The sequence below is a fragment of the Pseudomonas sichuanensis genome (genome assembly GCF_003231305.1).
In the GTDB taxonomy this organism is placed as follows: domain Bacteria; phylum Pseudomonadota; class Gammaproteobacteria; order Pseudomonadales; family Pseudomonadaceae; genus Aquipseudomonas; species Aquipseudomonas sichuanensis.
In genome coordinates this window covers 1-56,121 of record NZ_QKVM01000006.1, presented here as the reverse complement: position 1 = coordinate 56,121, position 56,121 = coordinate 1, and the positions used below count along the sequence as shown (strand labels likewise).

Genomic DNA, 56,121 nt, shown 5'->3' with positions numbered 1-56,121 from the left:
ACCACCACCACCCCGGCGTTGCGCAGTTGCTCCTCGAAGTCATTGATCTCGCCATAGGCGCGCATCCAGTCGGCCGGGCTGCAAAAGCCCTCGACCCGCTCCACCAGCACCCGGCCGTACCAGGAGCGGTCGAAGATGGTGAACTTGCCGCGCGCCGGAATGTGCCGCCAGAAGCGCCACAGGTAAGGCTGGGCGCGCTCCTCCTCGGTGGGCGCGGCCACCGGCACGATCCGGTACTGTCGCGGGTCGAGCGCCGCCGCCACCCGGCGGATCGCCCCGCCCTTGCCCGCGGCGTCATTGCCTTCGAACACCGCCACCAGCGCATGCCGACGCATGTGTTTGTTGCGCAGCAGGCCGGCCAGGCGCGCTTGCTCGGTGACCAGCTGTTCTTCGTAGTCGCGCTTGTCCAGGCGCAAGGTCAGGTCCAGCGCCCCGAGCAGGCTCTTCTGGTCGATGCTGCGCCCGAGCGGCGCCACATTGCCCAGATGCTTGCCCTTGGGGTTGTTGGCCAGTGCAGCCTGCAGGCTTTCCAGCAGGATGCGCCCCACCGCCAGGCTGCGGTAGTGCGGGTCGAAGCCCTCGACCACGTGCCAGGGCGCATAGTCGCGGCTGGTGCGGCGCAGCACGCGCTCGCCAAAGCGCACGAAACGGTCGTAGGTTTCCGATTGCTGCCAGTCCAGCGGGCTGATGCGCCAGTTGTGCAGCGGGTCGTCCTTCAGCGCCTTGAGCCGCGCCTTCATCTGCTTCTTGGACAGGTGGAACCAGAACTTGATGATCAGCGCGCCTTCGTCGCACAGCATCTGCTCCAGGCGCTCGGCCCCGGCGATGGCCTGGTCGAGCACGGCGTCCTTGAACTGGCCGTGCACCCGGCCTTCGAGCATCTGGCTGTACCAGTTGCCGAAGAACACGCCCATGCGCCCTTTCGGCGGCAGGGCCCGCCAGTAGCGCCAGGCCGGCGGGCGCGCCAGCTCTTCGTCGGTCTGCTGGTCGAAAGTGCGCACCTCGATCAGCCGGGGGTCCATCCACTCGTTGAGCAGCTTGACCGTCTCGCCCTTGCCGGCGCCCTCGATGCCGTTGATCAGCACGATCACCGGGAAACGCCCCTGCTGCTTGAGGTCGTACTGGGCTTCGAGCAACGCCTCGCGCAGGGCGGGCACTTCGGCCTCGTAGGTGTCCTTGTCGATGCTGTGACCGATTTCCGCAGATTCGAACATGCTGGGCTCCTTCATTGGATTAGCAAGACTAGCGGATTACGCGCCAGGCTTCAGGCCCTATCGCGGGGCAAGCCCGCTCCCACGATACATGGCGTGGGAGCGGGCTTGCCCCGCGATGGGGCCAATGCCTTAAAATCGGCCATCCGCCGCAACCGAGCCCCCCATGCCCACCTTCCAGCAACATGCCCAGATCGACTGGGACGAACAGGGCCGCCCCCACTCGCGCCAATACGACGATGTGTATTTCTCCAGGGAGGACGGCATCGACGAAACCGTGCATGTGTTCATCGAGCAGAACCGCCTGCGTCAACGTTTCGCCGAACTGGCGCCACACGCCTGCCTGGTGATCGGCGAGACTGGCTTCGGCACCGGCATGAATTTTTTCTGCGCCTGGCAACTGTTCGACCAGCTGGCCCATGCCGATGCCCGCCTGCATTTCGTCAGTGTCGAAAAGTACCCGCTGACCCGTGACGACCTGGCGCGGGCCATGCAGCTGTGGCCACAGTTCGCCGCGTTCACCGGCCCGCTGCTGGAGCAGTACGTGGCCATCCACCCAGGCTTCCAGCAGTTCAGCCTCGATGGCGGCCGGGTGACCCTGACGCTGATGATCGGCGATGCCCTGGAGCAGTTGCCGCAGCTCGATGCGCGCATCGACGCCTGGTTCCTCGATGGCTTCGCCCCGGCGAAAAACCCGGACATGTGGACCCCCGAGCTGTTCGCCCAGCTGGCACGCCTGTCGCACGCCGGTACCACCCTCGGCACGTTCACCACCACCGGCTGGGTTCGCCGGTCGCTGGTCGAGGCCGGCTTCACCATGAAGAAGGTGCCGGGGCTGGGCAAGAAATGGGAGGTGATGCATGGCCACTACAGCGCTGCACCGGCCGCCCTGCCCGCCCCCTGGTACGCCCGACCGGCTGCACCACCCGGCCCGCGCGAAGCCCTGGTGATCGGCGCCGGCCTGGCCGGCAGTGCCACGGCCGCCAGCCTGGCCGCGCGCGGCTGGCAGGTCAGTGTGCTGGAACGCCACGACGGCCCTGCGCAGGAAGCCTCGGGCAACCCGCAAGGCGTGCTCTACCTCAAGCTGTCCGCCCATGGCACGGCGCTGTCGCAGATGATCCTTGCCGGCTTTGGCTATACCCGCCGCTGGCTGCAGCACCTGCAACGCGGCCAGGCCTGGGATGGCTGCGGGGTATTGCAACTGGCCTTCGACGACAAAGAGGCCGAGCGCCAGGCCAAACTGGCGGCGGCGTTCGACAGCAGCCTGCTGCGGGTGCTGGACCGCGACCAGGCCCAGGCCGTCGCCGGCGTTGCCCTGCCCGCTGGCGGCTTGTTCTACCCCGAAGGTGGCTGGGTGCACCCGCCCGCGCTGTGCCAGGCGCAACTTGGTCAGCCGCGTATTCGCCTGCTGAGCCACGCCAATGTGCTCGAACTGCGCAAGGCCGATGGCCTGTGGCAAGCCTGGGACGGCGAACGCCTGCTGGCCAGCGCGCCGCTGGTGGTGCTGGCCGGTGCCGCCGAGGTACGCAATTTCACGCCCTGCGCCGGGCTGCCGCTCAAGCGCATTCGCGGGCAGATCACCCGCTTGCCGGCCACCGAGGCCAGCCGGGCATTGCAAACGGTGGTGTGCGCCGAAGGCTATGTGGCGCCGCCCCGTGGCGATGAGCACACCCTGGGCGCCAGCTTCGACTTCCACAGCCAGGACACCACGCCCACCCTCGCCGAGCACCAGGGCAACCTGGCGCTGCTGGACGAGATTTCCACTGACCTGGCCGAGCGATTGGCCGTCGGCAAGCTCGATGTCGCGCAGCTGGAAGGTCGCGCGGCGTTCCGTTGCACCAGCCCGGACTACCTGCCCATCGTCGGGCCGGTGGCGGACACCGAGGCGTTCAATGACGCCTATGCCGCGCTGGCCAAGGATGCGCGGCAGGTGCCGGATATCGCCTGCCCGTGGCTTGAGGGGCTGTATGTGAACAGCGGGCATGGCTCGCGCGGGTTGATCACCGCGCCGCTGTCCGGGGAGCTGATTGCGGCGTGGGTCAGTGGTGAGCCGCTGCCGATGCCCCGAGCCGTGGCCGAGGCCTGCCACCCGAACAGGTTCGCGTTGCGCCGGTTGATTCGCGGTAAATGACCAAACCATCGCGGTGCGCCGATGCGACTTGCCCCGCGATGGCCACCGAAGCCATATAACAGATTGATCTAAAACTCCTGCAACCCACCCCGGTCCCTACCTAAGTGCCCTTATTTTGGGCACCTTCCCCAACGGCAAAACCGGTAAGGACTTATGTGCGGATTAGCAGGAGAGTTACGTTTCACCCCCTTCGACCAAGCCCCTCGCCCGGCGGACCTCGCCGCCGTGGAGCGCATCACCCACCACCTGGCGCCCCGCGGCCCGGACGCCTGGGGCTTCCATAGCCAGGGCCCGATCGCCCTCGGCCACCGCCGGCTGAAGATCATGGACCTGTCCGACAACTCGGCGCAGCCGATGGTCGACAACCCCCTCGGCCTGGCCCTGGCCTTCAACGGCGCCATCTACAACTTCCCCGAGCTGCGTGAAGAGCTGCAGGCGCTGGGCTACAGCTTCCACTCCGATGGCGACACCGAGGTGCTGCTCAAGGGCTACCACGCCTGGGGCGCAGCGCTGCTGCCCAAGCTCAACGGCATGTTCGCCCTGGCCATCTGGGAACGCGACAACCAGCGCCTGTTCCTGGCCCGCGACCGCCTCGGCGTCAAGCCGCTGTACCTGTCGCGCAACGGCGAACGCCTGCGCTTCGCCTCGACGCTGCCGGCGCTGCTCAAGGGCGGCGACATCGATCCGATGCTCGACCCGGTGGCGCTCAACCACTACCTCAACTTCCACGCCGTGGTGCCGGCGCCGCGCACCCTGCTGGCCAACGTGCAGAAGCTCGAACCCGGCACCTGGATGCGCATCGACCGCCACGGCGAAGTCGAACGCCAGACTTGGTGGCAACTGCACTACGGGGCCAACCCCGACGAGCAGGAGCTGGACCTGGAAGGCTGGACCAGCCGGGTGCTCGACGCCACCCGCGACGCCGTGGCGATCCGCCAGCGCGCGGCGGTGGACGTGGGAGTGCTGTTGTCCGGCGGGGTCGACTCGAGCCTGCTGGTCGGCCTGCTGCATGAAGCCGGGGTCGACGACCTGTCGACCTTTTCCATCGGTTTCGAGGATGCCGGTGGCGAACGCGGCGACGAGTTCCAGTACTCAGACCTGATCGCCCGCCATTACGGCACCCGCCACCACCAGTTGCGCATCGCCGAGCACGAGATCATCGACCAGCTGCCGGCGGCGTTCCGGGCCATGAGCGAGCCGATGGTCAGCCATGACTGCATCGCCTTCTATCTGTTGTCGCGGGAAGTGGCCAAGCACTGCAAAGGCGTGCAGAGCGGCCAGGGCGCCGACGAACTGTTCGCCGGCTACCACTGGTACCCGCAGGTGGATGGCGCGCAGGACCCGTTCGCGGCCTACCGCGAAGCCTTCTTCGACCGCAGCCACGGCGAATACCGCGACACCGTGCAGGCCCCCTGGCTGCTGGACAACGACGCCGCCGGCGACTTCGTCCGCGAGCACTTCGCCCGCCCTGGCGCGCCGGACGCGGTGGACAAGGCGCTGCGCCTGGACAGCACGGTGATGTTGGTCGACGACCCGGTCAAACGGGTGGACAACATGACCATGGCCTGGGGCCTGGAGGCGCGCACCCCGTTCCTCGACTACCGCCTGGTCGAGCTGTCGGCGCGCATCCCGGCGCGCTTCAAGCTGCCCGATGGCGGCAAGCAGGTGCTCAAGCAGGCGGCGCGGCGGGTCATCCCCCACGAAGTGATCGACCGCAAGAAAGGCTACTTCCCGGTGCCCGGGCTCAAGCACCTGGAGGGCGCGACCCTGGGCTGGGTGCGCGAGCTGCTGACCGACCCCAGCCAGGACCGTGGCCTGTTCAACCCGGCGATGCTCGACCGCCTGCTGAGCAACCCCCATGGCCAGCTCACCCCGTTGCGCGGCTCCAAGCTGTGGCAGCTGGCAGCGCTGAACCTGTGGCTCAGCGAACAAGGAATCTGATCGATGAAAGCCCACGAAATCGCCTACGGCCAGCGCCTGTTGCGCGGCCAGGCGCCGTCCTACGAACGCCTGCAGGCGCGCCTGGCCGGTGACGGCAGCGAGCCCCACGACCAACCCCGCGCCGTGCACTGTGGCTGGGGCCGCCTGCTGATCGGGCACACCTACCCCGACCCGGCCAGCCTGGCCGACGCCCTGCTGCAAGAGCGCGCCGGCGAGCGCGACATCGCCCTGTACGTGGCCGCACCGCAGCAGGTGCTGGCCCAGGCGCCGCAGCAGCTGTTCCTCGACCCTTCCGACACCCTGCGCCTGTGGTTCACCGACTACCGCCCGGCGCAGCGGGTGTTCCGCGGCTTTCGCATTCGCCGTGCGCAGAGCCCGGCGGACTGGCAGGCGGTCAACGCGCTGTACCAGGCCCGCGGCATGCTGCCGCTCGACCCCGGCCTGCTGACCCCGCGCCACCTCGGTGGCCCCGTGTACTGGCTGGCCGAGGACGAAGACAGCCACGCGGTGATCGGCAGCGTCATGGGCCTGAACCACAGCAAGGCCTTCGACGACCCCGAACACGGCAGCAGCCTGTGGTGCCTGGCGGTCGACCCACACTGCACCCGCCCCGGCGTCGGCGAGGTGCTGGTACGCCACCTGATCGAACACTTCATGAGCCGCGGGCTGACCTGCCTCGACCTGTCGGTGCTGCACGACAACCGTCAGGCCAAGCGCCTGTACCAGAAGCTGGGGTTTCGCAACCTGCCGACCTTCGCGGTCAAGCGCAGGAACGGCATCAACCAGCCGCTGTTCCTGGGCCCCGGTCCCGAGGCCGGGCTCAACCCCTATGCGCGGATCATCGTCGACGAAGCGTTGCGCCGCGGCATCGAGGTGCAGGTGAACGATGCCGCCGCCGGGCTGTTCACCCTGAGCCTGGGTGGCCGACGCATCCGCTGCCGCGAGTCGCTCAGCGACCTGACCAGCGCCGTGAGCATGACCCTGTGCCAGGACAAACGCCTGACCCGCCAGGTGCTGCACGACGCCGGCCTGCAGGTGCCGGCGCAGCAGCTGGCGGGCAACGCCGACGACAATCTGGCGTTTCTCGACGAGCACGGCGCGGTGGTGGTCAAGCCGGTGGACGGTGAGCAAGGCCAGGGCGTGGCGGTAAACCTGACCTGCATCGACGACATCGGCCAGGCGGTGGAACTAGCCCGGCGCTTCGACAGCCGTGTGCTGCTGGAGAGCTTCCACCCGGGCAGCGACCTGCGCATCCTGGTGATCGGCTACGAGGTGGTGGCTGCGGCCATCCGCCACCCGGCCCAGGTGATCGGCGACGGCAAGCACAACCTGCGCGCGCTGATCGAGGCCCAGAGCCGCCGGCGCCAGGCCGCCACCGGCGGCGAGAGCCGCATCCCGCTCGATGACGAGACCGAGCGCACGCTCAAGGCGGCGGGCGTTGGCTACGACCATGTACTGCCGGCCGGCCAGCGCCTGGCCGTGCGACGCACCGCCAACCTGCACACCGGGGGGACGTTGGAAGACGTGAGCGAACGCCTGCACCCGGTGCTGGCCGATGCCGCTGTGCGGGCTGCGCGGGCGCTGGAAATCCCGGTGGTGGGGCTCGACTTCATGGTGCGTGATGCCGAGCAGCCGGATTACGTGATCATCGAGGCCAATGAGCGCGCCGGGCTGGCCAACCATGAACCGCAGCCGACCGCCGAGCGCTTTGTCGATTTGCTGTTCGCCCATAGCCGCGCGCCGGCGTAAGCCTGCAAAGGCCTCTTCGCGGGTAAACCCGCTCCCACAGGGACTTCACCCTCCTTGAAGGCGGTGACGTACCTGTGGGAGCGGGTTTACCCGCGAAAGGTCCAGCACAAGATTCGAGGAGTACCCCATGACCGATCGACACCCCGAACCCGATCTCGACTACCTGAAGAAAGTCCTGCTGGAAATGCTCGCCATCCCCAGCCCCACCGGTTTCACCGACACCATCGTGCGCTATGTCGCCGAACGCCTGGACGAACTGGGCATCCCCTTCGAACTGACCCGCCGCGGCACCATCCGCGCCACGCTCAAGGGCCGGCAGAGCTCGCCGGACCGAGCCGTCAGCGCGCACCTGGATACCATCGGCGCCAGCGTGCGGCAGTTGCAGGACAACGGCCGCCTGGCGCTGGCGGCCGTGGGCTGCTGGTCGAGCCGCTTCGCCGAAGGCAGCCGGGTCAGCGTGTTCACCGATACCGGCGTGTACCGCGGCAGCGTGCTGCCGTTGATGGCCAGCGGGCACGCCTTCAACACCGCCATCGACCAGATGCCGATCAGTTGGGAACACGTGGAAGTGCGCCTGGACGCCTACTGCACCACCCGCGCCGACTGCGAGGCGCTGGGCATAGCCATCGGTGATTTCGTCGCCTTCGACCCGCTGCCGGAGTTCACCGAAAGCGGCCATATCAGCGCCCGTCACCTCGACGACAAGGCCGGCGTGGCGGCGCTGCTGGCAGCGCTCAAGGCGGTGGTGGAAAGCGGCCGGCAGCCATTGATCGACTGCCACCCGCTGTTCACCATCACCGAGGAAACCGGCTCGGGCGCGGCCGCCGCCCTGCCCTGGGATGTCAGCGAGTTCGTCGGCATCGACATCGCTCCGGTGGCCCCCGGCCAGGCCTCCAGCGAACATGCGGTGAGCGTGGCCATGCAGGACTCGTCCGGGCCCTATGACTACCACCTGTCGCGCCACCTGCTGAAGCTGGCTGACGACCAGGGCCTGCCGGTGCGCCGCGACCTGTTCCGCTACTACTTCAGCGACGCCCATTCGGCGGTGACCGCCGGCCACGACATCCGCACCGCCCTGGTGGCCTTCGGCTGCGATGCCACCCACGGCTACGAGCGCACCCATATCGACAGCCTGGCGGCCCTCAGCCGACTGCTCTGCGGCTACCTGTTGAGCCCGCCGGTGTTCGCCAGCGATTCGCAGCCGGCCAACGCCTCGCTGGAGCGCTTCAGCCATCAGCTGGAGCACGATGCGCAGATGGAAAGCGACACCCGGGTGCCGGCGGTGGACAGCCTGGTGGGTAACAAGGGGTGAGGTTTTGTGGCGCTGTACGGGCCTCATCGCCGGCAAGCCGGCGCCCACAATTGCATGTGCGCCCCTGTGGGAGCCGGCTTGCCGGCGATTGGCAGGAGCGGCCAATGCGCATCGCACAGCTTGCCCCGCCCTGCGCCACCCCGCACAATGTCAGGCCTTTCTGGCGTCAATCCGCAGGACCCTGCATGAAAATCAACAAACCCACCGCCATCGCCCGGCGCAACGAAGCGCTGGCGCGCCCGGTACTCGACAGCGACAACACCCTGTTCGCCATCCTCGACACCAAGCGCAACCTGTGGTGGTTCGACGTGCCGGTGGCACTGCTGCGCAAAGGCCAGCCCGACTGGGTCAACCTGTTGCTGCACACCCCGGAAACCGACGAACTGCAGCACCTGAAGGTGCCGGTCAACTTCCTGCGTGCTCACCAGGAGCAGATGGAAGTGCGCCACCCCGGCAAGCGCCGCTCCACCATCAGCCTGGCGCTGAGCGCCGACCGCGATTCGTTGCTGCGCGACACCCGCCCGGGTGGCGAGCAACTGGATTTCCGTACCTTCGTGCAGGCCTGATCAGGCCCGCTCGATCCGGTCGTCATGGATGACGATCTTGCCCTGCTTGAACAACGCGCCAATGGCCTTCTTGAAGTTGCCCTTGCTGACGTTGAACATCTGGCTGATCACCGCCGGGTCGCTCTTGTCGCATACCGGCAACACGCCACCGGCCGCCTCCAGGCGCTGCATGATCTGCTCTTGCAGGCCATCGGCCAGTGCTTCGCCCACCGGCTGCAGGCTCAGGGCGATCTTGCCGTCGTGACGCACTTCCTTGATGAAGCCCTTCTCGTGCATGCCTGAACGCAGGAACTTGAACACTTCGTTCTTGTGGATCAGGCCCCAGTGGCGGTTGTTGATGATCGCCTTGAAGCCCATCGGCGTCTCGCCGGCCACCAGCAGCTCGACCGGCTGGCCGACCTTGTAGTCGACCGGGGCGTTGTCCAGGTAGCGATCCAGCTTGGCGGTGGCGGTGATGCGGCGGGTGCGCTTGTCCAGGTAGGCGTGGACCACGCAGTAGTCGCCGATCTTCAGCGGCCGCGACTCTTCCGAGTACGGCATCAGCAGGTCCTTGGACAGGCCCCAGTCGAGGAAGATGCCCGCGCCGTTGATGTCCTTGACCTTGAGGCTGGCGAACTCGCCCACCTGCATTTTCGGCTTCTCGGTGGTGGCGATCAGCTGGTCTTCGCTGTCCAGGTAGATGAACACGTTGAGCCAGTCATCGAGTTCCAGCTCTGCGCCCTTGGGGAAATAGCGCCGCGGCAGCAGGATCTCGCCATCGGCGCCGCCGTCCAGGTACAGGCCGAATTCCACGTGTTTCACGATTTGCAAACTGTTGTAGCGCCCAAGCAGAGCCATTTGTGAAGATCCTCAAGACAAGGCGGCTATTCTAACACCTGACCCGCCCGGCCGCCCGAGCGCACATGCACCGGAACCGCCGCGCGCCCTTTGCGTCTACCGCCTGGCCAGTCCCTGCAAGGATTCGCTCATGCCTGTACGCCTGACCAAAGCCCTGCTCATGGTCGTTGCCCTGGCCCTGGTGCTGGCGGCCTGCAACCGCATCGACCTGGCCTACCGCAACCTCGACCGCCTGGTGCCGTGGTCGCTGGGCGACTACCTGGACATGAACCGCGAGCAGAAGCGCCTGCTCGACGAACGGCTCAAGGAGCAACTGGCCTGGCATTGCCGCACCCAATTGCCCGGCTACCTCGACTGGCTTGACCGGGTGCAAGGGATGGTCGCCAGCGATACCGTCACCGATGCGGCCCTGCAACAGCGCACTGCCGAGGCACGCCAGGCGATCGGACGGGTCGCCGAGCAGATCACCCCTTCCGCCAGCGAGCTGTTGCGCGGCATGAGCGACGCCCAGGTGGCCGAGATGCGCCAGGCGTTTCGCCAGGACATCGACAAGCGCCGGCAAGCCTACGCCCAGACGCCGCTGCCTAAACAGGTCGCACAACGCGCCACGCGCATGGAGAAACGCCTTGAACCCTGGCTTGGCGAACTGACCGCTGAGCAACGCCTGCGGGTGATGAGCTGGTCGCAGGCCTTGGGTGACCAGAACCGTAGCGCAATCGCCAACCGCGCCCACTGGCAACAGCAACTGGCGCTGGCGATGGAGCAACGCGCCTCCCCCGGTTTCGAGCCACGCCTTGCGCAGTTGCTGCAGCGCAAGGAGAGCCTGTGGACGCCGGAGTACCGTCAGGCCTTCCAGAACAGTGAACAGCAGGCACGCAGCCTGCTGGTGGACCTGATGAAACAGAGCAGCCCGGCGCAGCGGCAATTCCTGCAGCAGAAATTGAACAAGGTGCGCACGGATTTCAGTGAGTTGAAGTGCCTGAAAGGGTAAATCAGGCGCATAGAAATTGTGGGAGCGGGCTTGCCCCGCGATAGCGTCCGACCAGGCAATGGTTGTGGCTCGATTGGCGCCATCGCGGGGCAAGCCCGCGCCCACAGAATCCCTTGTCAGAGCATCTTGTCAGCGCACCTTGCGCCGGTATGGGAACACATCGATCACCTTGCCCGCCCGGATAGCCTCCTGCAGCCCCTTCCAGTAATCGGCGTCATACAGCTCGCCATGCAAGCGGCTGAACAGACGCCGCTGGCCCATGTCGGCGAACAGGAACGGCGGGAACTCCTCGGGGAACACATCATGCGGGCCGATCGAATACCACGGCTCGCCGGACATCTCGTCCTCCGGGTAGCGCGGTGGCGGGATATGGCGGAAGTTGACCTCGGTAAGGAAACAGATTTCGTCGTAGTCGTAGAACACCACCCGGCCATGGCGGGTGACACCGAAGTTCTTCAACAGCATGTCGCCAGGGAAGATATTGGCCGCCGCCAGTTGCTTGATGGCCAGCCCGTAATCCTCCAGCGCCTCCAGCACCTGCGCCTCACTGGCGTGCTCCAGGTACAGGTTGAGCGGGGTCATGCGCCGTTCGGTCCAGCAGTGGCGGATCAGCACGGTGTCGCCTTCCAGCGTTACGGTGGAAGGCGCCACCTCCAGGAGCTCGGCCAGGCACTCGGGGTCGAACTTGGCCTGCGGGAAGCGAAAATCGGCGAACTCCTGGGTATCGGCCATGCGTCCGACGCGATCGACGCTTTTCACCAGCCGGTACTTGTCGATCACCGTGGCACGGTCAACGGTCTTTGAGGGCGAAAAGCGGTCCTTGATGATCTTGAACACGGTGTTGAAGCCCGGCAGGGTGAACACGCTCATCACCATCCCCCGTACCCCCGGGGCCATGATGAAACGGTCATCGCTGCGCGCCAAGTGGCCGATCAGCGCGCGGTAGAACTCCGACTTGCCGTGTTTGTAGAAGCCGATCGAGGTGTACAGCTCGGCGATATGCTTGCCCGGCAGGATGCGCTTGAGAAAGTTGACGAACTCCGCCGGCACCGGCACATCGACCATGAAGTACGAGCGGGTGAAGGAGAAGATGATCGACACCTCGGCCTCGTCGGTGATCAGCGCGTCGGCCTCGATGCCATGCCCTTCGCGGTGCAGCAGCGGGATCACCAGCGGCCATTGCTCGTCGACCGTGTGCAGGCGCCCGACCAGGTAGGCGCCCTTGTTGCGGTACAGCACCGGGCTGAACAGTTCCACGGCCAGCGCCGGGTCCTTGCACACCCAGTCGGGCAGGCTCTCGCGCAGTTGCTGCTCCAGCCGTGCCAGGTCGCCCTCCAGGTCAGCGTAGGGCTCGTTGAATGCATAATCGGCGAAGATCGCCCGCAACACTCCCTTCACCCCGCCCTCGAGCGGGTAAGTACAGGTTTGCGCCGCGCGCTCGCGACTGCGCATCGAAGGCCGGGTGGTGTGGATGAACATGCAGCCGTCGCTGATCTGGTCATGGCTGAACAGGCTGCAGAACAGCGAGTTGTACCAGGTTTCGGACAGTTCATCGTCCAGCCGCGGGTCGATCAGGCGGATGTAGGCGTTTTTCACCAGCGGCCACTGTTCCACGTCCAGCAACACCGGCGCCTCGAACCCTTGGCGCAACCTGCCGTTGGCCTCGGCGACCTTTTCTTCGTAGAGGTTGATACGGGCCGCTGCCGCCTGCTGGATGTCCTGCCAGCGCGCCTGCTCGAAACGCTCGCGGGCGCCCAGGGTGATGCGGCGAAAATGCTCGCGGTAGTCGTCGAAGCCCTCGAGGATCACGCGGGCGATGTCGGCAGCGGGCCAGGGTTGGGTCATGCGCGGGGCCTCGAGTCAAGGTGAGTTAAAGAGCTTAGTCGCCTGCGGATTTTAAGGAAGACCGTGCGGCCCATCGCGGGGCAAGAAAGCACAAGAATCGCCAAGGCCCGTGACGTACACTCGCGCCCCTGCCCCACTGCCGGAGACCTCCGTGAGCCCCATCGCCCTAGCCCGCCTGCTGACCCTTGCCGCTGTCTGGGGGGCGAGCTTCCTGTTCATGCGCATCATCGCCCCGGAGCTCGGCACCGTGCCGACCGCGTTCTTCCGAGTGTCGATCGCCTGCCTGGGGCTGATCGCGATCCTCGCCGCTACCCGGGTGCGCTGGGACTTCAATGGCAAGCTGGGCGCCTGCCTGGTGCTGGGCATGATCAACTCCGGCATCCCGGCGACCTTCTATTCGGTGGCGGCGCAGGTACTGCCGGCCGGCTATTCGGCGATCTTCAACGCCACCACGCCCCTGATGGGCGTGCTGATCGGCGCACTGTGCTTCCGTGAACCTATGACCCTGACCAAGCTGTGCGGGATTTTCCTCGGCCTGTTCGGTGTCGGCATCCTTAGCGGCGCAGGGCCTGCGGCGCTGGATCTGGCCCTGTTGCAAGGCGCTCTGGCGTGCCTGGCGGCAACCACCTGCTATGGCTTCGCCGGCTTCCTCGCCCGGCGCTGGATCAGCGGCCTGGACAGCCGCCTGTCGGCCCTGGGCAGCATGCTCGGCGCGACGCTGCTGCTCAGCCCGCTGTTCGCCTGGAGCGCCCTCACCCAGCCGCCGGCCAGCTGGGGTGGCTGGCAGGTGTGGCTGTCACTGCTGGGCCTGGGCCTGCTGTGCACCGCGTTCGCCTACATCCTGTACTTCCGCCTGCTGGACGAGATCGGGCCGGTCAAGGCCAGTACCGTGACCTTCCTGATTCCGGTGTTCGGCGTGCTGTGGGGGGCGTGGCTGCTGGACGAGCCACTGTCGATGGCGCACCTGTACGGCGGGGTGCTGATTGGCGCGGCACTGTGGCTGGTGCTGCGCCCTGCCCGGCAGTGAACCGGGTAGCGTGGGAGCGGGCTTGCCCCGCGATTTCGTCAGATCGGACGAAATCGCGGGGCAAGTCGCAACGGCGCACCGCCGCTCCCACGCTCCCACTGGCGTCAGGCCTGCGCTGTGCGCAACGCCGGTTTGCGGAACACAAACAGCAGCCCGACCACGATCAGCCCCATGCCCAGCAGGCTGAGCGGCGCCAGGCGGTTACCGAAGATGATGAAATCCATCACCGCGGTCACCGCCGGTACCAGGTAGAACAAGCTGGTGACATTGACCAGGTTGCCCCGCGCAATCAGCCGGTACAGCAGCAGCGTGGCCAGCAACGAGACCACCAGCCCCATCCACAGCAGCGCGCCGACGAAGCTGGCATTCCACTGCACCTGCAGCGGCTGGAACGGCGCGAACAGCGCGCACAGGCCGAACCCGGCCAGATACTGCAGCGGCAAGGTGCCCATCGGGTTGTCGGTAATGCGCTTCTGCAGGATCGAGCCGCAGGTCATGCTGGCCAGCGCCAGCAAGGCGAACAGCATCCCCAGCAACGAAACACCACCCAGGTTGATGCCCTGGTAGACCACCATCACCAGCCCACCGAGGCCCAACCCAAGGCCGAACAGCCGGCTCCAGGAACGCTGACGCTCCATCAGGACAACGGTGAGGATCGGTTGCACGCCCATCACTGTGGCCATGACCCCGGGGGTGACGTGGGTGTTCAGCGCCAGCAGGTAGAAGATCTGGTACGCGCCGAGCAGCACGCAGCCGGTACCCAGGGCGCGCAGAATGCCACCCCGACTACGCGGCCAGCGCAGCCCCAGCAACGGGCCGATCAGCAGCAGACCGGCCAGTGCCAGCGCCGAACGCAGCAGGAGGAAGGCGAAGGGGCTGGCCTGGGCCAGGCCGAGTTTGGAGACGATCGCCCCGCTGCTCCACAGCAGGACGAACAGGCTGGTGGTGGCCGCCGAGGCCACGGATGCTTTGTTGAAAAAAGACATGTATTGCCACCTGTATGGGCAAGGAAAGCCGTACGGGCGGTTCTATCGCGTATCGAGAGATAGCCGACCGTGTTCAGTAGGTTGCGTGTGCGAGGGATGCGGCCAGACGCCGATCAGCCCAGTACGACCACGCAAGGAGGCGGAGCTACGCCGCCTACAACGCCACTGACAGGTGGTGGGTAATGACTGATCATGGCCGGCTGCTGGCTGCCACGCACGACCACGCCCGCGACAGGCGCGAGAACGTAAGCGGTGGTGGAAGGGATGGCTGGCATGAACAGGTCTTCTGCAGAAGTGAATGTTTCGGAATATAACGGTGAATCGAGGGTGGGGCAACCTCTGAAAAATCACTTGTCTGTTCGGGCCCTTTCGCGGGTAAACCCGCTCCCACAGGGATCGCGCTAACCCTGTGGGAGCGGGTTTACCCGCGAAAGGGCCGGTGCAAACTACAACTGCGTCAGAACAACCAGCGGTACAGCGCGACGGCCACCAGCACCGCGAGCACTGGCCGCAGCACGCGGTAGGCCTTAGGGTTGGCGCGCTTGAACTGCTTGACACGGGCGCTGATCACATTGCTGAAACGCTTGCTCCAGGCATACGCCTGGTTGATCCCGCCCACACGCTCGTCGTCGGTATTCTGCGGTGCGGTGGCACGGCCGAGGAAGGCGCTGACCTTGCGGTTGATGCGGGTCATCAACGGGCTGTTGAGCGGGCGCTCGACATCGCAGAACAGGATCACCCGGGTCATCTCGGTCTCGTTCTTCACCCAGTGCACGAAGGTCTCGTCGAACATGACGTCCTCGCCATCGCGCCAGGCGTACGGCTGGCCGTCGACGTAGATGCGGCAGTTGTCCGAGTTGGGGGTGGACAGGCCCAGGTGATAGCGCAGCGAACCGGCAAACGGGTCACGGTGCGGGTTCAGGTGGCTGCCGCCGGGCAGCAGGGCAAACATCGCACCTTTGACGTTGGGAATGCTGTTGACCAGTTCGACGGTCTTGGGGCACAGCGCCTCGGCCGACGGCAGCGCCTTGTCGTACCACTTGAGGTAGAAACGCTTCCAGCCTTTCTTGAAGAACGAGCCGAAACCGGCATCGTTGTCTTTTTCCGCGGCTTTGATGTAGCCCTCGTCGAACAGGCGCATGGCCTCTTCACGGATGGTTTGCCAGTTGTCCTTGAGCACGTCCAGTTCAGGGAAGCGCTGGCGGTCGAGGTACGGCTTGGAAGGCACGCCGGAGAACAGGTACATCAGGCTGTTGTACGGGGCGAACAGCGCCGAATGGTTGACGAACTGGCGCAGCACCGGCAGACGCGCCTTGCCGCGCAGGTGTACGAACAGCACGCTGCCGAAAAAGACCAGCAACACTCCGGCCTTGGCGACAAAGGAAAAGGTCATGCAACACTCCTTGGAGGGGAAATCTGGCCATCCCCGAATAGCCGGACATCATAAACCCATCCGCCCCGGGTAAAAACAACCGGGGGCGGATCGCAGTGTTAAGGATTGTGCAACAAACGTCAGGGCGGGGTATTGCGCCGGATCAGCGGTGGGGCCTGACACATCGCCGGCAAGCCGGCGCCCACAAAGGCAACGCATACCCTGTTGGAGCCGGATCAGCGATGGACTGCTCAGCAGCCGCAGGGGTTACTGCTGGTTTTCCTGGTCGCTGAACATGTCGCTGAACAGCATGCTGGACAGGTAGCGCTCGCCCGAGTCCGGCAGGATCACCACGATGGTCTTACCCTGCATTTCCGGTTTTTCCGCCAGGCGCACCGCCGCCGCCATCGCCGCGCCACACGAGATGCCACAGAGAATGCCCTCCTCCTGCATCAGGCGAATGGCCATGGCCTTGGACTCGTCCTCGGTCACCGTTTCCACCTGGTCGACGATCGACAGGTCGAGGTTCTTCGGCACGAAGCCGGCACCAATGCCCTGGATCTTGTGCGGGGTGGGCTTGAGTTCCTCACCGGCCAGGGTCTGGCTGATCAGCGGCGAATTCACCGGTTCCACCGCCACCGACAGGATTGCCTTGCCCTGGGTGTGCTTGATGTAGCGCGACACCCCGGTGATGGTGCCACCGGTGCCGACGCCAGCCACCAGCACGTCGACCGCGCCATCGGTGTCGTTCCAGATTTCCGGGCCGGTGGTCTTCTCGTGGATGGCCGGGTTGGCCGGATTGTCGAACTGGCCCGGCAGGAAGTGCTGCGCAGGGTTCGCGGCGACGATCTCGTTGGCCTTCTCGATGGCGCCCTTCATGCCCTTGGCCTTGTCGGTCAGGACCAGCTCGGCGCCCAGCGCCTTGAGCACCTTGCGCCGCTCCAGGCTCATCGAGTCCGGCATGGTCAGGATCAGCTTGTAGCCACGGGCGGCGGCCACGAAGGCCAGGCCGATGCCGGTATTGCCCGAGGTGGGCTCGACGATGGTCATGCCCGGCTTGAGCTTGCCGCTGCTCTCGGCGTCCCAGATCATGTTCGCGCCGATCCGGCACTTCACCGAGTAGCCAGGGTTGCGCCCTTCGGTCTTGGCCAGGATGGTCACGCCGCGCGGGGCGATGCGGTTGATCTGCACCAGCGGCGTGTTGCCGATGGAGTGGGCGTTGTCTGCGTAGATACGGCTCATGGCAGGTGTCCTTGAACATGAACGAGCGGGGAAAAACATCAGGGTAAGCCTGCAACGGGGGAGCGTAAAGCCTGATCGCGCCTGCCGGGCGGCCGGTCGTGACGGACCATTCAGGGACTGAATACCGGGTCTGCGTTTGCAGGCGTCGGGGCTGGGGTTATAGTCGTCGCCAACAATCAGCGCTTGTCCGCAGCGGCCTCTTCGCGGGTAAACCCGCTCCCACAGGGAATGCAGTTACTTGTGGGAGCGGGTTTACCCGCGAAGAGGCCCTCGAAGCCCTCAGAGGATCGGTTCATGAAGTTCGAAGGCACCCGCGACTACGTCGCCACAGACGACCTGAAACTGGCGGTCAACGCGGCCATCACCCTGGAGCGCCCGCTGCTGGTCAAGGGTGAGCCCGGCACCGGCAAGACCATGCTCGCCGAGCAATTGGCCGCCTCGTTCGGCGCGCGCCTGATCACCTGGCACATCAAGTCGACCACCAAGGCCCATCAGGGCCTCTACGAGTACGACGCGGTCAGCCGCCTGCGCGACTCGCAGCTGGGCACCGACAAAGTCCACGATGTGCGCAACTACCTGAAAAAGGGCAAGTTGTGGGAAGCCTTCGAGGCCGAGGAGCGGGTGATCCTGCTGATCGACGAGATCGACAAGGCCGACATCGAGTTCCCCAACGACCTGCTGCAAGAGCTCGACAAGATGGAGTTCTACGTCTACGAGACCGACGAGACCATCAAGGCCAAGCAGCGCCCGATCATCATCATCACCTCCAACAACGAAAAGGAGCTGCCCGACGCCTTCCTGCGCCGCTGCTTCTTCCACTACATCGCCTTCCCCGACCGCGACACCCTGCAGCGCATCGTCGATGTGCACTACCCGAAGATCAGCGAATCGCTGGTCAGCGAGGCGCTGGACGTGTTCTTCGACGTGCGCAAGGTGCCGGGCCTGAAGAAAAAGCCCTCCACCTCCGAACTGGTCGACTGGCTCAAGCTGCTGATGGCCGACAACATCGGTGAGGCGGTACTGCGTGAACGCGACCCGACCAAGGCCATCCCGCCGCTGGCCGGGGCACTGGTCAAGAACGAGCAGGACGTGCAACTGCTCGAGCGCCTGGCCTTCATGAGCCGGCGCGGCAACCGCTGACAGGAGCCGGGCCATGCTGCTCAACCTGTTCAATGAAATGCGCGCGGCCAAGGTGCCGGTGTCGGTGCGCGAACTGCTCGACCTGCACCACGCCCTGCAGAAGGGCGTGGTGTTCGCCGACATGGACGCGTTCTACTACCTCGCCCGGGCCATCCTGGTGAAGGACGAACGCCATTTCGACAAGTTCGACCGCGCGTTCGCCGCCTACTTCAAGGGCCTGGACAACCTCGACCGGCACATCGAGGCGCTGATCCCCGAGGACTGGCTGCGCAAGGAGTTCGAGCGTTCGCTGAGCGACGAAGAGCGCGCACAGATCCAGTCCCTGGGTGGCCTGGACAAGCTGATCGAGGAATTCAAGAAACGCCTCGAAGAGCAAAAGGAACGCCACGCCGGCGGCAACAAGTGGATCGGCACCGGCGGCACCAGCCCGTTCGGCTCGGGCGGTTTCAACCCCGAGGGCATCCGCGTCGGCGACGCCGGCAAGCGCCAGGGCAAGGCGGTCAAGGTATGGGACCAGCGGGAGTACAAGAACCTCGACGACCAGGTCGAGCTGGGCACCCGCAACATCAAGCTGGCGCTGCGTCGCCTGCGCAAGTTCGCCCGTGAAGGCGCCGCCGAAGAGCTGGACATCGACGGCACCATCGACCACACCGCCCGTGACGCGGGGCTGTTGAACATCCAGATGCGTCCCGAACGGCGCAACACGGTGAAGCTGCTGTTGCTGTTCGACATCGGCGGCTCGATGGATGCCCATGTGAAGGTGTGCGAAGAGCTGTTCTCGGCCTGCAAGACCGAGTTCAAGCACCTGGAGTACTACTACTTCCACAACTGCGTCTACGAGTCGGTGTGGAAGAACAACCTGCGCCGCACCTCGGAGCGTTTCGCCACCTTCGACCTGCTGCACAAGTACGGCGACGATTACAAAGTGATCTTCGTCGGCGACGCCGCCATGGCCCCCTACGAGATCACCCAGCCGGGTGGCAGCGTCGAGCACTGGAACGAAGAAGCCGGGTATGTGTGGATTCAGCGCTTCATGGAAAAGTTCAAGAAAATCATCTGGATCAACCCGTACCCCAAGCAGGCCTGGGACTACACGGCGTCGACCCACCTGGTGCGCGACCTGATCGAGGACAAGATGTATCCGCTGACCTTGCAGGGGTTGGAGGATGGGATGAAATATCTGTCCAAGTAGGCCTTTCAGCAGGCCCGGCCTCATCGCCGGCAAGCCGGCTCCCACAGGATTTCGCGTGCCCTCTGTGGGAGCCGGCTTGCCGGCGATGAGGCCAGCAGGATCACCGCCAGCGTTGCAGGTACACCTGCTGCTCCCGCCACGCCTCGTCCTGCACCACCGCCCGGAACCGCACCAGCGCCCCCGGCAGGCACTGCGCCAGTTGCGCCAGGGCCAGCGGCGTCAACGCACCCAGCCGCGGATAGCCACCAATGGTCTGCCGGTCATTGAGCAGCACGATCGGCTGCCCATCCGGCGGCACCTGCACCGCGCCCAGCGGGATGCCCTCGGAAATCATCGGCGCCCCCTGGTACACCAGCTGCGGCCCCAACAGGCGGATGCCCATGCGATCGGCGCGACTGTCCAATGTCCAGTCACGATTGAACGCCTCGAACAAACTGGTACCGCTGAAGTCGCCGATCTGCGCGCCCATCACCAGGTCGAGCATGGGCTTCTGGGCATAAACCGGACGCACCGCTTCAGGCACGTGGGAGCGAGCTTGCCTCGCGATGGCGGCACCCGCGTGCAGTACCTCTCCTTTGAGCAACGCGCGGCCCTGTCCATCCAGGCCACCCAAGGCTTCGCGCACCACCGTGGCGCAACTACCCAGCACCGCCTCGGCGGTGAAACCACCGGGCACAGCGAGATAGGCCCGCGCGCCCTGGCGCGGCTGACGCAAGCTCAGCCGCTGCCCCTTGCCCAGCATGAAGCTGCGCCAAGGCGCCACTGGCTGGTCATCGATACGCGCATCCAGGTCGGCACCGGCCAACGCCAGCACGCAATCCTGTTCGGCGACCACGCTGAAACCGCCCAGGGCGATCTCGACCACAGCGCTGTCCAGGTCATTGCCCAGCAGCCAGTTGGCCCAGCGCATGGCCACCCAATCAAACGCCCCGCCCTGGGTCACCCCCAGGTGGCGCACACCGAAACGCCCGGCATCCTGCAACAGGCACAGCGCGGTGCTGGCCTCGATCCGCAACTGGCTCATGCCTGGGCCTCCAACGGGCTGTCGTCGCCGCCCAACGTGATGAATTCACCGCGCTCAACCGCCACGAAACGTACCCGGTCACCTGGCTGCAGCAGGCTGTAGCCTTCGCGCTCACGGTCGAACAGGCGCACCGGGGTGCGCCCGATCAGGTTCCAGCCGCCCGGCGATACCGCCGGGTAAGCGGCCGTCTGGCGTTCGGCGATACCCACGCTGCCCGCCGCCACGCGCTTGCGCGGGGTGCTCAGGCGCGGGCTGGCCAGGCGCTCGTCGACCAGGCCCATGAAGCCGAAGCCGGGGGCGAAACCCAAGGCAAATACCGGATAGTCGCGACCGCTGTGCAGGCCGATCACCTCGGCTTCACTCAGCCCGCTGCGGGCGGCCAGCAGCGGCAACTCAGGGCCGACACTGGCGTGGTACCACACCGGGATTTCGTGGCGCCGCCCGGCGCTGCCGGGGTCCGGCTGCAACCCTTCGAATGCTTGCACAATGCGCTGGCGCGCCTGGTTCGGTGCCAGGTCGAACTGCACCATCAGCGTGGTATAGGACGGCACCAGGTCGATCAACTGCGCGCCGAACACCGCTCGCAGGCGCTGGCTGGCGGCGAGAATCCAGGGCATGTTGGCCTCATCGATACGCTCGAACAGGCGCACCATCAGGCTGTCGATCGCCACCACCTCGATACGCGGCGTCATGGCAGCTCCAGCGCGTCGAGGGCCTGGCGGATCTGGCGCACGGCGGCCACCGAGCTGTCGTTGTCGCCATGCACGCACAGGGTGCTGGCGTTCAGACGCACAGCGCTGCCGTCATCAGCCACCAGTGCTTCACCCCGGGCCAGGCGCAATGCCTGCTCGACCACCAGCGCCGGGTCGTGGTGCACCGCGCCCGGCAGGCGCCGCGACACCAGGTGACCGCTGGCGGTGTAGGCACGGTCGGCGAAGGCTTCGAACCACAACGGCACGCCGATTTCGTCGCCCAGGGCCTGGGCGGCGCTGTTGTCAGCGGTGGCCATGAGCATCAGCGGCAGGTTGCCGTCATAGGCAGCCACGGCCTCGAGCACGGCACGCAGCTTTTGCGGGTCGGCCATCATGTCGTTGTACAGCGCGCCATGGGGCTTGATGTAGGCCACTCGGCTGCCCTGCACCTTGCAGATGCCATCCAGCGCGCCGATCTGGTAGTGCAGCAGGTCGCGGATCTCCTCGCTGCTGCAGGCCATGGAGCGGCGACCGAAGCCCACCAGGTCCGGGTAGGCCGGGTGCGCGCCAATGGTCACGCCGTGCTCCAGCGCCAGGGCTACGGTGCGGCGCATGGTGCCCGGGTCGCCGGCGTGGTAGCCGCAGGCGATGTTGGCGCAATCGATGTACGGCATCACCTCGGCATCCAGGCCCATGCGCCAGCTGCCGAAACTTTCGCCCATGTCGCAATTGAGTAGCAGGCGTTTCACTTGGCTGATTCCCGTGTCGATGTTCATGCTGCCTACCTTAGCGTGCCAGCAGTTGTTTGCCGCGGGTTTCCGGCAGGCTCAGCGCCGCCAGGATCACCACGCCGTAGGACACCGCGGCGAAGGCGCCAATGCCCAACCCCAGGGGTACTTTCTGGCTGAGCAGGCCGATCAGCAGCGGGAACAACGCCGCGAAGACCTTGCCGATGTTGTAGCAGAAGCCCTGCCCCGAGCCACGGATACGGGTGGGGAACAGTTCGGTGAGAAACGCGCCCATGCCGCTGAAGATGCCCGAGGCGAAGAAGCCCAGCGGCAAGCCCAGCCACAGCATCACGCCATCGCTGACCGGCAGCTGGGTGTAGAGCAGCACGATGACGAACGAACCCACGGCGAACAGGATGAAGTTCTTCTTGCGCCCCAGCAGGTCGGACAGGTACGCGCTGACCACGTAGCCAATGTAGGAGCCGACGATCACCGTCGCCAGGTAGCCGCCGGTGCCGAGCACGCTCAGGCCGCGCTCGTTCTTGAGGAAAGTCGGCAGCCACGAGGTGATGGCGTAGTAACCGCCCAGCGCACCGGTGGTCAGCAGCGAGGCGCGCACGGTAATCCAGAGCATGCCGGGGGCGAAGATCTCGTAGAAATGCGCGGGCTCGGCAGCGCTTTCAGCGGCCTTGGCCTGGCGATAGACCTCCGGGTCCTTGACCAGGCGGCGCACGAAGATCACGAACAACGCCGGCAGCAGGCCGAGCAGGAACAGCGCGCGCCAGGCCTGTTCAGGTGGCAGCCAGGAGAACAGCAGCGCATAGAGAATGGCGGTCAGGCCCCAGCCGATGGCCCAGCCCGACTGCACCATGCCCACCGCCTTGCCACGGTCCTGGGCGCGGATCACCTCGCCGATCAGCACCGCGCCGGCGGTCCATTCGCCGCCGAAGCCGAAGCCCATCAGGGTGCGGGCGATCAGCAGTTGCTCGTAGTTCTGGGCGAAGCCGCAGAGGAAGGTGAAGAAGGCGAACCACAGCACCGTCAGTTGCAGGGTGCGTACCCGGCCGATGCGGTCGGAAAGGATGCCGGCGATCCAGCCACCCAGGGCCGAGGCGATCAGCGTGCTGGTATGGATCAACCCGGCCTCGGTGGTGCTGATGCCCCAGAGCATGATCAGGGTGGGCACGACGAAACTGAGCATCTGGGTATCCATGCCGTCCAGGCCATAGCCGATCTTGCAGCTCCAGAAGGTGCGTCGTTGCTGGGAATCGATGTCGCGGTACCAGGCGAAGGGGCCGCTCGAGGATCGGGCGGGGGCCTGCTGCTGCACGCCGGTCGGGTTCATGTATGCCTCGGCTTGTTGGTATTGTTTTACGGGCGACGTCGAGGTCGCGGCCTGGCTGCCATGTTCAGAGCCAGCGCCTCAAGCGTCCAACGAGAAAATCCGCCGGTCTGGAACAAGAAAAACTGATCATGAACCTTCGTTTCCTCGAAACCTTCGTCTGGGTCGCCCGGCTCAAGAGCTTCCGCCTCACCGCCGAGAAGCTGTTCACCACCCAGGCCTCGGTGTCCAGCCGCATCGCCGCGCTGGAGGCCGACCTTGGGGTGAAACTGCTGTTGCGCGACTCGCGCGGGGTCAGCCTGACGCCCGAGGGCAGCAAGGTGCTCGAATACGCCGAGCGCATGCTAGACACCGCCAAGGCCATGAAGCAGTCGCTGGACAGCGACCGGGCCAAGACCGGGCGGATTCGCCTGGGGGTGATGGACACGGTGATCCACACCTGGATGAGCGCGCTGGTGGCGGAGCTGACCGAGCGCTATCCGCAGGTGGAGATCGAACTGGTGGCTGACACCGCGCTGAACCTGCGCGAACAGCTGCACAAGGGCTTTCTCGACGTGATCCTGCAGACCGACCTGCTGCGCGAGCCGTCGATCCGCAGCCTGGACCTGGCGCGTTATCCCATGGGCTGGATCGTTGCCGCCGGCTCCATCCACCACCGTGACTATGGGTCGCTGGCTGAACTAGGCCGCGAGCGCATCGTCACCTTCTCGAAGAATTCACGGCCTCACCAGGAGGTGCTCAGCCTGTTGCAGGGTGCCGGGGCCGAAGCGCCGCGATTGAACTGCGTGAACTCGGTGGCGGCGATCACCCGCCTGCTGCGCGATGGCTTTGGCATCGGCGCGCTGCCGCCGGCGCTGGTGGACAGCGAGTTGAGCCGGGGTGAACTGGTGCTGTTGGAGGGGTTGCAGCCACCGCCGAGCCTGGAACTGGTGGCGGCCTGGCAGACCGGGGTGGCGCTGGTGGACGAGGTGGTGGGGGTTTGCCGGCAGGTGCTGGAGCGCTATGCGCGGGATGTGGGGGGGCAGCGGATCGTGTTGGTCTGAAGGGCCCAATCGCGGGGCAAGCCCGCTCCCACGTGGGTACCCACCTCGACCTTTAGCACTTCGTGGGAGCGGGCTTGCCCCGCGATAGGGCCGGCAAGGACTAGCGCCAGCTCTCTTTGACCACCTTGCGCCGCCCACCCAGGATCACCCAGCCGACCAGCAGCAACAGGCTCTCGACCACCAACGCCAGCACGAACCCGGCGCCAATCCCCCAGCCGATCGCCTCGGGCACCAGCAGGATCTGGTAGCTGTAGCCCTTGAGCGTCTCTTCCCGCAGCGCCGGTTCCGGCTGCACCAGCACATGCCAGGTGCGGCTCACCCACGAGCCTTGCAGCGCCTGCCACTCGTGCTCCAGCAGTTGGTTGCGGATCAGCAGGCTTTCGATGCTGTTGGCATCGCTGTTGAACACCGGGTCGTCGCTGCTGCGGTAATGCTGCACCAGCGCCTGCAGGTCACCGTTGAAGAAGCGCTGGGCGGTCTGGCGGAAGCCGTCGAGCGCCTGGCGCGATTCCAGCAGGTGCGCCTCGACCCGCTGGCTGTAATCCTTGACCAGCCCGGGTACCTGGATACCGGCCAACAGGCCGAAGGTGAACAACAGCAAGCGCAGGTAACTTCTGAACATGGAGCGTCCTTAGCTCTGGCCGTGGGCGACGCACTCACCGTGGCGCCACAGGGCCCATTGGCCCGGCTCGTAGCGGTTCCAGGTCTCGTTCTCGGTCAGGGCTTCAGTGGCGATCACCGTGACCACGTCGTTGGGGGTGGTTTGCGTGTGGAAATCGACGATCAGGTCGACATCCTTCAAGCGTGCAGCGCCGAAAGGAGCGCGGCGGGTGATGTGCACCAGCTTGGTGGAGCAGAAACAGAACAGCCAGTCGCCGTCGCTGAGCAGGCAGTTGAACACGCCCTTGCCACGGTATTCGGCGCAGGCCTCGACCAGCACCGGCACTAGCTGCTCGACCTCGACCGGCTCGGGGAACGCCTCGCGCACGCGATTGAGCAGGTCGCAGAAGGCCGCTTCGCTGTCGGTGTCGCCGATCGGGCGATAGAAGGTGCGTTGGCCGCTGAACTCGCCCAACTGGCCATTGTGCGCGAAGCACCAGTTGCGGCCCCACAGCTCGCGCACGAACGGATGGGTGTTGGACAGGCACACCCGGCCGACGTTGGCCTGGCGAATATGGCCGATGACCACTTCGCTCTTGATCGGGTAGCGCTGCACCAGGTTGGCCACCTCCGACTCGCTGCTCGCCGCCGGGTCCTGGAACAGGCGCAGGCCACGCCCTTCATAGAAACCGATGCCCCAGCCGTCGCGGTGCGGGCCGGTACGGCCACCGCGCTGCATCAGGCCGGTGAAACTGAAGACGATGTCGGTGGGGACATTGGCACTCATGCCCAGCAGTTCGCACATGTTCGCGGCTCCTGGCTTACAGACGGGGTTCTACGCGGCCCTGGCCCGGGCCGGAACGGCGCACGGGAGCAGGTGCCGGGTCATCGCGGTAACGGTCGTTGCGGTCGGCGGCCACCGGGGCCAGGGCCTGCGCTTCGTCATCTTCCTTGGCCTGGCGCTGGGCCGCGGCCTCACGCTGGGCACGGCGCTCGCCGGCGCGTTTTTCCAGCGGCCAGCGGATCAGCACGAAGACCAGGTACAGGGCGAAGGCGATCATGCCGTACATGGCCAGGTCCGAGGCGGCGCGCCAGGCGTTGTTGCCGACCTTGAAGGCCAGGTCCAGCGCGGTGATGGCAATAGCCGGGGCGAAGCTGTCCTTGACCGGGTCGACGACGGTCGGGCTGAACAGCAGCACGGCGACGATCACCCGCAGCGGCTCGCGCAGCCAGCGCCACATCCAGCCGGTGAGCTTGCAGGCCACCAGCAGGCAACCCAGGGCGGCGACGGCGTAGAGGCCCCAGGCCAACAGATAGTCGTGTTCGGTCATGGTGTTCGTGCATGCCAGGCAAAGAGACGCCTATGATAAACACTTTTACCGGCGCAGGCGCCCCCCGCGGACCTGCTGCGGCCTCATCGCGGGGCAAGCCCGCTCCCACGCAGGACCTGATTTGGCGTGGGAGCGGGCTTGCCCCGCGATGAGGAACCATCACTCGATGAGATCGCCCATGCCCGTCACCCTTACCACCCCCATTGCCCATAAAACCGAAGGCACCGACCCCTACGCCTGGCTGCAAGACCGCGACACCCCCGAAGTACTGGCCTACCTGAACGCGGAAAACGCTTATCAGGAGGCCTGCCTGGCCGACCAGGCCAGCTTGCGCGAACAGCTGTTCGAAGAGATCAAGGGCCGTATCCTCGAGACCGACCTGTCGCTGCCCTCGCCCTGGGGCCCCTACCTGTACTACACCCGCACCACCGCCGGCGACGAATACCCGCGCCACTACCGCTGCCCGCGCCCTGCGGATGACAGCAACACGGTGGATGAAAGCCGCGAAGAACTGCTGCTCGACCCCAATGCCCTGGCCAATGGCGGCTTCCTGGCCCTCGGCGCATTCAACATCAGCCCCGACCACCGCCTGCTGGCCTACAGCCTCGACACCAGCGGCGACGAGATCTACACCCTGTACGTCAAGGACCTGGCCAACGGCGCGTTGACCACCCTGCCCTTCGACGATTGCGACGGCAGCATGACCTGGGCCAACGACAGCCAGACGCTGTTCTTCGCCGAACTGGACGACACCCACCGCCCCTGGCGCCTGCGCCGCCACACCCTCGGCGAGGCCGATGCTTTGAGCGTGTTCGAAGAGCCCGACGGGCGCTTCTTCCTGCACTGCTACCGCGCCAGCTCCGAGCGCCAGCTGGTGCTGCTGCTCAACAGCAAGACCACCAGCGAGGCCTGGGTACTGGACGCCGCCACGCCGCAGGCCGCGTTCACCTGCCTGGCGCCACGGGGCGAAGGCCACGAATACTTCCCCGACCACGGCCAGCTCGACGGCCAGTGGCGCTGGTTCATCCGCAGCAACCAGGACGGCATCAACTTCGCCCTGTACCACGCCCCGGCCGACCAGGTACCGACCCGCGCCGACTGGCAGCTGCTGGTAGCACACCGCGACGACATCATGCTCGAAGGCGTAAGCCTCAACGCTTCGGCCCTGAGCCTGAGCCTGCGCGAAGGTGGCCTGCCGATCATCGAGGTGCGCCCGCAAGGCTTGCCGGCCTACCGCGTACAGTTGCCGGACGCTGCCTACAGCCTGTACGTGCAGGACAGCCTGGAGTTCGCCAGCACGCGCATCCGCCTGCGCTACGAGGCCCTCAATCGCCCGGCCCAGGTGCGCCAGCTGGAGCTGGCCACGGGCGAGCAGGCCGTGCTCAAGCAGACCCCGGTGCTGGGGGTTTTCGATGCCGACGACTATGTCAGCCAACGCCTGTGGGCAGTCGCCAAGGACGGCACCCGCGTGCCGATCAGCCTGGTGCGCCGCCGCGCCGACCTGGACAAGACCGTCCCGCTGTACCTGTACGGCTACGGCGCCTACGGCGAAAGCCTCGACCCCTGGTTCTCCCATGCCCGCCTGAGCCTGCTGGAGCGCGGCGTGGCCTTCGCCATCGCCCATGTGCGCGGCGGCGGCGAGCTGGGCGAGGCCTGGTACCGGGCCGGCAAGCAGGAACACAAGCACAACAGCTTCGACGACTTCATCGCCTGCGCCGAACACCTGATCAGCGAGGGCATCACCGCCCGCGAGCGCCTGGCCATCAGTGGCGGCAGCGCTGGCGGGCTGCTGATGGGCGCGGTGCTCAACCTGCGCCCGGAGCTTTTCCGCTGTGCCATCGCCGAAGTGCCGTTCGTCGACGTGCTCAACACCATGCTCGACCCGGAGCTGCCGCTGACCGTCACCGAGTACGACGAATGGGGCAACCCCGAAGAGCCCGAGGTGTACGCGCGAATCAAGGGCTACGCCCCGTACGAGAACGTCAAGGCGCAGGCCTACCCGGCCATGCTGGTGATCGCCGGCTACAACGACAGCCGCGTGCAGTACTGGGAAGCGGCCAAGTGGGTGGCGCGCCTGCGCACGCTGAAAACCGACAGCAACCTGCTGCTGCTCAAGACCGAAATGGGCGCTGGCCACGGCGGCATGAGCGGCCGCTACCAGGGGCTGCGCGACGTGGCGCTGGAATATGCGTTCGTCTTCAATGAGCTGGGCGTGGTGTAAAACGCGTTTTTGGTTGTCATAGGGTTCGGTCACCCGACATGAAGGTGAAACGGCCCTTGTGGGAGCGGGTTCACCCGCGAAAACGTCAGTGAAGCCACTGCAGCATTCGCGGGTAAACCCGCTCCCACAGGGATCAAGACATTCGAAGAAGAACAACACATGCCCGACCAATCCCACCTCAACGCCGAAATCCGCGACATGCTCATGGACTGCGGCCAGTTCGACACCCTGCAACCCGGCGACTACCTCGCCGCCGCCGGCTATTTCAGCCTCACCACGATCAGCGAAGGCCAGACCATTTTCAGCGAAGGCGATGCCGGCACGTTCATGTGCATCCTGCACCGCGGCATGGTCTCGGTGCGCAAGACCGACGTCACGGGCGCCCTGGTGGAGATCGCCACCCTGCGCAAGGGCCGTGCCTTCGGCGAGATGGCCGTGCTCGACGGTGAACGGCGCTCGGCCACCTGTGTCGCGGCCAGCGATTGCCAATTGCTTACCTTGGGCAAGGACTCACTGGAAAAAATGCTGATGGACGCGCCGGGCATCGCCGCACGCATCATCCGCGCCCTGGCGGTGGCGTTGTCCAGGCGCTTGCGCATGCAGGACGGGCAAAGCCTGGCCCGCCAGGTCTAGTCGTTTTTGCCCGGCGCTTTCGGCGGGTCCTGGTTCAACCCGGGCAATGGCTGATCCTTCGGCGGCCCAGGCACCGGCATGGGCGGTAACAGCGGTGCGCCGGGGCGGTTGGCGCCGGCCTTGGGCGGCGTGCTCGGGGTGATCTGCGGATACGGCGTCGGTGTCGCCGTGCCGGGCGCACCGGGCGCGGGCGTGAGGGCGCCGGCCTGCTGGCCGGCGGCATCGGCCATGGGGGTGACAGCGCTCAGCAGCGCGGCGAGGATCGCATGCAACATCTGCCACCTCCTGTCGGGAACCTTGCTACAGGCTAGGCCCATCCTTGCGTTTTTGCCTGTCCGCTGACGCCACAGGCGCGCTAGACTCGACGCTATAACCGTCATTCGCCTGATCAGAAAAAAGGTAACACCATGAGCTCCACCTCCGCTGCCACCGCCCGCCTCGACCGCATCCTCGCCGACGCCAAGCGCGACAAGGAAATGGGCTACCGCGACAAGGCGCTGAAGATGTACCCCCACGTATGCGGCCGCTGCACCCGCGAGTTTTCCGGCAAGCGCCTGTCGGAGCTGACCGTGCACCACCGTGACCACAACCACGACAACAACCCCCAGGACGGCTCGAACTGGGAACTGCTGTGCCTGTACTGCCACGACAACGAGCACTCGCGCTACACCGACCAGCAGTATTTCAGCGAAGGCTCGCTGAGCTCGCCGAAAACCGCCGTGGCCACCCATAACCCGTTCGCCGGGCTGGCCAGCCTGCTGAAAAAAGACTGAACGTCGATTCCCGTCCCCACCGCGTCGGCGACCCCGTATAATCGCGCTCTTTTTTGCGAAGGGCCCGACTCGTGGCGAACAAACGGTACAGCTGCATCGGCCTGTTCAACCCCAAATCCGCCGAGAACGTCGGTTCGGTGATGCGTGCGGCAGGCTGTTACGGGGTCAATTCGGTGTTCTACACCGGCAAGCGCTACGAGCGCGCCCGCGACTTCGTCACCGACACCAAGCGCGTGCACTACGACATTCCGCTGATCGGCATCGACGACCTGCAGCGCATCATCCCGCTGGGTTGCACGCCCGTGGCGGTGGAGCTGGTGGACGGTGCAAGGCCGCTGCCGGAGTACACCCACCCGGATCGGGCGATCTACATCTTCGGGCCTGAGGATGGCTCGCTGAGCGAGGATGTGCGGGGGTGGTGCGAGGAGACCATCTATATACCGACCCAGGGCTGCATGAACCTGGCGGCGACGGTGAATGTGGTGCTGTATGACCGCATGGCCAAGGGCTTGAATACCCGGTCGGGGCCGAAGTTCAAGTAGGCAGGTCTGACCCTATCGCGGGGCAAGCCCGCTCCCACAGACGCAGCGCTGTTTTCGTGGACAACACAGTACCTGTGGGAGCGGGTTTACCCGCGAAGGGGCCGGCCCCGGAAACCCAGGGCCAGCAGCGGTGCCGAACTCCGTCAGAACAGCACCGGTGTTGCTCGCCTTACGAAGCGTTGATCCAGATGGTCTTCAGCTCCGTGTACTGATCATGCGCCCAGATCGACTTGTCGCGCCCGCCAAATCCGGACTCTTTGTAGCCCCCGAACGGCGTGGTGACGTCACCTTCACCGAAGCAGTTCACGGTCACTACACCCGCGCGGATTTCACGCGACAGGCGCAGCGCATTGCGCAGGCTGCCGGTATAGGCCGAGGCGGCCAGGCCGTAGACCGTGTCGTTGGCCAGCTCGATGGCTTCATCGATCGTCTCGAAGCTGGTCACGCTCAGCACCGGGCCAAAGATCTCCTCGACGAACAGTTTGTTGTCACGCGCCACGCCATCGACGATGGTCGGCTGCACGAACACGCCCTGCTCGGTCTCGCCACCCTGGACGACGTTGAGTTTCTGCTCGGCGGCGTATTCCAGGTACGACTTGACCTTCTCGAAATGCGCTTTGCTGACCATCGCGCCCAGACGGTTTTCCGGATCCAGCGGATCACCCAGTTTCCAGTCCTTCAGGTGCTTGCCGATCAGGCTCAGCAGCTCGTCCTTGACGTCCTTGTGGACGATCAGGCGCGAAGAGGCCGAGCAGTTCTCGCCCATGTTCCAGAACGCGCCGGCGGTGACGAACTGCGCCACTTCGTCCAGATCTTCGCAATCGTTCATGACCACGGCCGGGTTCTTGCCACCCAGCTCCAGGACGATGCGCTTGAGGTTGGACTCGGCGGCGTACTTGAGGAACAGACGGCCGGTGTCGGTAGAGCCGGTGAAGCTCACCATCGGGATGTCCATGTGGCGGCCAATGGCCTCGCCCACTTCACGGCCACCGCCAGGCACCAGGTTGAACACACCGGCCGGGATACCGGCTTCATGGGCCAGCTCTGCCACGCGCAGGGCGCTGAGGGTGGTTTCCTTGGCCGGCTTGACCACGATCGAGCAACCGGCGGCCAGCGACGGGGCGATCTTCCAGGCCAGCATCAGCAGTGGGAAGTTCCACGGCAGCACCAGGCCGACCACGCCGATGGCTTCGCGCACCACCATGGTCACGGCAGCGTTGCCGGTCGGGGCGGTGGCGTCGTAGATCTTGTCGATCAACTCGGCGTGCCAGCGGATGGTGTGGATGGTCTCCGGCACGTCGACGGTCTGGCACTCGCTGACCGGCTTGCCGCTGTCCAGCGCTTCCAGCACCGCCAGCTCGTGGGCGTTGTCTTCGAGCAGCTGGGCGAACTTCTGCAGCACGTGCTTGCGGTCGTTCGGCTGCATCTTCGACCAGGTGCCCGCTTCGAACACGCGCTTGGCTGCCGCGACAGCCACGTCGACGTCGTTGACATCGCAGGCGGCGACTTCGACCAACTGCTTGCCGGTGGCCGGGTTGGTGGTGACGAAGGTGCGGCCCGAGATGGCATCGCGGAACTCACCGTCGATGAACGCCTTGGTGCGCAGTTGCAGGTCGGCGGCGATGGCCGCGTATTGATCCTTGCTCAGCAAGTCAGCCATTTCAGGCACCTCCGGTAATCTGGGCGATGGTGCGCTTGAGCTCGGTGACCACCCGCGCCAGCTCTTGCTTCTCGGCAGCGTCCAGGTCGTACAGCGGCTTGCGCACGCCGCCGGTCTTCAGGCCGTTGAGGGCGACGCCGTGCTTGATCGCCTGGACGAACTTGCCACCTTCGAGGAAGTCCATCAGCGGCATCATGGCAGCCATGATCTTGCGGCCCTTGTCGAAGTTCTTCTCGATCACACAGGCCTCGTACAGGGCCACGTGCTCACGCGGGATGAAGTTGGAGCCTGCGCAGACCCAGCTTTTCGCGCCCCAGGCGAAGAACTCCAGGGCCTGGTCGTCCCAGCCGCACGACAGCTGGATGTTCGGGCGCTGGATGGCCAGGCGGTGCAGCTGGCCCATGTCGCCGGAGCTTTCCTTGATGGCGACGATGTTCTTCACGTCGGCCACGGCGTCGAAGAATTCCTCGCCCATGCTCACGCTCATGCGGCCCGGATAGTTGTAGAGCATGATCGGCAGGCCGGCGGCGGCGTCGACCGCTTTCACGTGCAGGGCGATTTCCTGCTGGGTCGGCAGCGCATACGGCGGGGTGCCGACCAGCAGCGCATCGGCCTTGATCTCTTTGGCGTGGCTGGCGAAGGCCACCGCGTCTTCGGTGCGGATACCACCGGTACCGACGATCAGCGGCAGGCGGCCATTGAGCACGTCCTTGGCCTGGGCGGCCAGTTCGACGCGCTCCTGGGTGGTGTGGGCGTAATACTCGCCGGTGGAGCCGCCGATGATCACGCCGTGGATCTTCGACTCGACCAGGTATTCCAGAACATCGGCAAAGGCTGCCTTGTCGATCGAGCCGTCGGCGGCCAGGGGGGTGATTGCCGGGGTGTAGATGCCTTCGAATTTCACGATGAGGTTCTCCAGTGAACGCAAGGTTTCAGGCCGCGCCGGTCACACCCGGCGCGGTGTGACGAATCAAGCCAGCGACGCTGCCTGCTGCAGGTTCAGCGAGCGGGTTTCCGGGGCCAGGGCGTACGACACCACCAACCCGATCAGGGTGACGGCGGCCGCGGCATACATGGTGAAGGCGATGCCGTGGCTATCCAGCACCATGGGCACCAGCCAGGTGCCGACCGCCGCGCCGACGCGCGACAGCGAGGTACCGACGCCCACGGCGTTGGCGCGGATTTCGGTGGGGAACAGTTCGTTCGGGTAGACCAGCTGCAGCACCTGGGCACCGCCGATGAACAAGGCGTAGGCGCCGAACAGGCCGAGGATCAGCAGCTCGGACCCAGCGTGGAACACCCCCAGCCCCAGCAGGGCCAGGCCCGACCAGAAGAAGCTGTGGATCAGCATGTTGCGCCGGCCCATGCTGTTGATCAGGCGCGTGGCGATGATGCAGCCGACCACGAACAGCAAGGTGATCGCCACCGAGCCGAACGAGGCCCAGTCACCCTTGAGGTTGAGCGCGCCCAGCACCTTGGGGGCGAAGGCGTACACGGCGAACACCGGGATCACCGAGCAGGACCAGAACACGGCGACGAACATCATGCGTTTGCCATAGCCCGAGTGCAGCAGGCTGAGGAACGACAGCTTCTTCTGCTCCGGTTCCTCGGGCAGGTTGCGCAGCGAGAAAGCACTGCCGTAGACGCCCTTGATCACCGCATCGGCTTCACTGGCGCGGCCCTTGCTGAGCAGCCAGCGCGGCGACTCGGGGGTGCCCAGGCGGATCAGGAACAGCACGGCACCGATCAGCGCCGGGCTGGCCAGCACCAGGCGCCAGGCACCATCGCCGCCATGGCGCAGCAACAGGTCGCCGAGGATGTAGGCAGCGGCGGCGCCGGCAAACCAGAGGATGGTCAAGGTAGCCAGGCGCGGGCCGCGGTTCTTCTTGGGCAAGAACTCCACCAGCAGCGAAGTGGCCACCGGGTACTCGATACCCACCGCAATGCCCACCGCGAAGCGCAGCAGGAACAGCACCAGCCCGGACTCGACCCAGTACTGGCTGACCGAGGCCAGGATGAACAGCACCGGCCCCACGAAGAACACGCGCTTGCGGCCGAAGCGGTCGGTCAACCAACCACCGAGGAAACCGCCGAAGAAGATCCCGATCAACGCCGAGGCGGCGATCATGCCTTGCCAGAAACTGCTCAGGGCAAGGCCAGCGGCCATCTGCACCATGGCCACGCCAATGATGCTCAGTACGTAACCGTCGACGAACGAGCCGCCGCCCGAACGCAAGGTGAGCAATTGGTGAAAGCGATTAAGCGGTACATCTTCGATAGATACATTGTTAGTTGTCATTATTTTCTCCTGCCACCATCAAACGCACCCTGAATTCCGCCCGAGCGAACCCGCGCCGCTGAAATAAACTTCAGCACCGTGAACCCGAAGTTGCACTTCGGGGGGAAAACAGCACGCAATAGAAACCGCAGGCCGGGCAGCGATGGCCCAGCAAATAAACCGTCAGTTACAACGCTTTAATTCAATTCAACTTTCTTGCCCGGCCCGGTACTGGCCCCACTTCAGGTTGAGGTTCAGGCCCAGCGACACCAAGGCCGCCGGCGGGTTGGCGCAAGGGCCTGGGGCATTGCGGACAAAGTCGATCAGCTCGTTCTCTTCACCCGCCAGCCAGTCGGCCAGCAACTTGCCGGTGGCCGTGCCGCGGGTCACGCCCAGGCCGTTGCAGCACAGGGCGCCGTATACATTGGGCGCCAGCTCGCCGAAGTAACCCATGTGATTGCGCGACATTGCCAGTGCGCCCCCCCAGGTGTATTCGAACGGCATGCCGGACAGCATCGGGAAACGCCGCTCGAACGAATCGCGATGGCGCAGGGCGAAGCGCTCCAGGTACTTGCCGTTGGCCCGGCCGTCGGGGTTGAAACTGAAACTGTTGCGGATCAGCAGGCGGTTGTCCGGGGTGCGCCGCACCGTGGTGCCGAACGGGTCGGCGGGGATCACGCCCCAGTAGGGCTTGCCGCCCAGGCGCGCCTGTTCTTCGACCGTCATCGGCCGGGTCAGGCTGGCATAGGTGAACACCGGCAGCATGCGGCCCTTGAGGAAGCCGAAACTCATGCCGAAGGCGTTGGTGGTCAGTACCAGCTTGTCGGTGGTGATCGAGCCGTTGACGTGCCGCAGGACGGTCTTGTTGCCGTACTCGACCTCGGTGATCGGCGTGCGCTCGTACAGGGTGACGTTGGCCGGCAGGTTGTCGGCCAGGCCCTTGACCAATGCCGACGGCTGGATCAGCGAGGTGCCCGGGGTGAACAGGGCCTTGCGATAGAAGTGGGTGCCGATGTGCTCGGGCAGTTCGCTGGCCTCGATCATCTGGTACGGCTGGTCGAGCTTGTCCAGGCCACGGCGGTAGGCCTCGAGCACGGCGATGCCGCGGGGCTCGACGGCTGCCTGGTACTTGCCGCAGTGCTTCATCTGGCAATCGATCTGGTAGCGCTCCACCAGTTCCTTGAGAAACGACTGACCACTGAGGTTGAGCTTGAGCGTCGTGCGGGCCACGCCGATGTCGCCGATGTAGTCGTCGGCGCCGATGTCATGGGGCAGGTCGATGGCGAACCCGGCGTTACGCCCGGACGAGCCGAAGCCAACCTCCTGAGCCTCCAGCAGCACGATCTGCTCGTCGGGGAAGTTCAGCGCCAGCTGGCGTGCCGCGGCAAGGCCGGTGAAACCGGCGCCGACCACAACCCAGCGCGCCGTGCTGTGGCCGCTGTGCGGCGCTTTGATGCGCCGGCCTTTGCTCAGGTGATACCAACCGCACGTACTGTCGTCGGCGGGCAACGAGGTGATCATTGTCATGTCAGGAACCAGATGTTGTTTTTAGCTTCTGTTCCTCATCACGCCCGCCCCTCCCGGCCTCCTGCCGGGTGGTGGGGTGGCGGTGAGTTTCACGTCAAGGCCAGTGCCACTTCCATTCCCTGGGGCGCCGCGTATTCGGCCATGCGGCGACGGGACAGCTCGAAGTGCTCGCGCACCAGCTGCCCGGCGGTTTCTGGATCGCGGCGTTCGATCGCCTCGATCATCTGATCGTGTTGCGTGCAGGCCAGCTCGAGGTCGCGCTGCATGTCATCGGTGGTCGGGTGGCGGTAGAAGATCTTGCCCAGGCGGGTATGGTCGATCAGCAACCGGCGCAGGCTGGGCATCAGGTAGTCGTTGTGCGCCATCTTGCCGATTTCCAGGTGGAAGGCATCGTTGTAGAGCACGCGGTTTTCCACGTCCTGGGTTTCGATGGCCTGGCGGAACTGGGCCTGGATCGCTTTCAACCCCTCGATCTCCTGCGCGGTGGCATGGGTGGCGGCCAGCTGCGTGGTGGCGATGTAGATCAGCGGCGCGGCCAGGAAGAAGCTGTGCAGCGAGTCGTGGTTCATTGCCGCCACACGGGGGGCGCGGTTGGCCTCCAGCTCGATGTAGCCCTCGGCCGCGATCTGGCGCAGCAGTTCGCGCACCGGTGGCCGCGACAGGCCGAACTCTTCGCACATCGCCAGTTCATCGACCACCGCGCCCGGCGCCAACTCCATGCTGAGGATACGGCGACGCAGGGCGTCGGCGAGGACACCCTTGCGGTCGAGCGGCGCATCGCCCGTGGTGGGTTGGACATCGACGTTGGCTTTCATGGAGGCCTTTTTGCTTGTCATAGGTCTGTGTCTACAATTTGTATAATTACTATAGGGTAGCGTTAGACAATGTGTCTACAGCTTTTTTCGATGAGCGGTTGGAGTGTCGAAAACACCCGTTGCGCGCTGTGGGTATTTGACCACATCCGCTGTTTACCCGCGCTGGAACGGGCCTGAAGGCAAGCGCTTATCCATCGACGACAAAATCATGCCCAGCAACGACGATTTTGCGCCCGGTGATCACCCGCCCTCCCACACGCAAGCCCATGAAACGCTTGGGTCGCTGAGTATTCTTGCTGAATTTTTTAAGTATACAGAAAGAATACAATGCGATTGACCGCCCTCCGATCCCGTGCGAGTCTGCTGCAAAACAGCCATCACTCCGGGTGTCAGCGCAGCGGGGGCCTTCATGAGAAGCGGCAAGAACGATCTGTACGAGGATCTGAAAAACCAGATCCTGACCATGGAGCTGGACCCCGACCAGGTGCTCGACGAACTGGGCCTGAGCGAGCGCTACGGCCTGTCGCGAACCCCGGTCCGCGAGGTGTTCCGCCGCCTGGCCGGCGAAGGCTACCTCGACATCCAGGAAAACCGTGGCGCCCGGGTGGCGCCGATGAACCACTCGACCCTGCGCAACTTCTTCCTGGTCGCGCCCATGGTCTACGCCGCCATCGGCCGCCTGGCGGTGCACAACTACAAGCCGGGCCAGCTGCGCGACCTGCGCGCCACCCAGGAGCGCTTCCGCCGCGCCAGTGCCGAGCACGACGCCCGCAGCATGGTGGTGGCCAACAACCGCTTCCACGAAATCATGGGCCAGATGTCGGGCAACCCTTACCTGGAACCCAGCCTCGGTCGCCTGCTGATCGACCACGCACGCATCGGCCACACCTTCTTCCGCCCGCGCAACAGCGAGATGGAGCGCCACCTGGCCCTGGCCGTGGAGCACCACGACAGTTTCATCGAGGCCTTCGACCGGCATGACGAAGGCGCGGTGGTCGACCTGGTGTTCGAACACTGGGAGCTGTCGCGCTGCAACATGCAGCTGTACATCGCCCCGCAAGGGCTGGTCGACGACCTGGCCAGCGGCATCGGCGGCCCCTGAGCGCCCCCGGGCGGTGCCCGGTGAACAACGGACTTGGTAGTACGCACCCCTGGCGGGCTTCGGCCCGGCGGCGGACCCGCGCAGGTGAAATTCAACAACGACAACAACACAAAAGGGCCCCCAAAGCCCATACGACACCTCGAAGGAGCACCACATGAACCGCATCCGCAAGGCGCTTTGCGCACTAACCATCGTCGGCCTCGGCCTGTGCCAGGCCCACGCCGACGACAAGGTCATCAAGATGGGCACCCTGTCCTGGGAAGACCTCACGCCGATCAGCGGCATCACCAAGAAAGTCCTGGAAGACGCCGGCTACAAGGTCGAGGTGACCTCGTTCTCCGAATGGGGCATCGCCTATGCGGCACTGGGCAAGGGCGACGTGCAGATCCTCGCCTCGCAGATCGACTACGTGGCCCAGGACTACTGGAACAAGAACAAGAACCGCCTGGAGAAGATCTCGCCGGTGTCCCACGGCCTGTACCAGGCCATCGCCGTGCCCAAGTACGTGACCATCGACTCGATCGAGCAGCTCAATGAAAACGCCGACAAGTTCGGCAACAAGATCGTCGGCATCGAGCCAGGCTCGGGCCTGATGAACGAAGCCGCCAATGCAGTGAAGGCCTACGACCTCAAGCTCAACCTGCTCGAAGGCAGCACCGCGGCCATGACCGCCGCGCTCAAGTCGGCCGTCGACCGTAAGGAGTGGGTGGCCGTGACCCTGTGGGAGCCGTCCTGGATGGCGCAGAAATACGACATCAAGTTCCTCAAGGACCCCAAAGGCGCCTTCGCCCCACCCCAGGGTTACTACTGGGTCGGCCAGAAAGGCTTCTCCGCCGCCAACCCTCAGGCCCGTGAAGTGATCGCCAGCGTCTATGTGCCCCTGGCCGACATCACCGCCATCAACGGCGCGGTGAAGGATGGCAAGACCATGGACGACGCGGTCAAGGACTGGGCCGACAAGCATGCCGACCTGCTCAAGCGCTGGGAAAACATCAAAAAATACTGATTCACGCCACAGCCTTTTCGCCACTGCCGAACTTGACACAAGAACACACCAGAAGACTCTGGTTCGGGTGCACCTATGAATACTGAACATGCTGTTGAAACACTGGTCGATTGCCGCGGCGTCTGGAAGATCTTCGGCGACCGCGCGCCGGCCGCCCTGCAGGCCTACCGCGAGCGCGGCCTGAGCAAGACCCAGATCCTCCAGCAATACGGCTGCGTGGTGGGCGTCTCGGACGTCAGCCTGCAGGTCCGCCGCGGCGAGATCTTCTGCATCATGGGCCTGTCCGGCAGTGGCAAGTCCACGCTGATCCGCCTGCTCAACCGGCTCATCACCCCCACCAGCGGCGAAGTGCTGGTCAAGGGCCGGGATATCGCCAGGCTCGATGCCGCCGCCCTGCGCGACGTGCGCGCCAAACACATCGGCATGGTGTTCCAGAGCGTCGCCCTGCTGCCGCACCGCACGGTGCTGGAAAACGCCGCCTTCGGCCTTGAAGTGCAAGGCGTGGGCAAGGCCGAACGCCATGCGGTGGCCGGCCGCGCCCTGGCCAAGGTGGGTCTGAGCGACTGGGCCAACCGCTACCCGGCAGAGCTGTCCGGCGGCATGCAGCAACGCGTCGGCCTGGCCCGGGCCATCGCCTCGGACCCGGAAGTGATCCTCATGGACGAGCCGTTCAGCGCCCTCGACCCGCTGATCCGCCGCCAGTTGCAGGACGAGTTCCGCCAGTTGACCAAGTCGCTGGGCAAGTCGGCGGTGTTCATCACCCACGACCTGGAGGAAGCGATCCGCATCGGCGACCGCATCGCCATCATGAAAGACGGGGTGATCATCCAGGAAGGCAGCGCCGAGGACATCGTGCTCAGCCCGGCCGACGACTACGTGGCCGAGTTCGTCGCCGGCATCTCGCGCCTGCACATGGTCAAGGCCCACTCGATCATGCAGCCGCCGCCCCGTGGCGAGAGCCTCGAACACCTGGAATGCGCCAGCCCCGACAGCGACCTGGACGCCCTGATCAACCTGCTGATCCGCTCGGGGCAGGATGCCGTGGGCATCCGCGACAACGGCGTGCTGGTGGGCGTGATCAGCCAGCGCGCCCTGCTGCGCGCGGTGCAGGGCGTGCCGCCGGAAACCCCGCTGCACGCGGTGCCCACCTCGAAGGAGGGCTCGGCATGAACCCCGCCGACTTTGCCGCTGCCTTCGACGAAACCGTCGACAACGGCCTGATGTGGCTGTCGGACAACGCCTCGCAGCTGTTCGACGCAGTCAACGACGTGCTCAAGGCGCTGTACGAAGCGGTGCTGGCCGTGACCACCCTGGCGCCCTTCTACGTAGTCGCCGTGCTGTTCGCCCTGCTGGCCTGGCGCCTGGCCGGGCGCCGCTTTGCCCTCGGCACCCTGGCCGCGCTGCTGTTGTGCGCGCTGATGGGGTTGTGGCCGCAGACCATGAGCACCCTGGCGCTGGTGTTGACCGCCACCAACCTGGCGCTGCTGGTGGGCATCCCCTGCGGCGTGGCCGCCGGCCTGTCGCCCACCCTGTACCGCATCAGCGAACCGGTGATGGACCTGATCCAGACCCTGCCGCCGTACATCTACCTGCTGCCGGCCATCGCCCTGCTCGGCTATGGCGCGGGCACCGCGCTGGTGGCCACCTTCATCGTCGCCGTGCCGCCGGTGGTGCGCCTGACCGCGCTGGGCATCCGCATGACGCCCAAGGTGTTCATCGAACTGGGCCACGCCAGCGGTACCACCGGCTGGCAGCAGTTCGTCAAGATCCGCCTGCCGTTCGCCCTGCCGAGCATCATGACCGGCATCAACCAGAGCCTGATGATGGCCTTCGGCATGGTGGTGATCGCCGGCATCGTCGGCTCCGGCGGGCTGGGCGAGGTGATCTACACCGCCATCCGCACCCTGGACATCGCCCGTTCGATCAACGCCGCCATCGCCATCGTGGTGCTGACCCTGATCCTCGACCGCCTCGCCCAGAGCGGCACCCGCCAGGAGACCGGCCATGACCCTCACTGAGCTGAACCTTTCCCCCGGCGCCTACCTGGCCCCCGTGTTCGACTGGCTCAACGCCAACCTGCATGGCCTGTTCGTCGCCATCAGCCACTTCGTCGAAACGGTGCTCGGCGCCATCGAAGCGGCGCTGCTGTTGCCGCCGGCCTGGGCACTGATCGCCGTGGTGTGCGGCCTTACCGCCGGGTTCATCAGCCTGCGCAATGCGCTGCTGGCCGGCGTGCTGCTGGGCTTCTGCTGGGGCAGTGGCTTCTGGACCGCGTCGATGCAGACCATCGCCCTGGTGTCGGTGGCGGTGCTGATCGCCGTGGCCATCGCCTTCCCGCTGGGCATCCTGGCGGCGCGGGTCAAGCGCTTCGACAACGCCATCGGCCCGCTGCTGAACATCATGCAGACCGTGCCGCCCTGGGTGTACCTGATCCCGGCCGTGATCATCTTCAGCCTGGGCAAGGTGCCGGCGATCATCGCCACCATCATCTATGGCATCCCGCCGATGCTGCGCCTGACCAGCCTGGGCTTTCGCCAGGTGCCCAAGGACCTGCTCGAACTCGGCCAGGCCACCGGCGCCACACCGCGCACCATCCTGCTCAAGATCGAACTGCCCAGCGCCCTGCCCACCCTGCTGGTGGGCCTCAACCAGTGCATCCTGCTGTCGCTGGCCATGGTGGTGCTGGCCGGGCTGGTCGGTGCCGGCGGCCTGGGCGCGGAAGTGACCCGCGGCCTGACCCGCATGGAAATGGGCCTGGGCCTGCGCGCGGGGTTGGCGATCGTTGCCGTGGCGCTGCTGCTCGACCGCTTGTCCCGTGGCCTGCTGCAACGACGCCGAGGCGCCTTGCCCGCCCATTGAACCTGCACGCGGCGGGCAACTGTGCCCGCCGTCTTTCAACCTGCCAGCAAGAGAAGCACCCGTTGCTCCCGACACGACACTTCAGCAACGCCCTGCAAGGGCACAATTCACGGTTCACCGGCAACGCAGTACAGTCCACCGGCCAGCAGGCCCGCGTGGGTTTTCTGCTGCTGGAGCACTTTTCCCTGCCGGCCTTCACCCAGGCCCTGGACACGCTGGTCACCGCCAACCTGATCCAGCCCGAGGCCTGCGCAAGCACTACCTTCAGCCTGGATGGCAGCTCGGTCACCAGCGACCTGGGCATCGTCATCTGCCCCGCCGGGGCCATGGCCCACAGCCTCGAACAGCCGCTGGACCTGTTCGTGGTGTGTGGCGGGCTGCGCACCGCGCTGGCGCCATCAGCGGAACTGGCCGGCCTGCTGCAGGCCCTGGCACGCAAAGGCGTGGCCCTGGGCGGGTTGTGGAACGGCGCCTGGTTTCTCGGCCAGGCCGGGCTGCTCGACGGCCACCGCTGCGCCGTGCACCCGGAGCATCGCGGCGCGGTGGCCGAGATCGCCCGGCACAGCCAGGTTTCGAGCGACAGTTTCGTGGTTGACCGCGACCGCCTCAGCGCCGCCAGCCCCAGCGGTGCATTCGGCATGGTGCAGGAATGGCTCGGCCGCCTGCGTGGCCGCGAGCTGGCCGAGGGCATCGGTGCGATCCTGGCCTTCGAGGCGTCACGCTACAAGCGCGCCACGCCGGCGCCGCAGACCAACATCAGCGAGCCCCTGCGCGAGGCGATCAACCTGATGAGCGCGAACCTTGAAGAGCCGCTGAGCCAGGACCAGCTGGCCGACTATGTGGGCCGCTCCAAGCGCCAGATCGGGCGGTTGTTCCAGCATCAACTGGGCACCACGCCCGTGCGCTATTACCTGGAGCTGCGGGTTACCGAAAGCCGACGGCTGCTGCAGTATTCCGACCTGCCGATCCTGGATGTGGCGGTGGCCTGCGGGTTCGTGTCGGCCAGCCATTTCAGCAAGTGCTATGCGTCGTTCTTTGGCTACAGCCCGTCGCGCGAGAAGCGGTTTGGCTGTGTGAAGGCGCCCAAACGCGAAAACACTTGAAAGCATCGCGGGGCAAGCCCGCTCCCACGTTGGACTGCCCCCCAAACCAACTTTTGGGGGGCAGAGCGTGGGAGCGGGCTTGCCCCGCGATGGGCGTCACGCCGGACGCGCTACCGGCGCCAAGGCATGCCGCCGCTGCTTGATCACCCCGATCAGCAGAATCACCAGCGCCAAGCCAAGGGTCAACGACACCTCCAACCGATGCTGCGGCATCACGAACATCACCCCCAATGCAAACACGATGAAGCCGATCACCGCCCAGGTCAGCCAGGGGTACAGCCACATCTTGAAGGCGATCTGCTGGTTCTGCTGCTCCAGCAACGCCCGCATGCGCAGCTGGGAGCAGGCAATCGCCAGGTACACCAGCAGCGCGATGGAACCCGAGCTGGCCAGCAGGAAGGCAAACACCTCGGACGGCGCGAAGTAATTGACCACGGTGGTGAGCATGCCGATCAGCGTGCTGCCGATCACCGCCGCCCGCGGTACCCCGACCTTGGACGTACGGCCAATGGCCGCCGGTGCGTCGCCGCGTTTGGCCAGCGAGAACAGCATGCGCGAGGAAATGTAGATCGACGAGTTCAGGCAACTGGCCACCGCCACCAGCACCACCATGTCCACCAGCAGCTTGGCGTAGGGGATCTGCATGATCTCCAGCGCCCGCTGGTACGAGCCCTGCACCGGCAGCAACGGGTCGTTCCACGGCACCACCGAGATGATCACGAAGATCGACAGCAAGTAGAACACGCTGATGCGCCAGATCACCGAACGGGTGGCCTTGGCGATGTTGCGCGCCGGGTCCGAGGATTCCGAGGCGGCGATGGTCACCGCTTCCGTGCCCAGGTAGCTGAACATGGTGGTGAGCAAGGCGCCGATGATCGCCGTCCAGCCGTTGGGCATGAAGCCGCCGTGCTCGCCCATCAACCGCGTTAGGCCACTGACCTCGCGCGCGGGCAAGGCCCCGGCCAGGGCAAACGCGCCGAGGGCGATGAAGGCAACGATGGCGATGACCTTGAGCATGGCGAACCAGAACTCGAACTCGCCGTACTTGGCCACGCTGAACAGGTTGGTGAAGGTCAGCAGCACCGTCATCGCCAGGGCGAAGAACCAGGGTTGGATGTGTGGGAACCAGTTGTTCAGCACCACCCCGGCGGCGATGGCCTCGATGGGGATCACCAGCACCCAGAACCACCAGTACAGCCAGCCGATGGTAAAGCCCGCCCAGCGGCCGATGGCGCGGTCGGCGTAGGTGGAGAACGAGCCGGTGTCGGGGCTGGCCACGGCCATCTCGCCGAGCATGCGCATCACCAGCACCACCAAGGTGCCGGCCAGGGCATAGGCGACGATGGCCGCCGGGCCTGCTGCTGCAATGGCGTGCCCCGAGCCGACGAACAGCCCGGCGCCGATCACCCCGGCGATCGACAGCATGGTCACGTGCCTGGGTTTGAAACCTTGCGCCAGCTGGCCGCTGGCATGTCCCGCGCTTGGATTGCTCATCCTGATCCCTTCTTGGAGTTGTTATGGGAGCGCGCCAAGCCGGGTTGGAGGGGCTTGGCGCCAATCCAAGCTAAGCGAGCGCCAGCGGGACAGATTGCCCGAGGCAGACCTGGACTTGGCCAGGAAGGTCATGCCAGAGCGGTTGTGCCGGTCGGAGTCTGGGCTGAGCACCCGCGCCATTTCAGGGGGCAACTGACATCTAATTCTGCAAAAACCGTAGGACGCTTCCCTAACGTTTGAAACGGGAAAAAGCGCTGAATCAAGGCTGTTAGCGTTCAGGCTTTCACTCACAAGGACGCTTCAACATGAACCTGCGCATGAACATTTTCGGCAAAGGACAAGGCCTGGATGGCGACAAAACCAGCACCGGCGCTACCTGCATTGCCAATCAAGCTCGTGGCTTCAACGAAGGGCGTCGCTGGCTGCTCGAAGGCGACAAGACCACCCCCTGCCCTAGCTGCGGTGAAGAAGGAACGATCATCGACGGCGAATCACGTTGGCGCCAGGATGGCCTACCCGCCGAAGTAGACGGCACGCAGGTGCAGTGCGGCTGTCCGCCGGGTAACAACTACGTTCTCGCCCCGCTGGAATAACGGGCTACGCCACAAACAGGCGCAATCCCTCGCCCGGCTTCTAGCGCTTTGCGCAGCCAATCGCCGCTGCAACCTCGGCAAAACTTCAGCGGGGCGACCTCTACCAAGGTTTCGGCAACACCAGGGGGGCTTGAGCCCGGTTTCCACATTGTGCGAAGCAGCACTTCATTTCCACAATTGCTTATGCAGCTGTTCGAGAAGCATGGCGCCTTGCCTGTTGCCCGCTTGCAACGGCTCAACCCGACATTTGCACAGGGCTTCAAGGCCGGTGAAATTTTCGTCATAGGCGACCCTGATAATGGATATACCTGCACTCGCGAGGAGGCTGAGCTGATGGCGGCGGCCGAGCGAGCGCGAGCGGCGCTGGGTGATCTCACGCGTGAGGAAGCCAATTTCATGATGCGCTATCAGGCAGAGATCGCAGGACTATTAAGCGATGTGAGCTTGGCAATGGGAGTAAGCCAGGCAATGATGGCAAAATCACTCAACGAGTTGAAAAGTACATTACTGCACATCGAAAAACTACATCAGGCTCAGTTCACAACGCATGGAAACCTCACTAGCCAAGCATTCTTTGCTGAGCGAAAAAAATTATTCAAGGAATTGGATGCAAAACTTAGAACCAGCTTCTTGAACAAACAACTGAACCTTGGTAGCTACGATACGCTGCGCAGGGACCTGCGAATCTCCAGCAAAAGCTTGGTACACCACTGGAGCAAAGCCGGTGTGGCCGGACAAATTCCAGGTTACGCGACTCATCTTGACAAACTGGCAAGCATGTCTAAATACCTCCAGGCGGGTGGGCGAGTAGGTGTCGTGTTAGGTGGGGCCGGCTCATTCTTGAAAATTCGTGAAGCTTGCACCGCTGGAGATGATGTAGCCTGCAAGAAAATAAAGTTCACGGAGTCTGGAAGTTTTGCTGGGGGGCTTGCGGGTGGCGCGACAGGAGGGGCAGTGGGTCGAGCAGTTGCAGGCTTTGCCTGCATTGGCCTGGGTCCCGCAAGTGCCGCCTGCTCAATCGTGGTCGCTGGCGTTAGCGCACTCGGCACCAGCGTCGCGGGAATGAGTGGAGGCGAACAAATAGGAGAGGAACTTTATGAGCTTATTGAGCGCCACTGAAACCCTGAATACGCTTTGGCGCCTGACTTTATTTATGACGCCCTTCATATTCGGGCTTGCTGGGCTTTCCATGACTGTTCACCTCGCCTGCTCACGTCACTACCATGCTCTTACTTACGCACTAAGGCGTAGCAAGTGCTTGACAAGTGCCATTCAAACGTGGGGCACGAAGGGGATAAAATCGAGAATATACGTTGTGTCGACTCTGAACGGAGTTGCGCTCTGCCCTAGATACTTCGTAAAGCGGGGCCTCGTGCATGCGGACGATGCAATACAGTTCCCCCGCTACCTTAAACGACGAATGCAGGTGGCTTCATGGTTACTACTTTCAGGTATGACATGGCTAATCTTGGGCGCACTCACCCGCCATTAGGATGGAAAGGCAAATCAAGCATTGAAACTCCATGCCCTAAAAACCTCCCTTTGGTAGTCGGCCTGAATACAAACGTAGAAGTCACCAACAGCCTCCTTTCTTTTGAAAACTCAAAGCGTCACTCACCATCACTTGCTGGGCTGATTAACAAGAGCATCTCTACCGCAACAGCTTGCTCTGCAACACCTCGGACTGGCGCCCAAGCACGTTCTCGCTGATCTGCACGAACTCTTCGGTGCTCACGCTGGACAGGCGCATCAGCGCCCGCGCCACATCGTCCAGCGAGCGCTTGTCGTGGTTGTGCAGGCGGATCTCGCGGTCCAGCGCCTGCAACAGCAACACCCCGCGGGCGACTTGCGCGGCGTCGGCCTTGGCGCCCCTGAGCTGGGTCACCTTGGCGCCCTGCTTGTGCAGGCGGGCCTGCAAGGCCTGGTAGCGGTCATCGCTGATGCCACCTGCCCGGCGCAGCAGTTCGGTGGCGTAGTAGTCGGTGAGGCTCTCGCCGAGCCAGTCGCTGCCATCGCGGTCGTTGATCTGCGCGAACAGCTGCACCACCTCGCGCAGCAGCGGGCTGGCGCCGCTGTCATTGATCAGCGGGGCGCCGCTGTGCAGGTACAGCGAGTTGTGCCCGGCCAGGGCGCCGCGCCACATGCCGTCCCGGGCGCCGACCAGCAGCAGCTTGGGCGGGTTGCGCGGGAACACCGCCTGCAGTTGCGGCCAGACGAAGGTCAGCAAGGTCAGCGTATCCATGCGACGCATGCCCTGCCCCTGCGGCGCGGCAACGGTGACTTCGGTCTCGCCAAGGCGCGCACGGCGGCTGCCGAGATTGCCGGCGAGCATCCAGCCCGTGGGGCGGTCGAACAGGCGCGAAACATCGTCGATACGGAATTTCTGCCGGCCGATGCGCGGCCAGGCGGTTTCCACGCTCTTCCAGCCTGCGGGCAACTCGAAGGCCAGGCGCGCCACCAGTTCGGTGCCATCCTGCTGATCAAGGCGCGCCGGCGGCACCAGTTGCTCACCGCGCAGCAGCGCCCAATGCGCGGTGATACGGGCCTCATGGCTGGCGCCAGGCTGCGCCTGATCGAGCAGCACCCGATAACTGAGGCTGGTCTTGCCGGGGGCCGGGCGCCACACACCGCGGCCGCCCTGGGCCTGCCACTGGCCGTCGGCGAGGAAGTCGCTGTAGGCGCCATTCTGGCCCAGGTCAAAGTCCAGGCTGCGTACCACGCTACCGTCGGCCAGGGTCAGGCGCACTTCGGCCTGCCCGCTCTGCGGCAGCAGGCGCACCTGGTAATCGAGGTCGACTTTCTTCGCCAGTACCTGGGAACTGGCCAGCAGGCCAAGCAGCAGCAACAGCGGGCGACGCATACAGAAAACTCCTTGTTCCCCAGAGGCGAAAGCCCGGGCGATTCAACCAGCGCGGAAAATCAGGTGGTCTTCCCAGTCGTCTTCATCCACGTCGTTTTCACTGAGCATGCGCCCGGACCGGGAAATGCGCTGCTCGTGGACTTGCTCGCGGTCGCCGCAGACCAGGTGATGCCAGGCCGGCAGGTCCTTGCCCTCGCTGACCAGGCGGTAGCCGCAGGTGGGCGGCAGCCACTTGAACTGGTCGGCCTTGCCCGGGGTGAGCTGGATGCAGTCAGGCACCTGGGCGAAGCGGTTGGGGTAGTCGCTGCACTGGCAGGTGGTGAGGTCGAGCAGTTTGCAGGCAATGCTCGTGTAATAGACGCTGTTGTCTTCTTCGTCCTCGAGCTTCTGCAGGCAGCACAGGCCGCAGCCGTCGCACAGCGACTCCCACTCGCGCGGGTCGAGTTCTTCGAGGGTCTTGCGCCGCCAGAAGGGCGCGGTGTCGGCGATCATCACACGTATTCCTGCAATCAACTTGAATCCGCGGCGCGCGGCGGCGCCAGTCTAGAGGCTGTCCGGCGGCAACGCCAGACCGCTTGTCAGTGCTTGCCGGACGCAGTAGCGTGCGGTCTTTACCCCGCCCACTGCAGGAGCAGCCATGAGCGCCACCCCTCGTATCGCCGACTACGCCATCAACGAGCAGTTCATCAACCGCTGGTCGCCCCGCGCCTTCACCGCCGAGCCGATCAGCCAGGAGACCCTGCTGAGCTTCCTCGAAGCCGCGCGCTGGGCGCCGTCGGCCTACAACTCGCAGCCTTGGCGCTTCCTCTATGCGCGCCGCGACACGCCGAGCTGGGAGCGCTACCTGGGCATCCTCAACGAGTTCAACCGCAGCTGGGCGCAGCAGGCCTCGGCGCTGGTGCTGGTGATTTCCAAGACCACCTTCGCCGCACCGGGCTCCGATGAAGAAAAGCCGGCGCTGTGGCACACCTTCGACACCGGCTCCGCCTGGGGCCACCTGGCGCTGCAGGCCAGCATCAGCGGCTGGCACACCCATGGCATGGCCGGTTTCGACCAGGACCTGGCCCGCAGCGAGCTGAAGATCCCCGAAGGCTACGCGCTGCACGCGATGGTGGCGATCGGCAAGCTGGGCGACAAGGCTACCCTGGCCGAGGGCCTGCAGGCCCGCGAAGTGCCGAGCCCGCGCCGGCCGCTGAGCGAGCTGGCGGCTGAGGGTGAGTTCAGCCTGTAAGGCCTATCGCGGGGCAAGCCCGCTCCCACGCGGTCCGAGACTGCGTGGGAGCGGGCTTGCCCCGCGATGGAACCTCAATAGCCCCGGGCGAAATCCACTTCGCCGCGCAACCCCTGCCCCGCGGCATAGGCCCGCACATTCTCGACGAACAAGCGCACCATCGCCGGCGGCGAGGTCGGCGCCGAGCTGTGCCCGGTCAACAGCAGCCCCCAGGCGGTCCAGAATGGGTGCCGCGCAGGCAACGGCTCCTGCCGGCAGACATCGATCACCGCACCGGCCAGATGGCCTTCCTTGAGCGCCTCGACCAGGTCCGCATCGACCACCGCCGCGCCACGCCCGGCGTTGATGAACAACGCGCTGGGCTGAAAGCACTTGAACAGCGCCGCATCGTACAGGTCGTGGGTAGCCGGGGTGTCGGGCAGCAGGTTGAGCACGTAATCGGCCTGCCCGACCATGCGTGGCAACTGATCGAGCCCGACCACCTCGACGAAGGGTGCCTGCTCGCGCGCAGTGCTGGCTACACCGTACAAGGTCACGCCAAAGGGCACGAGGAACTCGGCGACCCGCTGGCCGATGTCGCCCGTGCCGACGATCAGTACCCGGCGCCCCTCCAGGCTGCGCCCGGGGCGGTCGTCCCAGCGCCGCTCGACCTGGCTGACCAGGCGCGACAACACTTCGCGCTCGTGCACCAGCATGTAGGTGAGCATGTACTCGGCCATCACCTGGCCGAAGATGCCCACCGCCCGGGTCAGGCGGTAGTCACGCGGCAGCGCATCGGCCAGCAGCGGGGTGATGCCCGCCCAGGTCGATTGCATCCACTCAGGCTTATGGCCCTGGCGCAGCAGGCTGGCCAGCAGGTCCGGCTGGCCCAGCCACACCGGGCAGTCGGCGGCAAAGCGTGCCAGCTCGGCGGAGTCGCCGCTGGTCAGCACTTGCAGGTCCGGCGCCGCCTCACCGAGCAGGCGGGCATAGTTGGCATGATCCTGTTCAGCGATCAGTACGCGCATGTGAAACACAACCTTGGCAAACAACGAAAGCGGCCCGCCAGGCGGGCCGCAGCTATGAGGGTGAGCGCGCCCGAATCAGACCGGGTCGTTGCGGCGCAGCAACTCTTCGGGCAGGTGCTCGATGTATTCCTCTTCCGGCGGCGGCATCTGCAGGTGGTAACCCTGGCTGTCGAGGTTCTCCAGCACTTTCACGATGTCCTCGCGGGCCAGCTTGCGCTCCGGGGTCAGCACCAGGTCGAAGGCGTGCACCGGCGTGCCGAAGAGCGGCAACAGGCCATCCGGCATGCGTTCCAGGCCATCGGCCTTGAGCACATAGAGGTACATGCCGTTCTTGCGTGGGCTCTTGTAAATCGAGCAGATACGTTTCATTGAGCTTCTCCGGCGCCTGCCAGGTCGTCCAGCAGGGCCTGGCCCATACGCTCGCGACGCCAGCCGCGCAGCGAATCGGGCAGTTGATAGGGGCCGTCGGGGTAGCCGCTCTTGAGCAGGGCCTCGAGGGTCTTCTTGCGCAGCATCAGCTCCGGGGCGATCTGCAGGCGCTCGCCTTCGGCCTGGCCGATGGCACGCAGGCGCTTGAGAATGCCGGCGGCCTCGATCGGCAGCGGCTCAGGCAGGCGCTGCGGCCACTGTTCGGCGGGAAGGCCTGCGGCGCGCTTGATCAGCTGGATGAGGAACTCGCCGTCCTGGCGGATGGTGCGCGGGTGCATCTCTTCGATCTTGCCCAGGGCCGGCAGGTTGCCGGGTTGGCCCTTGGCCATGGGCCACAACGAGTGTTCCTTGAGGATACGGTTGCGCGGTACGTCGCGGCTGCGGGCTTCGCGTTCGCGCCAGGCGCACAGCTCGCGCAGCACAGCCAACTGCTGAGGGCTCAGCTTCCAGGCCAGCTTGACGTCGCGGTACAGGGTCTCTGGCTCGACTTCACGACGCAGCGCGGCGACCAGCTCGGCGCCGTCTTCAAGGACCCAGGCGTACTTGTCGTCGGACAGTTTCGGGCGCAGCGCGCTGAACAGCTCGGCCAGGTGCACGGCATCCTCGGCGGCGTAGCTCACCTGGGTATCGGACAATGGGCGCTGCAGCCAGTCGGAGCGGGTCTCGCCCTTGGGCAGTTCAAGCCCCAGGACTTCCTGCACCAGGCGCGAGTAGCCCATGGAGAAGCCGATGTTCAGGTAACCGGCGGCCAGCTGGGTGTCGAACAGCGGCTGCGGCAGCTTGCCGGTCAGGCGCAGCAGCACTTCGAGGTCTTCGCTGCAGGCGTGCAGCACCTTGACCACGGCAGTGTCGTCGAGCAGCTCGGCCAGCGGCTGCCAGTCACCAATCAGCAAAGGGTCGATGAGGTAGGCATGCTCGCCGACGCCCACCTGGATCAGCCCGGCTTTCGGGTAGAAGGTGTCGACCCGCATGAATTCGGTATCGAGCGCCACGAAGGGCAGTTCGCGCCAGCTTTGGCAGTGCTCGGCCAGGGTCTGGTCGTCACGGATCCAGTGAATTTCGATGGCCACGAGGCTCTCCCACTAACATTGGCGCGCAGTATATACGGCGCGGCCCCTGGGGGTGAAACCTCGCGCCATCCATGGTGCCGGGCGGTTGCCCGGACGGTGACCGGGTTTTCCATCGCGGGGCAAGCCCGCTCCCACGCCTCGGCGCTATGTCGTGGGAGCGGGCTTGCCCCGCGATGGCGTAAACGCCGTGCTTCAGCGCCCCGCCGCCAGCCACGGCCGGCAGCTGGCGAACATGTCCAGCGACTGCTGGTAGACCTCGGTGCGTACCTGCAACAGGCCGAGCATCGAGTGGAACAGGTTGTCCTGGGACAGTGGCGCGTCGCGCAGCTTGGCCAGGCAGTCGGTGTCCAGGCCGAAGTCCTGCTGGTAGCTGTCGGAGAACCAGGTCAACAGCGGCACATGCTTCTGCTGCTCCGGCGCCATCACGTAGGGGGTGCCGTGCAGGTAGAGGTTGTATTCACCCAGCGACTCGCCGTGGTCGGACAGGTAGATCATCGCCGTGTCGACCTTGTCCTGCTTGCTGCGCAGGGTATCGATCAGCGAGCCAAGCACCTTGTCGGTATAAGCCAGGGTGTTGTCGTAACCATTGACGATTTCCGCCTGGCTGCACTGGTTCAGCGCATTGCTGCGGCACACCGGGGTGAACGGCTCGCTGCCCGTCGGGTAGCGTTTGAAGTACTCGGGGCCGTGGCTGCCCATCTGGTGCAGCACCAGCACGGTGTCCTTGTCGAGGTTGTCGATCAGCTCGCCCAGGCCCTGCAGGAGAATCTCGTCATGGCACTCGCCGTTGGCGCACAAGGCCGGGTCGGTAAGGTTGCTCACGTCGATGAACTGCACGCGGTCGCAGGTGCCCTTGCAGCCGGACTGGTTGTCACGCCACTGCACGGCCAGGCCGGCGCGCTGGAGGATGTCGAGCAGGCCTTCGCGGTTCTTGGCCACGCGGGCGTCATAGTCCTTGCGGGTCATGCCGGAGAACATGCACGGCACCGACACGGCGGTTTCGGTACCGCACGAATGCACATCGGTAAAGCTCAGCAGGCCCTGCTGTTTGGCCAGGTTCGGCGTGGTGTCGCGGGCATAGCCAAGCAGGCCGAAGTTCTCGGCGCGGGCACTTTCACCCACCACCAGCACGGTCAGCGACTTGCGCTCATGGTGCTGCCAGGCGGCATCGCGGCGGGCATCCGTGCCGTAGGGCTGGAAAGGCCGCGCCGCAGTACCCAACTGTTCGCTGACATAACCGATGGACGCACCGACGATATTGCTCGGGGTAAGCATCAGGCGCAGTTCGTGGTGGTTGCGAAACAGCGATGAAAGCCCTTGGTAGTTGACCAGTGCCACCGAGCCCAGCGCCGCCACACAGGCCCCCGTCACCACCAGTTTGCCCAGCACTTCGCGGTACCAGGGGCGATAGGCGATTTTTGCCTTCCATACCAACAGCGACGGCAGCACGCCAAGCAGCACGATATACAGCGCAAACTTGATCGACAGCAGGTCGCGAACTTCCGCAGCGTTGGTTTCCGCCACATTGCGGAACATGCCGGTATCGATCAGCACGCCATATTGATTCATGAAGTAGGCAACGCCCGCGCCGCTCATGAACAACAGGATCAATACCGGTTTCAACACATACTTGAATGCCAACAAGGTCAATATGAGATTGAAGGCGAACAACATCAGCACGGCGAATGCCAGCCCCAGCCACAGCCCCACCATGCCGGGCGGCACAATGGTTTGCAGGTGTTGCCAGAGGAAGGTGTTGAGGCCGATCAACAGGTAAAGGCTGGCCAGCAGCGTGACCCATTCAGTCCGCAGGGATTTGACGTTGAGCATGGCATTCGCAGGTAGAGTTCATGAGCGGCCAGGGTGCCCGGGCGGGCACCTTGGGAAGTTGGCCGAACTCTAAGAAGGCTAGCATCAATTTTTTGTGAAAAACTTGGTAACAATTGGTCGGAACGCAGTTTTCACCAATTAAACAAGTTTCATTCAGCGTTTATTCAGCCGGCAGGCGCAGCTTGGCGTAGGGCTCGCGGTCGATGTCCAGCACCTCCACGCACAGCTGGATATCCAGCCCGGCCTGGGCAGGGATCGCTTCCTGCAGCACCGCGAGCAGGCTGCTCGACAACTGCTGTTTCACCTGCTCCGAGCGCCCGCTGAGGATCGCCAGGCGGACATGGGCGAAGGCACGTTCACCCGGTGCCGTGCCCACGCGGTACTTGGCGAAGGCCTGGGCGCGGCTCTTGATGTCGGCTTCGTCGGCAAACTGGCCGCTGCCCACCAGGGCATGGTTCAGGCGCAACAGCAGCAGGTCGACGTTGAGTTCGCCCAGGTTGTCGCTGTATTCCAGGTTCAGGTGAGGCATGGCGCAGGTTCCGGTCAAGGGAGGATGTGCGACAGCCTACCCCAGTCCCCCATTGGGGCAAAGGCGGCTATCCTCATGGTTCAGGCCCGTTCGCCAACCCTGAAAGAGGTGAAGAAATGCCAGTTCCGCACGATTTGCTCGCAGACCTGCACGTTAGCGCCGACCAGTTCCAGGCCCTGATCGACAAGAATCAGGACCTGCACAAGCTGCACAAGGACTACAACGCCAAGGACAAGGAAGTGGTGGCTGCCGAAGGCAATGGCAGCACCGATGACAAGGTCAACCTGTTACGCAAGGAGCGGCTGCTGATCAAGGACAAGATCGAACGGATCGTCCATCCGCCCAAGTCCTGAACGCTAAACCCTTCAAAATGATCGCGGGGCAAGCCCGCTCCCACGCCTCGGCGCATATTTTGTGGGAGCGGGCTTGCCCCGCGATGACGTCAGCAGCCCTTAAGCGGACGCTTTGAGCGCCGTATCCAGGTCCTCGATCAGATCCCGATAGTCCTCGATCCCCATCGACAACCGCACCAGGTTCTCGCTGATCCCCATCACGCCCTTCTGCTCTGGGCTGAGCGAGTTGTGCGACATGCTCCAGGAATGGTTGATCATGCTCTCCACCCCGCCCAGCGAATCGGCCAGGACGAAGATCTGCAGCGCCTCGACCAGGCGGTTGACCGCCGCCCGATCACCCTTGATGCGAATGGCCACCACGGCCCCGCCGGTGCGCATCTGGCGCTTGCACAGCGCATGCTGCGGGTGGCTTTCCAGCCCCGGGTAATACACCTGCTCGACCTGCGGGTGGCCTTCCAGGTACTGCGCCACGCGCAGTGCGTTGGCGCTCTGGCGCTCCATGCGCACGTCAAGGGTCTTCAGCCCGCGCAGTGCCAGGTAGCAATCGAACGGCCCCTGGATCGCCCCCACCGCCATGCTGATCTTGCGCAGGCGCCCCAGCAGTTCGTCATTGGCCGCCACCACCACACCGCCGGTGAGGTCGGAGTGGCCGCCGATGTACTTGCTCGCCGAGTGCATCACCAGGTCCACGCCCAATGTGATCGGCTGCTGGTTCCACGGCGAGCAGAAGGTGTTGTCGATGCAGGTCATGATGCCGCGTGCGCGGGCCAGGTCACAGACCGCCTTGATATCGACCAGGTGCAGCAAGGGGTTGGTCGGCGACTCGATCCAGATCAATTGCGTGTCCGGGCGAATCGCCGCGGCCACGGCCTCCACGTCGTTGAGGTCGACGTAGGTGGTGGTCAGGCCCGAGGTGCGCCCGCGGTAGTCTTCCAGCAGGCGGAAGGTGCCGCCGTAGACGCCGTTCATCACCACCACGTGGGCATCCTTGGACAGCAGCTCGAGCACCGTGGCCGTAGCGCTGACGCCAGAAGCACAGGCCACCGCGCCGACACCCTCCTCCAGGGCCGCCACGCAGGTCTCATAGGCATGCCGGGTGGGATTGCTGACCCGGCTGTAGGCGTATTCGGGGTTGTCGTCCAGGCCACGCTTGATGAACGAGCTGGAGGTGACGATGGCCGGGAAGATGGCGTTGTCGGCAACGCTGGACTGCTCGCCGGCGTGGATGGTGCGGGTGGCGAAATTGCGCGGCTTTTCGGACATGGTCGGGTCCATTGACTAGGGGTGGAAAAGCGCAACTATCTCATATCCGCCACCGACCGGCGCCAGCCAGAACATTATTACTTCAAACGAGCCGTAACGATTCCAAGCCGCACCGTCAACGGCTAATCTCGGGAAACTTTTTCTCGCCTGGAGCCCAAGAGCGACATGGACAGTTTCGACCAGCACATCCTCACCCTGCTCCAGCGCGATGCCTCGATCTCCCTCAAGGACCTGGCCGAAGCGGTCAACCTGACCACAACGCCCTGCTGGAAGCGGGTCAAGCGCCTGGAAGACGAAGGCTATATCCGCGGCCGCGTCGCCCTGCTCGACCCTCAGCGCCTGGGCCTGGGCCTGACGGTGTTCGTCCAGCTCAAGACCCAGCGCCACGACAGCGCCTGGCTGGCGCAGTTCGCCGCCACGGTGACCGCGTTCGAGGAGGTGATGGAGGTGTACCGCATGTCTGGCGACTGGGACTACATGCTGCGGGTGGTGGTGGGCGACATCGCCGCCTACGACCGCTTCTACAAGAAACTGATCACCAGCACCGACGGGCTGTCGAATATCACCTCGAGCTTTGCCATGGAGCAGATGAAGTACACCACGGCGTATCCGGTGCATCGCTGAGGCGCGCGCGACAACAT

The 56,121-nt window shown here is 65.1% G+C and carries 53 protein-coding genes (1 of these 53 only partly in view); 25 read left to right on the top strand and 28 right to left on the bottom strand.

Annotation, left to right across the window (positions count from 1 at the left end):
- A protein-coding gene (gene pap, locus DM373_RS04900; protein WP_110992504.1) for a polyphosphate:AMP phosphotransferase crosses the window boundary here: on the bottom strand, positions 1-1,214 show its 5' portion. The gene continues 280 nt to the left of window position 1, outside the view; the window shows 1,214 of its 1,494 coding nt (coding positions 1-1,214); its start codon is at positions 1,212-1,214; the stop codon falls past the left edge of the window.
- Between the two features lie 163 nt (positions 1,215-1,377).
- Between pap and mnmC the strand changes: the two genes are divergently transcribed.
- The 5 genes from mnmC to DM373_RS04870 all read left to right on the top strand — a co-directional run bounded on the left by mnmC (position 1,378) and on the right by DM373_RS04870 (position 8,910).
- Positions 1,378-3,342, top strand: a complete 1,965-nt coding sequence (gene mnmC / locus DM373_RS04895; protein WP_110992503.1) for a bifunctional tRNA (5-methylaminomethyl-2-thiouridine)(34)-methyltransferase MnmC2/FAD-dependent 5-carboxymethylaminomethyl-2-thiouridine(34) oxidoreductase MnmC1 — start codon at positions 1,378-1,380, stop codon at positions 3,340-3,342.
- A gap of 153 nt (positions 3,343-3,495) precedes the next feature.
- Positions 3,496-5,283: an N-acetylglutaminylglutamine amidotransferase gene (locus DM373_RS04890; RefSeq protein ID WP_110992502.1), complete on the top strand. Its 1,788-nt coding sequence runs from the start codon at positions 3,496-3,498 to the stop codon at positions 5,281-5,283.
- A gap of 3 nt (positions 5,284-5,286) precedes the next feature.
- Positions 5,287-7,032, top strand: coding sequence for an N-acetylglutaminylglutamine synthetase (gene ngg / locus DM373_RS04885; protein ID WP_110992501.1), 1,746 nt, complete (start codon positions 5,287-5,289; stop codon positions 7,030-7,032).
- A 127-nt stretch (positions 7,033-7,159) separates the two neighbouring features.
- Positions 7,160-8,344, top strand: coding sequence for an osmoprotectant NAGGN system M42 family peptidase (locus DM373_RS04875; protein WP_110992500.1), 1,185 nt, complete (start codon positions 7,160-7,162; stop codon positions 8,342-8,344).
- 185 nt (positions 8,345-8,529) lie between these two features.
- A complete protein-coding gene (locus DM373_RS04870; RefSeq protein WP_110992499.1) occupies positions 8,530-8,910 on the top strand; it encodes a hypothetical protein in 381 nt (126 codons plus the stop codon).
- On the opposite strand, the gene DM373_RS04865 is transcribed toward DM373_RS04870, so the two are convergent.
- Entirely contained in the window at positions 8,911-9,747 is an 837-nt protein-coding gene (locus tag DM373_RS04865; RefSeq protein ID WP_110992498.1) for a CvfB family protein, read from the bottom strand.
- Positions 9,748-9,877: 130 nt separating this feature from the next.
- Between DM373_RS04865 and DM373_RS04860 the strand changes: the two genes are divergently transcribed.
- Positions 9,878-10,738 carry a DUF6279 family lipoprotein gene (locus DM373_RS04860; protein WP_110992497.1) on the top strand — a complete coding sequence of 287 codons (861 nt, stop codon included), beginning with the start codon at positions 9,878-9,880 and terminating at the stop codon, positions 10,736-10,738.
- Positions 10,739-10,867: 129 nt separating this feature from the next.
- On the opposite strand, the gene aceK is transcribed toward DM373_RS04860, so the two are convergent.
- Positions 10,868-12,583 carry a bifunctional isocitrate dehydrogenase kinase/phosphatase gene (gene aceK / locus DM373_RS04855; protein ID WP_110992496.1) on the bottom strand — a complete coding sequence of 572 codons (1,716 nt, stop codon included), beginning with the start codon at positions 12,581-12,583 and terminating at the stop codon, positions 10,868-10,870.
- A gap of 151 nt (positions 12,584-12,734) precedes the next feature.
- Here aceK and DM373_RS04850 point away from each other — a divergent pair, with 151 nt between their 5' ends.
- Positions 12,735-13,610: a DMT family transporter gene (locus DM373_RS04850; protein ID WP_110992495.1), complete on the top strand. Its 876-nt coding sequence runs from the start codon at positions 12,735-12,737 to the stop codon at positions 13,608-13,610.
- Between the two features lie 104 nt (positions 13,611-13,714).
- Here DM373_RS04850 and DM373_RS04845 read toward each other — a convergent pair whose 3' ends face one another.
- The 3 genes from DM373_RS04845 to cysK form a co-directional block, all read right to left on the bottom strand.
- Positions 13,715-14,596 carry a DMT family transporter gene (locus DM373_RS04845; RefSeq protein ID WP_110992494.1) on the bottom strand — a complete coding sequence of 294 codons (882 nt, stop codon included), beginning with the start codon at positions 14,594-14,596 and terminating at the stop codon, positions 13,715-13,717.
- Between the two features lie 457 nt (positions 14,597-15,053).
- Positions 15,054-15,989: an aspartyl/asparaginyl beta-hydroxylase domain-containing protein gene (locus tag DM373_RS04840; RefSeq protein ID WP_110992493.1), complete on the bottom strand. Its 936-nt coding sequence runs from the start codon at positions 15,987-15,989 to the stop codon at positions 15,054-15,056.
- Positions 15,990-16,235: 246 nt separating this feature from the next.
- Positions 16,236-17,210, bottom strand: a complete 975-nt coding sequence (gene cysK, locus DM373_RS04835; RefSeq protein ID WP_110992492.1) for a cysteine synthase A — start codon at positions 17,208-17,210, stop codon at positions 16,236-16,238.
- A gap of 294 nt (positions 17,211-17,504) precedes the next feature.
- Between cysK and DM373_RS04830 the strand changes: the two genes are divergently transcribed.
- Positions 17,505-18,350: an AAA family ATPase gene (locus DM373_RS04830; RefSeq protein ID WP_110992491.1), complete on the top strand. Its 846-nt coding sequence runs from the start codon at positions 17,505-17,507 to the stop codon at positions 18,348-18,350.
- Between the two features lie 13 nt (positions 18,351-18,363).
- Positions 18,364-19,542, top strand: a complete 1,179-nt coding sequence (locus tag DM373_RS04825; protein WP_110992490.1) for a vWA domain-containing protein — start codon at positions 18,364-18,366, stop codon at positions 19,540-19,542.
- Between the two features lie 100 nt (positions 19,543-19,642).
- Here the strand turns inward: DM373_RS04825 and DM373_RS04820 are convergent, their stop codons facing one another.
- The 4 genes from DM373_RS04820 to DM373_RS04805 are packed head-to-tail and all read right to left on the bottom strand — an operon-like array spanning position 19,643 to position 23,331.
- Positions 19,643-20,566, bottom strand: a complete 924-nt coding sequence (locus tag DM373_RS04820; RefSeq protein WP_110992489.1) for a 5-oxoprolinase subunit C family protein — start codon at positions 20,564-20,566, stop codon at positions 19,643-19,645.
- Positions 20,563-21,258 carry a 5-oxoprolinase subunit PxpB gene (gene pxpB / locus DM373_RS04815; protein ID WP_110992488.1) on the bottom strand — a complete coding sequence of 232 codons (696 nt, stop codon included), beginning with the start codon at positions 21,256-21,258 and terminating at the stop codon, positions 20,563-20,565. Before pxpB ends, DM373_RS04820 begins: the two co-directional genes overlap by 4 nt.
- Complete coding sequence (locus tag DM373_RS04810) at positions 21,255-22,034, bottom strand: 5-oxoprolinase subunit PxpA (RefSeq protein WP_110992487.1); 780 nt, start codon at positions 22,032-22,034, stop codon at positions 21,255-21,257. Before DM373_RS04810 ends, pxpB begins: the two co-directional genes overlap by 4 nt.
- A 10-nt stretch (positions 22,035-22,044) precedes the next feature.
- Positions 22,045-23,331, bottom strand: coding sequence for an MFS transporter (locus DM373_RS04805; protein ID WP_110992486.1), 1,287 nt, complete (start codon positions 23,329-23,331; stop codon positions 22,045-22,047).
- Between the two features lie 128 nt (positions 23,332-23,459).
- Between DM373_RS04805 and DM373_RS04800 the strand changes: the two genes are divergently transcribed.
- On the top strand, positions 23,460-24,371 hold the full coding sequence (locus DM373_RS04800; RefSeq protein ID WP_110992485.1) for a LysR family transcriptional regulator: 912 nt from the start codon (positions 23,460-23,462) through the stop codon (positions 24,369-24,371).
- Between the two features lie 100 nt (positions 24,372-24,471).
- Here DM373_RS04800 and DM373_RS04795 read toward each other — a convergent pair whose 3' ends face one another.
- The 3 genes from DM373_RS04795 to DM373_RS04785 are packed head-to-tail and all read right to left on the bottom strand — an operon-like array spanning position 24,472 to position 26,302.
- Complete coding sequence (locus tag DM373_RS04795; protein WP_110992484.1) at positions 24,472-24,993, bottom strand: DUF2937 family protein; 522 nt, start codon at positions 24,991-24,993, stop codon at positions 24,472-24,474.
- A gap of 9 nt (positions 24,994-25,002) precedes the next feature.
- Positions 25,003-25,776, bottom strand: a complete 774-nt coding sequence (locus tag DM373_RS04790) for a class II glutamine amidotransferase (protein WP_110992483.1) — start codon at positions 25,774-25,776, stop codon at positions 25,003-25,005.
- A gap of 16 nt (positions 25,777-25,792) precedes the next feature.
- Positions 25,793-26,302 (bottom strand): MFS transporter, encoded by a 510-nt coding sequence (locus DM373_RS04785; RefSeq protein WP_110992482.1) that lies wholly within the window; start codon positions 26,300-26,302, stop codon positions 25,793-25,795.
- 166 nt (positions 26,303-26,468) lie between these two features.
- Between DM373_RS04785 and DM373_RS04780 the strand changes: the two genes are divergently transcribed.
- Both DM373_RS04780 and DM373_RS04775 read left to right on the top strand, forming a co-directional pair.
- Complete coding sequence (locus DM373_RS04780) at positions 26,469-28,523, top strand: S9 family peptidase (protein WP_425272562.1); 2,055 nt, start codon at positions 26,469-26,471, stop codon at positions 28,521-28,523.
- Between the two features lie 159 nt (positions 28,524-28,682).
- Positions 28,683-29,156 (top strand): cyclic nucleotide-binding domain-containing protein, encoded by a 474-nt coding sequence (locus DM373_RS04775; protein ID WP_110992480.1) that lies wholly within the window; start codon positions 28,683-28,685, stop codon positions 29,154-29,156.
- Here DM373_RS04775 and DM373_RS04770 read toward each other — a convergent pair.
- Positions 29,153-29,431, bottom strand: a complete 279-nt coding sequence (locus tag DM373_RS04770; RefSeq protein ID WP_110992479.1) for a hypothetical protein — start codon at positions 29,429-29,431, stop codon at positions 29,153-29,155. The genes DM373_RS04775 and DM373_RS04770 overlap by 4 nt on opposite strands.
- A 132-nt stretch (positions 29,432-29,563) precedes the next feature.
- On the opposite strand from DM373_RS04770, the gene DM373_RS04765 reads away from it, so the two are divergent.
- Positions 29,564-29,929, top strand: a complete 366-nt coding sequence (locus tag DM373_RS04765; protein WP_110992478.1) for a YajD family HNH nuclease — start codon at positions 29,564-29,566, stop codon at positions 29,927-29,929.
- A 71-nt stretch (positions 29,930-30,000) separates the two neighbouring features.
- Entirely contained in the window at positions 30,001-30,471 is a 471-nt protein-coding gene (locus DM373_RS04760) for an RNA methyltransferase (protein WP_046856681.1), read from the top strand.
- 169 nt (positions 30,472-30,640) lie between these two features.
- Here DM373_RS04760 and DM373_RS04755 read toward each other — a convergent pair whose 3' ends face one another.
- From DM373_RS04755 to DM373_RS04735, 5 genes are all read right to left on the bottom strand, one after another.
- Positions 30,641-32,131 carry an aldehyde dehydrogenase gene (locus DM373_RS04755; protein ID WP_110992477.1) on the bottom strand — a complete coding sequence of 497 codons (1,491 nt, stop codon included), beginning with the start codon at positions 32,129-32,131 and terminating at the stop codon, positions 30,641-30,643.
- Between the two features lies 1 nt (position 32,132).
- Positions 32,133-33,035: a dihydrodipicolinate synthase family protein gene (locus DM373_RS04750; protein ID WP_110992476.1), complete on the bottom strand. Its 903-nt coding sequence runs from the start codon at positions 33,033-33,035 to the stop codon at positions 32,133-32,135.
- Positions 33,036-33,101: 66 nt separating this feature from the next.
- Positions 33,102-34,430 carry an MFS transporter gene (locus DM373_RS04745; protein ID WP_110992475.1) on the bottom strand — a complete coding sequence of 443 codons (1,329 nt, stop codon included), beginning with the start codon at positions 34,428-34,430 and terminating at the stop codon, positions 33,102-33,104.
- Positions 34,431-34,616: 186 nt separating this feature from the next.
- Entirely contained in the window at positions 34,617-35,936 is a 1,320-nt protein-coding gene (locus tag DM373_RS04740) for an NAD(P)/FAD-dependent oxidoreductase (RefSeq protein ID WP_110992474.1), read from the bottom strand.
- An 89-nt stretch (positions 35,937-36,025) separates the two neighbouring features.
- Complete coding sequence (locus tag DM373_RS04735) at positions 36,026-36,751, bottom strand: GntR family transcriptional regulator (protein WP_110992473.1); 726 nt, start codon at positions 36,749-36,751, stop codon at positions 36,026-36,028.
- A 409-nt stretch (positions 36,752-37,160) separates the two neighbouring features.
- On the opposite strand from DM373_RS04735, the gene DM373_RS04730 reads away from it, so the two are divergent.
- The 6 genes from DM373_RS04730 (at position 37,161) to DM373_RS04705 (ending at position 42,821) form a co-directional block, all read left to right on the top strand.
- Entirely contained in the window at positions 37,161-37,853 is a 693-nt protein-coding gene (locus tag DM373_RS04730) for a GntR family transcriptional regulator (RefSeq protein ID WP_110992472.1), read from the top strand.
- A 154-nt stretch (positions 37,854-38,007) separates the two neighbouring features.
- On the top strand, positions 38,008-38,859 hold the full coding sequence (locus DM373_RS04725; RefSeq protein WP_110992471.1) for a glycine betaine ABC transporter substrate-binding protein: 852 nt from the start codon (positions 38,008-38,010) through the stop codon (positions 38,857-38,859).
- Positions 38,860-38,934: 75 nt separating this feature from the next.
- Positions 38,935-40,029 carry a quaternary amine ABC transporter ATP-binding protein gene (locus DM373_RS04720; RefSeq protein ID WP_110992470.1) on the top strand — a complete coding sequence of 365 codons (1,095 nt, stop codon included), beginning with the start codon at positions 38,935-38,937 and terminating at the stop codon, positions 40,027-40,029.
- Complete coding sequence (locus DM373_RS04715; protein WP_110992469.1) at positions 40,026-40,877, top strand: ABC transporter permease; 852 nt, start codon at positions 40,026-40,028, stop codon at positions 40,875-40,877. The genes DM373_RS04720 and DM373_RS04715 overlap by 4 nt, the downstream gene beginning before the upstream one ends.
- The gene (locus DM373_RS04710) at positions 40,864-41,718 is read left to right on the top strand and encodes an ABC transporter permease (protein ID WP_110992468.1); all 855 of its coding nucleotides are present in this window, start codon (positions 40,864-40,866) and stop codon (positions 41,716-41,718) included. The genes DM373_RS04715 and DM373_RS04710 overlap by 14 nt, the downstream gene beginning before the upstream one ends.
- A gap of 62 nt (positions 41,719-41,780) precedes the next feature.
- Complete coding sequence (locus tag DM373_RS04705; protein WP_110992467.1) at positions 41,781-42,821, top strand: GlxA family transcriptional regulator; 1,041 nt, start codon at positions 41,781-41,783, stop codon at positions 42,819-42,821.
- A gap of 96 nt (positions 42,822-42,917) precedes the next feature.
- Here the strand turns inward: DM373_RS04705 and gabP are convergent, their stop codons facing one another.
- Positions 42,918-44,315 carry a GABA permease gene (gabP, locus tag DM373_RS04700; RefSeq protein ID WP_110992466.1) on the bottom strand — a complete coding sequence of 466 codons (1,398 nt, stop codon included), beginning with the start codon at positions 44,313-44,315 and terminating at the stop codon, positions 42,918-42,920.
- Positions 44,316-44,620: 305 nt separating this feature from the next.
- On the opposite strand from gabP, the gene DM373_RS29170 reads away from it, so the two are divergent.
- Both DM373_RS29170 and DM373_RS04695 read left to right on the top strand, forming a co-directional pair.
- Positions 44,621-44,908, top strand: a complete 288-nt coding sequence (locus DM373_RS29170; protein WP_244215038.1) for a PAAR domain-containing protein — start codon at positions 44,621-44,623, stop codon at positions 44,906-44,908.
- A gap of 183 nt (positions 44,909-45,091) precedes the next feature.
- Positions 45,092-46,027 (top strand): hypothetical protein, encoded by a 936-nt coding sequence (locus DM373_RS04695; protein ID WP_244215037.1) that lies wholly within the window; start codon positions 45,092-45,094, stop codon positions 46,025-46,027.
- A 532-nt stretch (positions 46,028-46,559) separates the two neighbouring features.
- On the opposite strand, the gene DM373_RS04690 is transcribed toward DM373_RS04695, so the two are convergent.
- Positions 46,560-47,768 (bottom strand): hypothetical protein, encoded by a 1,209-nt coding sequence (locus DM373_RS04690; RefSeq protein WP_110992465.1) that lies wholly within the window; start codon positions 47,766-47,768, stop codon positions 46,560-46,562.
- Between the two features lie 42 nt (positions 47,769-47,810).
- Complete coding sequence (locus DM373_RS04685) at positions 47,811-48,260, bottom strand: YcgN family cysteine cluster protein (protein WP_110992464.1); 450 nt, start codon at positions 48,258-48,260, stop codon at positions 47,811-47,813.
- A gap of 145 nt (positions 48,261-48,405) precedes the next feature.
- Here DM373_RS04685 and DM373_RS04680 point away from each other — a divergent pair, with 145 nt between their 5' ends.
- On the top strand, positions 48,406-48,999 hold the full coding sequence (locus DM373_RS04680) for a nitroreductase family protein (RefSeq protein ID WP_110992463.1): 594 nt from the start codon (positions 48,406-48,408) through the stop codon (positions 48,997-48,999).
- Positions 49,000-49,073: 74 nt separating this feature from the next.
- On the opposite strand, the gene DM373_RS04675 is transcribed toward DM373_RS04680, so the two are convergent.
- The 5 genes from DM373_RS04675 to DM373_RS04655 form a co-directional block, all read right to left on the bottom strand.
- Complete coding sequence (locus DM373_RS04675; protein WP_110992462.1) at positions 49,074-50,006, bottom strand: D-2-hydroxyacid dehydrogenase; 933 nt, start codon at positions 50,004-50,006, stop codon at positions 49,074-49,076.
- A gap of 75 nt (positions 50,007-50,081) precedes the next feature.
- Positions 50,082-50,375: a YcgL domain-containing protein gene (locus DM373_RS04670; RefSeq protein ID WP_110992461.1), complete on the bottom strand. Its 294-nt coding sequence runs from the start codon at positions 50,373-50,375 to the stop codon at positions 50,082-50,084.
- A complete protein-coding gene (rnd, locus tag DM373_RS04665; protein WP_110992460.1) occupies positions 50,372-51,505 on the bottom strand; it encodes a ribonuclease D in 1,134 nt (377 codons plus the stop codon). The genes DM373_RS04670 and rnd overlap by 4 nt, the downstream gene beginning before the upstream one ends.
- Before the next feature lie 192 nt (positions 51,506-51,697).
- Entirely contained in the window at positions 51,698-53,335 is a 1,638-nt protein-coding gene (locus DM373_RS04660; RefSeq protein WP_110992459.1) for a phosphoethanolamine transferase, read from the bottom strand.
- 160 nt (positions 53,336-53,495) lie between these two features.
- Complete coding sequence (locus tag DM373_RS04655) at positions 53,496-53,864, bottom strand: 5-carboxymethyl-2-hydroxymuconate Delta-isomerase (RefSeq protein WP_110992458.1); 369 nt, start codon at positions 53,862-53,864, stop codon at positions 53,496-53,498.
- A gap of 116 nt (positions 53,865-53,980) precedes the next feature.
- On the opposite strand from DM373_RS04655, the gene DM373_RS04650 reads away from it, so the two are divergent.
- On the top strand, positions 53,981-54,217 hold the full coding sequence (locus DM373_RS04650; protein ID WP_110992457.1) for a DUF465 domain-containing protein: 237 nt from the start codon (positions 53,981-53,983) through the stop codon (positions 54,215-54,217).
- Positions 54,218-54,316: 99 nt separating this feature from the next.
- Here the strand turns inward: DM373_RS04650 and DM373_RS04645 are convergent, their stop codons facing one another.
- A complete protein-coding gene (locus DM373_RS04645; protein ID WP_110992456.1) occupies positions 54,317-55,492 on the bottom strand; it encodes a trans-sulfuration enzyme family protein in 1,176 nt (391 codons plus the stop codon).
- Positions 55,493-55,645: 153 nt separating this feature from the next.
- Between DM373_RS04645 and DM373_RS04640 the strand changes: the two genes are divergently transcribed.
- Positions 55,646-56,104 carry an Lrp/AsnC family transcriptional regulator gene (locus DM373_RS04640; RefSeq protein ID WP_110992455.1) on the top strand — a complete coding sequence of 153 codons (459 nt, stop codon included), beginning with the start codon at positions 55,646-55,648 and terminating at the stop codon, positions 56,102-56,104.
- Positions 56,105-56,121 lie beyond the last annotated feature (17 nt).

Coding starts and splice junctions, on each gene's coding strand:
- mnmC (WP_110992503.1), top strand. CDS start 1,378: ATGCCCACCTTCCAGCAACATGCCCAGATCGACTGGGACGAACAGGGC.
- DM373_RS04890 (WP_110992502.1), top strand. CDS start 3,496: ATGTGCGGATTAGCAGGAGAGTTACGTTTCACCCCCTTCGACCAAGCC.
- ngg (WP_110992501.1), top strand. CDS start 5,287: ATGAAAGCCCACGAAATCGCCTACGGCCAGCGCCTGTTGCGCGGCCAG.
- DM373_RS04875 (WP_110992500.1), top strand. CDS start 7,160: ATGACCGATCGACACCCCGAACCCGATCTCGACTACCTGAAGAAAGTC.
- DM373_RS04870 (WP_110992499.1), top strand. CDS start 8,530: ATGAAAATCAACAAACCCACCGCCATCGCCCGGCGCAACGAAGCGCTG.
- DM373_RS04865 (WP_110992498.1), bottom strand. CDS start 9,747: ATGGCTCTGCTTGGGCGCTACAACAGTTTGCAAATCGTGAAACACGTG.
- DM373_RS04860 (WP_110992497.1), top strand. CDS start 9,878: ATGCCTGTACGCCTGACCAAAGCCCTGCTCATGGTCGTTGCCCTGGCC.
- aceK (WP_110992496.1), bottom strand. CDS start 12,583: ATGACCCAACCCTGGCCCGCTGCCGACATCGCCCGCGTGATCCTCGAG.
- DM373_RS04845 (WP_110992494.1), bottom strand. CDS start 14,596: ATGTCTTTTTTCAACAAAGCATCCGTGGCCTCGGCGGCCACCACCAGC.
- DM373_RS04840 (WP_110992493.1), bottom strand. CDS start 15,989: ATGACCTTTTCCTTTGTCGCCAAGGCCGGAGTGTTGCTGGTCTTTTTC.
- cysK (WP_110992492.1), bottom strand. CDS start 17,210: ATGAGCCGTATCTACGCAGACAACGCCCACTCCATCGGCAACACGCCG.
- DM373_RS04830 (WP_110992491.1), top strand. CDS start 17,505: ATGAAGTTCGAAGGCACCCGCGACTACGTCGCCACAGACGACCTGAAA.
- DM373_RS04825 (WP_110992490.1), top strand. CDS start 18,364: ATGCTGCTCAACCTGTTCAATGAAATGCGCGCGGCCAAGGTGCCGGTG.
- DM373_RS04820 (WP_110992489.1), bottom strand. CDS start 20,566: ATGAGCCAGTTGCGGATCGAGGCCAGCACCGCGCTGTGCCTGTTGCAG.
- pxpB (WP_110992488.1), bottom strand. CDS start 21,258: ATGACGCCGCGTATCGAGGTGGTGGCGATCGACAGCCTGATGGTGCGC.
- DM373_RS04810 (WP_110992487.1), bottom strand. CDS start 22,034: ATGAACATCGACACGGGAATCAGCCAAGTGAAACGCCTGCTACTCAAT.
- DM373_RS04805 (WP_110992486.1), bottom strand. CDS start 23,331: ATGAACCCGACCGGCGTGCAGCAGCAGGCCCCCGCCCGATCCTCGAGC.
- DM373_RS04800 (WP_110992485.1), top strand. CDS start 23,460: ATGAACCTTCGTTTCCTCGAAACCTTCGTCTGGGTCGCCCGGCTCAAG.
- DM373_RS04795 (WP_110992484.1), bottom strand. CDS start 24,993: ATGTTCAGAAGTTACCTGCGCTTGCTGTTGTTCACCTTCGGCCTGTTG.
- DM373_RS04790 (WP_110992483.1), bottom strand. CDS start 25,776: ATGTGCGAACTGCTGGGCATGAGTGCCAATGTCCCCACCGACATCGTC.
- DM373_RS04785 (WP_110992482.1), bottom strand. CDS start 26,302: ATGACCGAACACGACTATCTGTTGGCCTGGGGCCTCTACGCCGTCGCC.
- DM373_RS04780 (WP_425272562.1), top strand. CDS start 26,469: ATGAGATCGCCCATGCCCGTCACCCTTACCACCCCCATTGCCCATAAA.
- DM373_RS04775 (WP_110992480.1), top strand. CDS start 28,683: ATGCCCGACCAATCCCACCTCAACGCCGAAATCCGCGACATGCTCATG.
- DM373_RS04770 (WP_110992479.1), bottom strand. CDS start 29,431: ATGTTGCATGCGATCCTCGCCGCGCTGCTGAGCGCTGTCACCCCCATG.
- DM373_RS04765 (WP_110992478.1), top strand. CDS start 29,564: ATGAGCTCCACCTCCGCTGCCACCGCCCGCCTCGACCGCATCCTCGCC.
- DM373_RS04755 (WP_110992477.1), bottom strand. CDS start 32,131: ATGGCTGACTTGCTGAGCAAGGATCAATACGCGGCCATCGCCGCCGAC.
- DM373_RS04745 (WP_110992475.1), bottom strand. CDS start 34,430: ATGACAACTAACAATGTATCTATCGAAGATGTACCGCTTAATCGCTTT.
- DM373_RS04740 (WP_110992474.1), bottom strand. CDS start 35,936: ATGACAATGATCACCTCGTTGCCCGCCGACGACAGTACGTGCGGTTGG.
- DM373_RS04735 (WP_110992473.1), bottom strand. CDS start 36,751: ATGAAAGCCAACGTCGATGTCCAACCCACCACGGGCGATGCGCCGCTC.
- DM373_RS04730 (WP_110992472.1), top strand. CDS start 37,161: ATGAGAAGCGGCAAGAACGATCTGTACGAGGATCTGAAAAACCAGATC.
- DM373_RS04725 (WP_110992471.1), top strand. CDS start 38,008: ATGAACCGCATCCGCAAGGCGCTTTGCGCACTAACCATCGTCGGCCTC.
- DM373_RS04720 (WP_110992470.1), top strand. CDS start 38,935: ATGAATACTGAACATGCTGTTGAAACACTGGTCGATTGCCGCGGCGTC.
- DM373_RS04715 (WP_110992469.1), top strand. CDS start 40,026: ATGAACCCCGCCGACTTTGCCGCTGCCTTCGACGAAACCGTCGACAAC.
- DM373_RS04710 (WP_110992468.1), top strand. CDS start 40,864: ATGACCCTCACTGAGCTGAACCTTTCCCCCGGCGCCTACCTGGCCCCC.
- gabP (WP_110992466.1), bottom strand. CDS start 44,315: ATGAGCAATCCAAGCGCGGGACATGCCAGCGGCCAGCTGGCGCAAGGT.
- DM373_RS29170 (WP_244215038.1), top strand. CDS start 44,621: ATGAACCTGCGCATGAACATTTTCGGCAAAGGACAAGGCCTGGATGGC.
- DM373_RS04695 (WP_244215037.1), top strand. CDS start 45,092: ATGCAGCTGTTCGAGAAGCATGGCGCCTTGCCTGTTGCCCGCTTGCAA.
- DM373_RS04690 (WP_110992465.1), bottom strand. CDS start 47,768: ATGCGTCGCCCGCTGTTGCTGCTGCTTGGCCTGCTGGCCAGTTCCCAG.
- DM373_RS04685 (WP_110992464.1), bottom strand. CDS start 48,260: ATGATCGCCGACACCGCGCCCTTCTGGCGGCGCAAGACCCTCGAAGAA.
- DM373_RS04680 (WP_110992463.1), top strand. CDS start 48,406: ATGAGCGCCACCCCTCGTATCGCCGACTACGCCATCAACGAGCAGTTC.
- DM373_RS04675 (WP_110992462.1), bottom strand. CDS start 50,006: ATGCGCGTACTGATCGCTGAACAGGATCATGCCAACTATGCCCGCCTG.
- DM373_RS04670 (WP_110992461.1), bottom strand. CDS start 50,375: ATGAAACGTATCTGCTCGATTTACAAGAGCCCACGCAAGAACGGCATG.
- DM373_RS04660 (WP_110992459.1), bottom strand. CDS start 53,335: ATGCTCAACGTCAAATCCCTGCGGACTGAATGGGTCACGCTGCTGGCC.
- DM373_RS04655 (WP_110992458.1), bottom strand. CDS start 53,864: ATGCCTCACCTGAACCTGGAATACAGCGACAACCTGGGCGAACTCAAC.
- DM373_RS04650 (WP_110992457.1), top strand. CDS start 53,981: ATGCCAGTTCCGCACGATTTGCTCGCAGACCTGCACGTTAGCGCCGAC.
- DM373_RS04645 (WP_110992456.1), bottom strand. CDS start 55,492: ATGGACCCGACCATGTCCGAAAAGCCGCGCAATTTCGCCACCCGCACC.
- DM373_RS04640 (WP_110992455.1), top strand. CDS start 55,646: ATGGACAGTTTCGACCAGCACATCCTCACCCTGCTCCAGCGCGATGCC.